The sequence below is a fragment of the Ruegeria sp. CDSB136 genome (assembly GCF_059610965.1).
Map to the genome: position 1 here is coordinate 112,742 of NZ_JBXWOP010000014.1, position 44,368 is coordinate 157,109.

Genomic DNA, 44,368 nt, shown 5'->3' on the forward strand with positions numbered 1-44,368 from the left:
AGCGGTTCAGCCTTTCTGGCGGCCCGGGCGTTGGGCAACAGCCCGTGGATGGCATTCTGGCGCGTGTCCCTGCCGATGGCGCGCCCGGCGATTGCGGGCGGTGTTCTGCTGGCAGTGATGGAGACCATCGCCGATTTTGGAACAGTCGCCTATTTCGGCGTTCAGACTTTTGCCACCGGGATCTATACAAGCTGGTTTTCCATAGGCGACCGCGCCGCTGCCGCTCAGCTGGCCCTGTGCCTGCTTGGGTTCGCGCTGCTGATGGCCGTGGCCGAACGGACCCAGCGCGGCAAAGCCAAATACTATCAGGCCGGTAAAAGCCACGCCGCGCTGCCAACAGCACATTTGAAAGGCTGGCAGTCGGTCGGGGCATTTGTCCTGTGCATCATACCGGTTGTCCTGGGTTTCCTTCTGCCGGTGATCATATTGGTGCAGATGGGGATGACCTCCGAACAGAACCTTCTGTCGCGGCGCTATATCGGGTTCATCCAGAACTCGCTGACTTTGGCCGGTGTTGCCGCAGTGGTGACCGTGTTCGCCGCCATTTGCGTGGGCTTTTATCAGCGCCTGAGACCGGGGCGCGTCTCGTCAGCGGCGGCTTATCTGGCGCGGCTGGGATACGCGGTTCCGGGCGGTGTCATTGCGGTCGGTCTGATCGTGCCTTTTGCCGGGTTCGACAACGCGCTGGACGCGTGGATGCGCAAGACCTTCGATATTTCGACCGGGTTGCTGATCACCGGTTCGATATGGTTGCTGGTCGCGGCGTATATGGTGCGGTTTCTGGCCGCCGCGCTCAGCGCCTATGAAGGCGGACAAAGCACGGTTCACGCAAATATGGATGCCGCGTCGCGGTCTTTGGGCCAGACGCCGCTGGCGACGCTGCGGCGGGTGCACCTGCCGATTCTGACGCCATCGCTGCTGACCGCGCTGCTGATCGTGTTTGTCGATGTCATGAAGGAACTGCCCGCGACGCTGATCATGCGGCCCTTCAACTTCGACACGCTGGCAGTGCAGGCTTACAGATTGGCGTCTGATGAGCGGCTGGAAGGGGCTGCCGTACCCTCGCTTGTGATACTGGCTGTTGGATTGTTGCCGGTAATCCTGATCTGCCGGCAGGTTGGCCGCAGGTAACAGGTTCAAGGCAAAATGAACCAGCGTGTCTGACTCGGGGTTGATTAAAATAGAATTTCCGGCAAGGCTGAGAGTATGAACATGCAGCCACCCAGCGGGTTTTCTGCCAGCCCGGCTCAGATGCCAGTCGCTTTTGACCGGCGCGAGATGACCCAGATCCTGTCTGTTTATGGCCGAATGGTCGCCTCCGGAGAATGGCGCGACTATGGCATTTCAAACCTACGGGATACGGCAGTTTTTTCGATCTTCCGACGCACGGCCGAGCATCCGATTTATCGGGTGGAAAAACACCCCCGCCTTCGGCAGCGGCAAGGAATGTACTCGGTCATTGGCATGGACGGTCGCATTCTGAAACGCGGGCATGACCTGCGCACCGTGTTGCGCGTGCTTGAGCGGAAGCTTATCCGGGCGGTTGACCCGGATTAGAGCCTTTTATGTGACGTAACCGGCCCGTCGCCCTGTTCCCGGATACGGGCAATGGCCCGATCCATCGGTTCATTTACGACCGCCATATCGTGGGCGTTGGCGTGCAGCAGCATGTTGTCGCCGCTGACCCAGGCCACATGTCCTTTCCAGAATATCAGATCGCCCCGTTTTGCGGGCGCATCCTGCGGCACCAGGTGTCCTAACGCCCTTTCCTGATCGCCACTGTCACCGGGGCAGGCAATGCCACAGGCCAGCAACCCGGCCTGAACAAGCCCCGAGCAATCCAGGCCAAACCGGCTGTTGCCACCCCAAAGATAGGGCGCGCCCAAAAACAGTTCGGCTACGGCAACCGGGTCGGTCAGTATTTCGGAAATCGTGGTGGCGTGGGTGGACGGAATGAACCCCAGCTCGGTTTCAAGAAACCCGTTTTGCTTGGCAAGAGCCTGAACCTTGCTGCCAAAACTCAGCGATGCCCGATCCGCGCTTTTGATGTCCGCCCACACATAGGTATGAGTCGACGGGGCCGTGATCCAGTGGGTCGGTGACGCCTCAGCCCCCAAACGGTCTGTCGCAACCCAGCCCTGATATCCGTCCTTGTCCGAGGAGACGCGGCTCCACCCTTTCCGGTTTTCAAGGATCTCTACCGTATCACCATACAGCAATTGACGGTCGCGCGGTCCGTTGGGTTGGCGCAGAAGGTCAACAACCGGTTCGATGATGCGAAGACGGCTCATAGGTCCAATAACTCCGGCAACGCGGCCAGCAAGGCCCGCGGTCCCTGCCCAAGGCCACCTTTGCTGCGTCCCGGCTCCTTGACGCGTTGCCAGGAATAGATGTCAAAATGCATGTAGCGACTTTGGCCTGCAAAGCGTCGCAGAAACAAGGCCGCAGTGATCGAACCTGCGAACCCGCCCGATGGGGCATTGTCCAGATCTGCTATGCCGGGTTCGATCAAGGCTTCATAAGGTTCGTGGAACGGCATCCTCCAGACGGGATCCGCCGCTAACCGCGCCGCGCCGGTCAGGATTTCCGCCGCGCCATCGTCATCGGTGTAGAATGGAGCCAGATCCGCTCCGACCGCAACGCGCGCCGCGCCGGTGAGCGTGGCCATCGAGATCAGCAGGTCCGGCTGCCCCTCATCCGCCAATGCCAGGGCATCGGCCAGAACCAGCCGCCCCTCTGCATCGGTGTTGTTGATCTCGACGGTCAACCCCTTGCGCGAGGTCAGGATGTCGCCGGGACGGAATGCACTACCCGAAACCGCGTTTTCCACGGCAGGGATCAAGACCCGAAGCTGTAGCGGAAGGTTCAGGGACATGATCATGCGGGCCAGACCCAGCACATTGGCCGCCCCGCCCATATCCTTTTTCATCAGTCCCATCGCCGCCGCCGGTTTCAGATCCAGCCCACCGGTATCGAAACAGACACCTTTGCCCACCAGCGTCAGTTTGGGGCCGCTGGTGCCCCAGTTCACTTCGATCAGCCGAGGTTCCTGCGCGGCGGCACGACCGACAGCGTGGATCATTGGAAAGTTGTTTTCCAGCAGAGCGTTGCCTGCGATCACGTTGCAAGAGGTCCCGAATTCCTGCGCGAGCGTTTCCGCGGCGGCCTGCAACTGATCCGGCCCCATGTCGGACGCGGGCGTATTGACAAGATCTCGGATCAGCGCCTCGGCGGCAGCGATCGCTTCGATCCGTGCGCTGTCCAACCCGTCGGGTGCAACCAACCTGGCACCAACAGGAGACTGGCTGGCGTAGCGATCAAAAGTGTATCCGGTCAAAAGCCAGCCAAGGCTTTCTGTGTCCAGCGCATCCTCGGGAACACCTGACGCAATGCGGTAGTTGCCTTGGGGCAACGCTTCGGCCGCGGCCGCCAGAGGAAAACGTTTGCGCGCCCGCGTGGCGCCCGTTCCGTATCCCGCAACTGCGCAGCCCGGCACACCATCAGTGTCCGGTATCAACAGGGCCTGTCCCAAAGCACCGGTGAAACCGTTGACGGCAATCCATGATTGCACTTTCGCGCTCTGGTTTTTAAGCCAGTCCTCCAGCCGGGATTGTTCGATCACATGAAGCGGCAAGGACGGTTCAGAGGCAGGTGCAAAGGACAGGGTCATAGGGTTCTCGGCTGGCTCGGTTCGCGCCCAGACTAGCCACCGGACGCGCGCCTGCAACCCCCGTCAAACGGAAAGATCCTGCTGATCCCAAATTGCCGTCAGCGATCGCTCGACCACACGGATCAGACGGCACAGCGTCGCCCCCGAGGCCACCGCGTCCCCGGCATCCACTGTCCGGGCCACATCGCTTGCCACATGGGCCAGCGCCGTCATTCCGATCTGATCGGCAATCGCCACCAGTGATCTGGCGCATTTGCGAAGATCGGCCCAGTTGCGTTGCCGCCAGAATCGTTCGCAGTTCGAAAGCCGCACGGCCAGTTCTTCAACGGTTCGGCACATGACATCCAGCGCGTTCTTGTCACCAAGTTGACGGCACAAGCCGCCAATGCGATCCGGATCCAGCCGCACGGATTCCGTGTGCTCCAGCGTTATTACATTATCCACCACGTTCACCCCTATGTTTATGCCCCCACGGCACGGGCAGAGAATGGGCCCCATAATCTTTGCAAATCCTTGCAATGGGTCGGGAAAGTTCTTCGAATTTATGTTGAATTCCGTTTGCGTGGCGCGGCAAAGTCAAGCTGGCGCGGCTCTGGCGCAATCTGGCGCCGCCGGTTTTTGAACATGAGATTATTCTGCTTGGAATCGGAGACAGCCATGCGATGGATAAAACGAATTCTTCTGATTTTTCTTGTATTGATACTGGTTCTGGTGGGCGCGTCCTATCTGCTGCCCGGTAAGGCCGAAGTTTCGCGAAGCGTCATCGTCAACGCACCGGCTGCTGCCATCTTTCCATTTGTGAACTCGATGCAGGCGACCGAGAAATGGTCGCCTTGGCTGTCGCGCGATCCGGAAACCAAACTGGCCTACAGCGGCCCAGAAGCCGGCGTCGGGAATACCCTGAGCTGGAGCTCTGAGCATCCTCAGGTCGGATCGGGATCACAAGAAATCATCGAAAGCGTTGAAAACCAGTTTGTCAGAACCGCGCTGGATTTCGGATCCATGGGGACGGCAAATGCGTCGTTTACTCTGCAGCCTGAAGGCGATCAGACCGAGATTACGTGGGGCTTTGAAAGTGATCTTGGTATGAACCCCATGTCGCGCTGGATGGGGCTCATGATGGATAAATGGGTCGGCGGGGATTACGAGCGCGGGTTTTCCAACATCAAAGTACTGGTCGAATCCGGCCAGTAAGGCACAAACAGGCTCTAAAAAGCTGAAAATATGAGTTCTCAGGGCAGGCTGATGCGGGCCCTGATTCCCATATGGTCGGATCCCATGAACGGGCGCAGTTCCGCCGTGCCCGTCGTGCCACTCGGCACCAAAAGATTGTCGATCGGCATCGGCATCATCCAGTTGCCAAGAATGTGCGTGTTCATAACTGCGCCAAACACGTGATTGCCGGCAGCCATACCGATACGGCGCACGCTGCTGCCCCAATGGGCCATGTTGAAGTCCCCGGCGATCAGAACAGGGCCGTCCAGTTGTTCGATTTGGCGGGCGATCTTTTTGCTCTGTTCGAACTGGCCATAAGGGTAGGGCCAGTTGAGGTGAACGGAGACAACCCAAACCGGCTGACCACCCGGACCGATGACCTGAAGACCCACCAGTCCAAGCCCCTGTAGGCAAAATTCTGAATCCTCAACAATGGCCAGTCTGGTCAGTATCGCAACGTTCTGCTCGGGCCTGAACTCACATATTGCCGATGTCGGGTAATTCCCGAACAGGTTTTCCATATATTGCCGGTTGTGGCTGGAAACTTCCTGAAGTGTCACGATGTCCGCGTCCGAAGAAAGGATGTCGTCGGCAAGGGAATACCGGGGCCATGCCACAGACATCAGGTTCTTTTGATACAAGGTCACACAAGGATCATCGCATTCGTCTGAAACAGGTACGAGCCCGGCCGCAACGGACCCCACCGCAATCACTGCGAAAGCAAGGGAGGCCAACGCGAAACCCCTGGCACGCACGGCCATGAGGATCGCGGCAAAGACGATCAGCAGCACGCCAATCTGGGGTCTCATCAGGGCGACCGAGTCACCGGGTGCAAAATACCGTCCGGTGAATCCAAAGATCACCAAACCCATGAGAAGCGTTGCACAACCCAGAATAGCGGATCGGGCAAACCTGTTGTTGTTCAGGAAACGCACGTTCTGCCTCAATCGAAATGCTCAGGGCAAACACTGTGCATTTTGTGGTGTATACGTCCAGTTGAAACTGGTGTGAGGGTCTCGAACGTCCGGCCGATCACCGGGCCGGGGCCGAGAAAAAAGGGCCACTTCATGTGAAGCGGCCCCTTCGTACATTCGGATGGGAAGAATTCAGCCCTTTTTCAGAACCTCACGGCCCAGCAGCTCGGCAATCTGAACGGCGTTCAGGGCCGCACCCTTGCGCAGGTTGTCCGACACACACCACAGGTTCAGGCCGTTTTCGACGGTCGAGTCCTGACGGATGCGGCTGATGAAAGTGGCGAAATCACCGACGCATTCAATGGGCGAGACGTAGCCACCCGCCTCACGCTTGTCGATCACCATGATGCCGGGTGCCTCGCGCAGGATGTCTCGGGCTTCGTCTTCGTCGAGAAATTCCTCGAATTCGATATTCACCGCCTCGGAATGGCCGACAAAGACCGGAACACGAACGCAAGTGGCCGTGACCTTGATCGACGGATCGACGATCTTCTTGGTTTCGACAACCATCTTCCACTCTTCCTTGGTCGAGCCGTCTTCCATGAAGACGTCGATCTGCGGAATGACGTTGAAAGCGATCTGCTTCTGGAACTTCTTCGGCTCAACCTCGTTGATCGGGTTGTACACGGCCTTGGTCTGATCCCACAGCTCGTCCATACCTTCCTTGCCTGCGCCCGAAACCGACTGATAGGTCGACACGACAACGCGCTTGATCTTGGCGCGGTCATGCAGCGGTTTCAGCGCGACAACCATCTGCGCGGTCGAGCAGTTGGGGTTGGCTATGATGTTCTTGTTCTTGTAGTCGTGGATCGCCTGCGGGTTACATTCCGGCACGATCAGCGGAATGTCCGGGTCATAGCGATACAGCGACGAGTTATCGATCACCACGCAGCCGGCAGCCGCGGCTTTGGGCGCATAGTCCTTGGTCGCCGCCGAACCCACGGCAAACAGCGCGATGTCCCAACCGCTGAAATCGAATGTATCCAGATCCTTGGTCGTCAATGTCTTGTCGCCAAAGCTGACCTCGGTGCCCAGCGAACGGCGGCTTGCCAGCGCGGCAAGTTCGTCCACGGGGAACTGGCGTTCAGCCAGGATGTTCAGCATTTCGCGGCCCACATTGCCAGTGGCGCCAACGACGACGACGCGATAGCCCATATCATGTCTCCTGAAGTCTAAGGACGCGCGTTCATAGCCGCGTTGCGGCGAAGAAAAAAGACTAATCGAAGCGAATTTCGGCGCGGAACACCAAATTGACACCGTTGCGGCGGGTCAATGCGCCTCCAACAAGGATCGATAGACCCGAACGATGGCTTCCGCCTCGCCCTCGATTCGAAAATTCTGCTCGACATGGGCCCGCGCAGCCTGCCCGGCCTGCGCCAGTTTTTCGCGGTCTTCCAACATGTCCTGCAACGCGCCCGCGAGCGCCTTTGCATTGTCTTTCTCGACCAGACGGCCGGTCACACCATCTTTGATCTGCGCGCTGAATGCGCCAACACCGTGACAGGCGATGGCAGGCACACCTGACGCCATCGCCTCGAGCGGGGTCAGGCCGAAGCCTTCGTGCCGTGCAGGGGCCACGAACAGGTCCAGCGCGCGATAGGTTTCCACGATCTCTTCCCACGGACGCTCGCCCAGAAAATGCACCCGGTCCGCCAACCCGGCGGCCTTGAGCTTTTGTTCCTGTTCCTGCTGAAAGCCTTCGAACTCTTTGGTGGCCCGGCCGGTGAAGATAATCTGCGCATCAGGGTGGGACGGCAGAACCTCGATTGCGGCGTCCACCAGAAGGTCCACGCCCTTTTGCGGGCGGATACGGCCAAAACAGCCGATCAGAACGCCATCGGGCAGACCGAGCTTCTGGCGCAGGGCTTGCTTGGATTGTGCGGGATGAAACAGGTCCGTGTTCACTCCGTGCATGATGACAGTTGCCGGGTGTTTCAGAAACGAAGCCGCCTGCGGCGTGGTCGCGATCAGCGCATCCATCTTCGAGATCAGCCACTTGGTAAACCCCGAATGATCGCGCTGCGCGGCCGAAGTGAAGAGCAGGCGGAAATTGCGCCGGAACAGATGTTTCAGCACCAGTCCTGCCAGCATCTCGGTGTTGCGTCGGGCATGCCAGACCCGTTGTACCCGGTTCGACAGAAACGGGACCTTCCAAAGCCGGATGTGCGGCAGATCGTCGGGCAGTCCGGGTCCCGTCGCGCGAATTTCGATCATGTCGCGTTGGATCGGTAAAAGCCGAATGATCGTTGTGGTCACGCCTGACAGGCTGTGTTTCAGGTTGGGCGCGATGACCTCGATTTCCCGCACTGTTATCTCCTGTTCAGGGTTGATTGGCATCAGTCTATGCTGTCGCGGCTGAATAGGTAAATCAGGCAGCCAATCGCAACTGTTATGGCAAAGAACCCGAAAATGGCGGTATAGGGCGCAGCGGGCCCCGCGCCTTCTGTAGCGGCATGAAGCCGCCCGGTGGCAAACTGCGCCACGCCAACGCCGCCAATTCCAAACAGGTTCAGCAGGGTGACGCCCCGGCCGACCAGATGCGGGGGGATGAAGGCACGGCCATGCGCCATAATCACGGGAAATGTGGCGCCGGTAAATCCGATCAGGGCCAGCAGGATGACGGACACCCAGACCGCGTCGGCGACCCAGATACACAACAGGATCAGGGACACAGCGCTGAGCGCGTTGCCGCCAAAGATCACCCATTTGCGTGTGCCAAGAATGCGGTCAAGCGGGCCATAGACAAAGGTTCCCGCAATCATCGCTGCACCCATTACCAGGGTTGCCTGCCCGATTTGCGCGGTGCCCAGGCCAAAGACGTCCTGCAGGTACGGCCCGGCCCACAATCCTCGCAGCGCCCCGGAAGGCGCATAGGCCACCAGCATCAACGGAAGTATCGTCCAGAGCGCTGGTTCCCTGAGCAGATCCAGCAACGATCCTTTCTGTTCTGTTTCGATCTTATGCGGATCGTGGACCGTCAGCCAGATTCCAATCGCCACAAAGCCCGAGATCGCCGCCAGTCCGGCCAGCGTTGCGCGCCAGCCCATCAGTTCGACCGCCAGTGCCGTCGGGTACGAGGCCACCAGATTACCGACGGAACCGACACCCAGCATGACGGCGGCCAGTGTGGCAAAACGGGCGGGAGGGAACTCGCGCGCGAAGATATAGTACGAGGCCATCAGCACGGGAGAACACCCGATCCCGATCAGGGCCATCGCGATACTGATATGCAACGGCGCAGTTGCCATCGCAAAAACAGCGGCCCCTCCTGCACCGCCGATCAGCAGCAACAAGGAAGCGGTCAGGCGGGGTCCGATCCGGTCAAGCGCCCAGCCGACCGGAATCTGCATCAGGGCAAATATGAAGAACCACAGGCCCGAGGCAAAGGCCAGGTCCTCGGGCGTGGCCCCCAGGTCGCGGCCCAGATCCACGCTGAGCACAGCCAGAAAAGCGCGAAAAAACTGGCTGAGCACATAGGCCAGACACAAAACCACCAATCCTGCCTGCATGATCTGCCCTCAACCTGAATACGGGCCATGCTTGGCATGTCGTGCCATCATGCACAAGCGCGTGTGCTATGCTGAATTTGGCGGACAGACATCACAATCGGGCTATTGTTCAAATCAGGAACCGACACAAGGCACCAACGCTGAGGGGACAATGAAAGACGTTCATTCCGATTTCTATGAATCCCTGCCGCTGTTGTGGGACTTTACCGAACTTGCAAAGCCTGCACGATTTACACCGGTACCGGATGACTGGGTCGTCGGGGTTGCGGATATCGTCGATTCGACCGGTGAAATCGCGCGGGGCCGGTACAAGACCGTGAACATGGTCGGTGCGGCGGTGATTTCGGGTATGATCAACGCATTAGGCGGCAAGCTGTTTCCCTATATCTTTGGCGGCGATGGCGCGGGTTTCGCTGTCCCGGCCAGCGCAGCGGATACAGCCCGCGCCACCCTGTCCGCTTTGCAGCGCTGGGCGCATGAAGAGTTTTCGATTTCCCTGCGCGGCGCCGTGGTGCCGGTTGCGGATATCCGGAATGCGGGGCGGGATGTGCGCGTTGCCCGCTTTGCGCCATCGTCGGGCGTGGACTACGCGATGTTCTCGGGCGGTGGGCTGGCCTGGGCCGAGATGCAGATGAAGTCGGGGCAATACACCGTGCCGGATGCGGCACCCGGCGCGCACCCGAATCTGACGGGCTTGTCCTGCCGGTGGTCCAACAGCCCGGCGAAACATGGCCAGATCGTATCGCTGGTTGTGCAACCGACCGCGACCGCGACAGAAATCGATTTTGCGGATCTGGCGCAGTCGGTGCTGTCCGTGTCCGAGGCGCTGGATCGCGCGGGTCACCCGGTGCCGGTCAACGGGCCGCCAATCTCGTGGCCGCCGCCGGGTATTGCGATCAATGCGCGTGTCATGCGCGCCGGCGGCAACATTCTTTGGCACACCGTGAAGATGTTGGGTGAAAACCTGTTCATCTTTCTGCTTTTTCTGTCCGGCAGGCGACTGGGCAGTTTCGAGCCCGAGCATTACAAGGAAATGGTCAGCAAAAACGCGGATTTCCGCAAATTCGACGACGGCCTCAAGATGACGCTGGATTGCGATCAGGCCACGCTGGCACGCATCCGGCAGATGCTGGAACAGGCGCGCCAGCAGGGCAAGATCCGCTATGGCATCCATGCTCAGGACGAGGCGATGATGACCTGTTTTGTGCCCTCTGCCGTTCGCGATGATCACGTGCATTTTGTTGACGGTGCATCCGGCGGTTACGCCCAGGCCGCCGCCGGGATGAGGGCTTAGTCTCTAAGGAGTCAGGCCACGGGCAATGTCCGTTATGACGTCATAGGCCATCATCACGTCCTGTTCCGTGGTTTCGAATTGTCCGGCCTGGAACCGGATGACCAGATCGCCATCCACACGTGTTTGTGTCAGATAAATCCGTCCGTCATCATTGATGGCGTTGACCAGCCGCAAATTCAGATCATCCGGGTCGGCGCAGCCTTCGGGCATGTACCGAAATGACCAGAGTGACCACATGGGCGCCGTCGTGATCTGAAAATCCGGTTCCGACGCAAGTTTGTCATGCAGCGCTTTGGACCAGTTGACGTGATTTCGCATCCGCTGGCGCAGGCCTTCCAGCCCGTAGGTGCGTATCACGAACCACAGTTTCAGCGCGCGGAAGCGACGCCCCAATGGAACGGACCATTCCGAGTAATTGACGATCCCGTCTTTACCATGTGTTTTCAGGTATTCCGGACTGATAGCCAGCGTCTGGACCAGATCTTCGGGGTTCTTCAGGAAATGCGCGCAGCAGTCGAACTGTACCCCCAGCCATTTGTGGGGGTTGAAGACGATGCTGTCAGCCTGTTCGATCCCGGGCCAGTAGTGCCGGTACTCGGGGCAGATCATGGCCGACCCGGCCCAGGCTGCATCGACATGGGAATAGAGGTCGTATTCGGCGGCGATTTCTAAGCAACGATCCACAGGATCGGTTGCCCCGACGCCGGTTCCGCCGACGCACAAAATGACGCCCGCAGGCTGTAAACCAGAGTCTAAATCTGCCTGAATGGCCGCTTCCAGCGCGTCGGGGTCCATTCCGCGCCAGTCGCCCTTGATGGGAACACGCACAAGGTTGTCTTCGCCAATTCCGGCAACCCAGATGGCCCTGTCGATTGAGGTGTGAACCTCGGATGAACAATAGATGCGCAGGGGTTTCTGCGCGAACAGCCCCTGTTTGTTGCCCTGCCAGGCCAGTGCCTTTTCCCGCATCGTCAAAACGGCGGCCAGCGTCGCCGACGAGGCCGAGTCCTGAATCACTCCGGCGAAACCGTCCGGCAGATCCAAAGCCTGCCGCAACCAATCCATCATCTGGGTTTCCATCTCGGTTGCAGCGGGCGAGGTTTGCCACAACATGCATTGTGGCGCGATGGCGCTAGCCAGAAACTCACCCAGAACCGACGGGGCCGAGGCGTTCGAGTTGAAATAGGCAAAGAACCGGGGGTGCTGCCAATGGGTGATGCCGGGCATTACGATCTGCTCAAAATCCCGGAAGATGTCTTCCATGGGCTGGGCGGTTTCGGGCGGTTCAGACGGTAACGCATTCAAGACCTCACCCGGTTCGCACCGTGCCCGGACGGGCCTGTCGCCAACGGTTTCGTGGTAGTTCTGCGTCCAGTCAGCGACTTTTCGGCCCCATTCCGCGAATTCGTTCCACTGCATGCTGTTCCCCGTGTTTCCGTCTGATCCGGGATGTCCCGGGTGGTTGAATATCCGGGGCAGTGAGAGTTATCCGGAGCGAAAGGTCAATGCGTCTAAGAAACCCGAAGTCTTGAATGTCAGGTCAAAACGTTGCGCATCCCGGTCGCCAACGTCTTGCCAGTGATTGGAAGACACCTAAGATGCCCGGCGATGTTTCAAACTGGGGGCTGTCATGCAGGACAAGCTGTTTTCTCTTCCCGACCCTGTTGCGATACCGGTTGTCGGCGAGCAGGCCGAATATCCGGTGGGCCGGATTTTTTGCGTCGGGCGGAACTATGCGGCCCATGCGGCTGAAATGGGAAATACAGTGGACCGCGAGGCGCCGTTCTATTTCACCAAGTCCGCACCAAACGCCATCCTGACCGGAGCGACCGTGCCATATCCGCCGGGTACCGAAAACTATCATCACGAAATGGAGCTGGCGATTGCAATCGGTAAGCCGGTGTTCCGCGTCAGTCGCGAGCAGGCTTTGGGCGCGGTGTTTGCCTATGGCTGCGCGCTGGACATGACCCGCCGCGATCTGCAAATCCGTGAACGGAACAAACAGCGCCCGTGGGATCTGGGCAAGGATCTGGAAAACGGTGCCGTTTTTGCGCCGCTGACCCGGTCGGAGAGCTGGTCGCCGGACAAAGACAAGCGCATTCATCTGAGCGTCAACGGTGAAGTCCGGCAGGATGCGACCCTGGATGAGCTGATCTGGAAAATAGATGAGATCGTCAGCCATCTTTCAAATTACTATCACCTTCGTCCGGGCGATCTGATCATGACAGGCACCCCGGCCGGTGTTGGTGCGGTCCAGGCCGGTGATGTGATTGATGGCGGAATTGACGGTCTTGAACCGATCCACCTGACCCTTTCAAAGGCTGAATAGAGCCTATTTAGGGTCTTTCAGCCAGCCGTCGGCAAGCTCAACACGATCAAGGCCGGCAAACCTGCGCACCCGGTCCAGCTCGGCCTCCAGACGCCGGGTGCGCGCCTCTGACCAGCGCAACTTTCGCTCGGGCCAGACGGATTGTGCCCGCAATTCGCCGCTATCCCTGTGGGCCTTCATGTCGATCCGGCCGATCAGCCGATCACCTTCGAGCAGGGGGAAGACATAATAGCCGTAGGTTCTTTTGGGCGCGGGCACAAACACTTCGATCCTGTAGTGAAACCCGAACAGGCGTTCGGCGCGGTTTCGATCCCGCAGCATCGGGTCAAACGGGCTGAGCACGCGAATCCTGCCCGGTGGCGCGGGCAGTTCACGGGCCTCTTCAACCAAGCCCGGGCGGGAAAGCACTTTCCTTGTACGCCCATCCGCGCAGCTGATTTCGATTTCTTCAATCTCGCCGCTTTTTTGGGCTGCGGCGCACCAGTCTTTCGCCTCGGCCGCGCTGACCGTATCCCAAAACGCAGCCAGTTCGCCCGATGTTGCAAACCCCAACCTGTCGAGGGCGGCGTTGCACAGCCAGTCCACCGTTTTTTCGGCGTCGCATGGTGCATGACCGGGGCACAGATGAGTTTCGATCACCCGTTCGGTCAGGTCGTAGCGTTTCTGAAAGCCGTCCCGGCCAATGACGGTCAGCGCGCCCGAGCGCCACAAGAACTCCAGCGCGGTTTTGGACGGGTGCCAGTCCCACCAGCCGCCCGATCCTTTCTTTTCGTCCTTTCCCACATCGGACGAGGATACCGGACCGTGATCGCGGATGTGCAGCAGAACCGAGGCGAACTGTTGTTCAAATCCATCCCGCCGCCAATTCTTCCAGCGGGCTTTCAACAAATCGGCGTCGCGCTGAAAGCGCAGGTGCCAATGCCGGTAGAACTCCATCGGAATAACGGCGGCGTCATGTGTCCAATGCTCGAACAGCGCCCTGTCCCGTTCATACAGGCGCTTCAGATGTGTGCTGCGATAGGTGGACCTGCGCGAAAACAGGATCATGTCATGGGCGCGGGCCACGGTGTTGATACTGTCCAACTGAACAAAACCAAGCCGTCGGATCAGGTCCAGAAGATCCGCGCCCTTTGCGCTGCCCGACGGGGTTTCGGACAGCAAGTGACGATCCATGAACACCGCACGGGCTGTCCGGTTGTCCAGTTTCGGCAGTGCCAAGACTCTAACGCCGCTTCAGTGTGTCGCCGTAGCTGATTTTTGGCGTCAGGGTTACGCGGGTTTCAATCTCGGCTTCCGGGTCGGCTAGCTGTGCGGCGATGATCCCTGCGGCCTGACGGCCAATTTCCAGCCGGCAGGCATCCATGGTTGCCAGTTTGCGGGGCAGACCTTGCAGCAGTTCGACATTGTTGAACCCCGCCAGCCCGATTTGACCAGGGATGTCTATCCCCTGATCCAGCAGGTACAACAGTCCGCCAGCGCCGATCATATCATTGGAATAATACAGAAAATCCAGTTCCGGCGACCGTTCCAGCATCGCCTGCGTCATCTCGCGCCCCTTGGCCAGTGCTGAGCCGCCGGAATAGAACTCGCGATCCTCGATCTCGATCCCGTGTTTGCCCAGAACTTCGGTAAAGCCTTCGAAACGTTTGCGCGCGCGGTGGTCCAAAGGCATCTTGGTCCCCATGAAGCCGATATGCTGGTATCCGGCCTTCAGAATGGCCTGCGCCATTTCGCGGCCGGCACGGCGGTGCGAAATGCCGACCATCGCATCCACGGGTTTGCCGTCGGTATCCATGATTTCGACCACCGGAATGCCCGCGGAATCCAGCATCGCCCGGGCCGCTTCCGTGTGCTCCAGACCCGCGATGATCACGCCCGAAGGCCGCCACGAGAGCATCTCGTAAAGGACTTTTTCCTCTTTTTCCGGCAAATAATCGGTCACGCCGACCACTGGCTGCAATTCGGTGTCTTCCAGCACCTGATTGATGCCGGTCAGGACCTCGGGGAAGACCATGTTGGACAGTGACGGGATGATGACAGCGACCAGATTGACCCGGCTGGATGCCAGCGCACCCGCAATTTTGTTGGGCACGTAACCCAGCTCTTTTGCGGCGGCCAGAACCCGTGTTCGGGTCGCATCCGATACATCACCCCGATTGCGCAGGACCCTGCTGACCGTCATTTCGGATACCCCCGACGCTTCCGAGACATCGCGAAGGGTAAGCGGGCGTTTTGTTTCTGTGGTCACGAGGCACCTGCACTGTTGTTTTGCCCGATGGTAGCGTGAACACGGCGACAAATACAACAACTCTGCTTCTGCGTCGGACGCTGGACGGGTCGGACCTTTTGTGCATCGGAGCGACCCTACATATTTGCGGCGAGTTCAATTTTACACGCGAGTCAACGCCCGCAGTTTCAGGCCCAAAATCTCAAGTCCGCGAACTGAACCGACGACTATTGACCGCGGAAAGATATCTAGGAAAATACACACACTCGCGGTGGCGCATACCAAACCGCGTAGCAAGCGCGAACATGCAATTTCTGATTTCGCAAATGGCCCATGCAACGCCGCAATCAATTGTTGACCGTGTCTTACATATTCTGGCATGAACGCGCCATGTTCGGTTCCGGGGACATCCTCGGAAGCAATAGGGAATGCAGTGCGGCACATTTCGCCAACTCTGCAACTGCCCCCGCAACTGTAGGCGGCGAGCGCGGCTGATAATGCCACTGGGGTATCCCGGGAAGGTTAGTTTAGCGCTTTGACCCGCAAGTCAGGAGACCTGCCGAACATGCGCCCTTGGAAGGGGCGTTCATCATCGGCGACGGGGTGTGCGCCGGATCTGTTTGCCCGACAAGGCAGATGGCTTCGCGTTCCCCATCGTCAAAGCAGAATTGTGCCGGGGAAGGCGCGACGTGAGAAGGACTCGATTTGTGAAAAAACTGCTGGTGGCTGCAACGGCTGCTTTGGCGATGCCTGCATTGGCGCAGGCCCATTTCCTGCTGGAATATACCGACGACACGATGATCGAACGCCCCGGTGACGTTCCGGTCAAACTGGTTTTCTGGCACCCGTTTGAAGCTGGTCACGTGATGACCCTGGAAAGACCGGAAGAATTCTTTGTAATCCACAACGGTGAAAAAACCGATCTGATGGATACGCTGGAAGAAACCACTTTTGAAGGACCGGACAACATTGCCAAAGCGTTCCTGGGCTCGGTTCCGGTTAAACGCTCGGGTGACTATGTGGTGGTTACAGTTCCTGCGCCTTACTACGAAGAATCCGAGGATATCTATATCCAGCAGATCACCAAGGCTTACCTCAACCGAAACGAACTGCCGACCGACTGGGATCAGCCGCAGGGGCTGGCCACCGAGATTCTGCCGCTGAACAAGCCTTACAACATCATCGCCGGGTCAACCTTTACCGGTCGCGTGTTGAGCGAGGGACAGCCCGTCGCCGGCGCAGAAATCGAAATCGAGTACATCGCCGCAGCACCGGACATGACCGGCACCGGCGCGAAGGACGCCACCGTGTCCCCATTGCCGGGCGGCGCGTTGGTCGCGATTTCGGATGACAACGGATATTTCACTTTTGGTGTGCCAAAAGCCGGGTACTGGGGCTTCGCCGCTTTGGGCGTGGGTCCGGAAACCGAGCATGAAGGCAAAGAGCTGAGCCAGGATGCGGTCATCTGGATCCGCGCCTGGGATCTGGAGTAAGCCTGAATGCACATCGTCGACGGAGCCCTTTCAAACCCTGTCGTGATCGGCGGTGCGGTCGCCGCGGCTGGCGGGATCGCATTGGGCCTGAAATCGCTGGATCTGGATCGCATTCCCACGGCGGGCGTGTTGTCGGCCAGCTTTTTTGTCGCCTCGCTGATCCATGTGCCGATTGGCCCGTCGTCTGTGCATTTGATTCTGAACGGTCTGGCCGGGCTTCTGCTCGGCTGGGCCGCCTTTCCGGCCCTTTTTGTCGGCTTGCTGCTGCAAGCCGTGTTCTTCGGTTTTGGCGGATTGACCGTGCTGGGGATCAACACGGTGAATATCGCCCTTCCGGCGGTGTTGACTTGGATGATCTTTGGTCGCCTGATCGCACGTGGCTCACCTGTTCATGGGGCGATCTGGGGCGGCATCGGCGGCGCGTTTTCGATCGCCGCCACGACGGCTTTTGTCGCGGTCTCGCTGGCGCTGTCCGGCGATGAGTTCCTGCCCGCTGCCAAGCTTGTCTTTTTCGCCCACATTCCCGTCATGGCTATCGAGGCCGTGCTGACAGGTTTTGCCGTTCTTCTGGCCCGCAAGGTCAAACCGGAACTTTTTGTAAAGGTTGCGTCCACATGAAACAGTTGATCCTTGTTTGTACGCTTGCTCTCGCCCCGCTCCCGGCTCTTGCGCACAAGGTTATAGCGGGCGTTTTTCCGGCAGGCGACGCAATCGAAGGCGAGCTGGGGTTTTCCAATGGCGATATGGCCGCAGACCAGGAAGTCATCGTCTATGGCCCCGACGGCTCTGAACTGGGACGCACAGTAACCGATACGGACGGTTTCTTTCTCTACAGCCCGACCAGAGCTGTGACTCATACATTCAGGGCAGATCTGGGTGCAGGGCACGTCGCCGAAGTTGCCATGCCGGCCGACGAAGTGGCCGAAATCATGGGGGTCGAAGCCGAGCTTTCTGAAACAGCCACGCCGGTTGCATCTGCGGATGGCGCGGCAGCGGTGACTGTGGCCTCGCTCTCGGATGAGGAACGCGCCGCCATCGCCAAAGCGGTGCGCGACGAAACCCGCCCACTGCGGCGCGAGATCGCTGCCTACCGCGAGCACAATGATCTGCAGAACATCTTGGGTGGTATTGGTTATATCATTGGTCTGTTCGGCATCGGCTTTTATCTGGCCGCGCGCAAAAAGATGGCCACCTGATGGCACATGCGCTGGAACCACAGGCCAAAACACTGGCCGAGGCAGGCAGAGCCGCCCATTTCGGGATGATCGGAGACTACGATCCCCGTATGCGCATCGTTTTGGCCTGCATCTTTGCCATCGTCACGGTTGCCCTCAATAGTGTTCCGGCGCTGATCGGCGCTTTGTCCGTCTCGCTTGGGTTACTGGTGATGTCACGCTTGCCAGTCGGCCGGACCCTCAAGCGTATGGCCATGATGGACAGTTTCATCATCTTCATGCTGGTGTTGCTGCCATTCTCAATGCCCGGTGACGCGATGTTCACGGTTTTTGGCTTTCCGGCCAGTTGGCAGGGCCTTTGGAAAGCTGTCGAGATTGCACTGACGGCCAACGCGGTCATCCTTGCGCTGATGGTTCTGGTCGGAACGATGGAACCTGTGACCCTGGGACACGCTTTGCACAAGCTGCGCTGCCCCGAGGTGCTTGTGCATCTTTTGATGTTCACCATCCGCTACATCGAGGTGTTGCGGGAAGAATACCTGCGCCTGCGCGGCGCGATGAAGATCCGCGGATTTCGCCCCGGCACAAACTGGCACACCTACCGAAGCTTCGGGTATCTGGTCGGCATGATGCTGGTGCGCGCGATTGAACGGTCAGAGCGGATTCTGGCGGCGATGAAATGCCGGGGGTTTTCCGGGCGTCTTTTGTTGCTGCAGGACTTTAACATGACCCGACGCGATCACATGTTCGCCGCGATGCTGTGCACCGTTTGCCTTGGCCTGCTGTTCCTGGATTATCTATGACGATCCTCAAGCTTGAAGACATTTGTTTTGCATATCTCGGCCAGCCACCAGTGCTGGACGGCGCTTCACTTCAACTTGAACCGGGGCAGCGCCTGTCGATTGCGGGGCCGAATGGCGCGGGAAAATCCACCCTGTTTCGTATTGCCCTTGGCCTGCAAACGCCAAGCGCCGGGCGCGTGACCGTCCTGGGAAAGGAAAGGCGCGTCGAGGCGGATTTTCACGAAGTCCGCCGTCAGGTCGGGCTGGTTTTTCAGGATCCTGATGATCAGCTGTTTTGTCCGACAGTGGCGGAAGACATCGCATTTGGTCCTCTCAACCTCGGGCGCAGCAAGTCCGAGGCGCTGGCCATAGTCGACAGAGTGCTTTCCGATCTGGATCTGTTAAACCTGCGTGATCGCATTACGCACAAGCTCTCTGGTGGAGAGAAGCGGCTTGTGACCCTTGCAACCGTTTTGGCGATGGAGCCCGAGGCGCTGCTTTTGGATGAGCCCACCAATGCGCTTGACGCCAAAAATGAAGCGCGACTTCTAGAGATTCTATGTGGCCTGCCGCAGGCAATTCTGCTGGTCAGCCACGCACCATCGTTTCGGGAAGCACTGGCACCAGACACGCTGGAACTGCGAAACGGGCGGATTATCAGCCCAAGTGAATGATCTGTTCGCACGAGGTATGCGAATGTCCGCGACGAAGTGCCGTCGTCAGGGAGCCTGCGCGTGCACGCGGTATGACCCGGGGGTCCGGCTGGTCCACTTTCGAAAGGCGCGGTGAAAATTCGCCGGAGCCGAAAACCCGGTGTCAAAGGCGATCTGTTCAATACTGAGCGTACTTTGCTGAAGCGCGCGGATGGCAATGTCGCGGCGCAGTGCATCCTTGATGTCCTGAAAAGAAGTTCCTTCTTCTTTCAAACGCCTGTTCAAGGTCCGCGGCGTCATCTTCAGGGCACGCGCTGCATCGGGAAGCTGGCAGGTTTGCCATGTTGCGCCGTAGAGAAACGCGCGGACGCGAAGGCTGTTTGTATGTGCGCGCGAACCGGTAAAGATCCAGTCCAGCGGCGCGCGTTCAAGGAACACGGACGCCTCAGCCGAACTGCGGGTTACCGGGCGGGTGAACAGACGCGGGTCGAAAAGGATACTGGTCTGCCGAGCGTCAAACTCGACCGCGCATGGGAAGACGACGGCGTAGTCGGCGGCAAATTCCGGGCGGCCAAAGGCAAAGCGAACGGCTTTTACCGGTGTTTCCGTCCCGCCAAGCCAGGACAAAAGCCCATGCGCCAGTTTCAGGATCAGCATGTGGCCGAAACGCTGCGGGCGGGTGTCGTCCGAATATGGGACCAACGCCAGTTCCACCGCGTCGGATTTGCTGTGCAAGTCCAGGTGGAAGTCATCCAGAAGCAGGTTCCAAAATGTCGAGAAACGATAAAGTGCCGAGGCCAGGCTGCTCGCTTCGCGCTGTACAGTCACCAGATGCTGCAGGGCGCGGGGCCGGATCGGACGGCTCCAGAGGCCCATCATTTCGTCCCCGGTTTCGGGCGCGGCAAGCTGATAAAGCCGGGCGATTTCATTCAGTGTGACGCGTTGAGAAGGTGCCATCTGGTTGGCCTGCAGGCCCGAACGCTCTAACAGCGATGTCATCTCAGCCGGGGTGCAACGGGACTTCAGCGCATCCAGCCAATCCTGGATAAATCCCGCCGATACAGTCGTCAGAGATATGGGGTCATGGCTGGTCATCTGAACCTCAGGTTGGCGTAATCGGATACCATTTTGTCAAGAAATGAGCTTATCGGCAAACCATTGGGCGGGTAGATGACGCGAAACCATAGTCGCCGCAGGGGAGCCTGGCATGTCCTATCAGCCGCCCGTACAGGATTTGATGTTTTGCATCGAACACTTGTCCCACTGGGAAAAGGTGTCCCGGGTGGAAGTGTATTCGGAATACGACCTGACGGATATTGGTGCCGCTCTCGAGGGATATGCCCGGTTCTGCAGCGAACAGATCGCGCCATTGTCACATATCGGGGACACGCTGGGCGCGCAGTTCGACAGTGGCCGCGTGACGATGCCCGAAGGTGATGCGCAAGCTTACGCGCAGTTCGTCGAAATGGGGTGGCAGGCGCTGACCCATCCGGTGGAATATGGCGGGATGGGATTGCCGCGTGCCGTCGGCGCGGCTGCCGTTGAAATGCTGAATGCCGCTGATATGAGCTTTGGTCTTTGCCCGCTGCTGACCGACGGTGCGATTGAGGCGTTGCTGCTGACCGGTTCGGACGAACAGAAAGCCACGTATCTGGAGCCGCTGATCGCAGGGCGCTGGTCCGGCACGATGAACCTGACCGAACCGCAGGCAGGCAGTGATCTGGGCCGCGTGGCGACCAGGGCGGCGCAGCGTGGGGATGGCAGCTACGGCGTCTCTGGCACCAAGATCTTCATCACATATGGCGCGCACGATCTGACTGAGAACATCATTCATCTGGTGCTGGCCCGCACACCTGACGCGCCTGCCGGGCCGAAGGGGCTGAGCCTGTTCATCGTTCCGCAAAAACTGGTGGGGCCGGATGGCACGCCAGGCGTCGAGAACACGGTCAATTGCGTAAGCATCGAACACAAACTGGGCGTTCGGGCCAGCCCGACGGCGGTTCTGGAATACAAAGACGCCACCGGTTTCCTGATCGGCGAGGAAAACCGCGGACTGGAATATATGTTCATCATGATGAACGCCGCTCGGTTTTCTGTTGGGGTTCAGGGCATCGCGACCTCTGAACGGGCTTACCAACGCGCTCTGGCTTATGCGCGCGACCGGGTGCAGAGCCGTCCCGTGAATGGTCAGGCCAAAGACGCGGTCGCCATCATCGAACACCCGGACGTACGCCGTATGCTCATGCGGATGCGCGGCCTGACCGAAGGTGGCCGGGCTATGGCGGCCGCAACGGCAGGCCTGCTGGACATCGCGCATCTTCAGGACGATCCGGCAATCGCTGCGCTGGCCGAATTCATGGTCCCGCTGGTCAAAGGCTTCTGCTCGGAACGCGCGGTCGAGGTCGCCTCGCTTGGCGTGCAAATCCACGGCGGCATGGGCTTTATCGAAGAAACAGGAGCCGCGCAGCACTACCGCGACGCCCGCATTCTGCCGATTTACGAAGGCACCACAGCCATTCAGGCCAACGATCTTCTGGGCCGCAAGGTGATGCGCGACGGAGGAGAAACCGCCCGCCGGTTCGCCGCCCGAATAGCCGAGACTGAAGCGCAACTGGCAAAAGGAGATGCCAGCGCGCAGGCAATTGGCGCAAGTCTTGCTCAGGCGCGCGGCGCTTTTGAGGCCGCGCTGGATTGGTTGCTGGAAAACAGCCGAAAGGACATCGACGCGGCCTTTGCAGGCTCTGTCCCGTTCCTTATGCTGGCCGGGACACTGGCGGCGGGGTGGAAACTGGCAAAAGGTGCCGTGGCTGCGCAAAGCGCGCTGGACGCCGGGCAGGATACACAATTCATGACCCAGAAAATCGCCACAGCCCTGTTCTTTGCTCAGCACATTCTGCCTGAATGTGCCACCGAACACGCCCGCATCCTGCATGGCTCGCGCAGTCTGCTTGACGCGGTTTTCCCCGAATAACGCTTGGATAGGATCTGACCCATGAATGACGTCGTGAACCCCGACACATATGAGAACCTTGCGATTTCCGAGCGTGAGAACGGTCTGTACGTCGTGACCCTGAACCGTCCCTCTAAGCGCAACGCACTGGATGTGGCCACGATCGAGGAACTGATCCGCTTTTTCAGCGGCGCGCGTATGGCCGGTGTCAGAGCTGTGGTTCTGGCCGGCGAAGGAAACCACTTCTGCGCGGGCCTTGATCTGGTCGAGCATTGGAAGGCCGACCGCAGCCCGGATGACTTCATGCATGTCTGTCTGCGCTGGCATGAAGCGTTCAACAAGATGGAATATGGTGGTGTGCCGATCATCGCCGCGCTGAAGGGCGCGGTAGTGGGCGGAGGACTGGAACTGGCCAGCGCGGCGCATATCCGTGTGATCGACCCCGGCACCTATTTTGCCTTGCCTGAAGGCCAGCGTGGGATTTTTACTGGGGGCGGGGCAACCATCAGGGTTTCGGATATGATCGGCAAATACCGCATGATCGACATGATCCTGACCGGCCGTGTCTATCAGGGGCAAGAGGCCGTCGATCTGGGGTTGGCGCAATACATAACCGAAGAAGGCGGCAGCATGGCCAAGGCGATGGAGCTGGCGGGACAAATTGCGCAGAACCTGCCTTTGACCAATTTTGCAATCTGCTCGGCAATCAGCCACCTGAACAACATGTCCGGCATGGACGCGGCGTATGCAGAAGCTGTGGTGGGCGGAGTGGTCAATACCCAGCCCGCCGCCCGCGAACGGCTGGAAGCCTTCGCCAACAAGACCGCCGCTCGCGTGCGGCCTAACAGCTGATAAAGGCGGTACCGGGATGCGTCACCATTTCGAAGCTCTTCAGAAGACACGGGCCAACCATGTGCCTCTGTCGCCGTTGTCTTTTCTGCACCGCGCCGAAAACCTGCATGGAGCCCGCACGGCGGTAATCTATGGCGACATCCGGCGAAGTTGGGCTGAGACCACCACCCGCGTTCGCGCGGTGGCCGGTGGGTTGGCGGCACTTGGTGTGCAGAAAGGTGATACGGTTTCGGTGCTCAGCCCGAACATCCCAGAGCTGTTCGAGTTGCACTTTGCCGTACCGCTGACAGGCGGAGTGCTCAACACTCTGAATACACGCTTGGAACCGGAAACCATCGCCTACATCCTGGATCACGCGGACACGAAACTGGTGATCGTGGACCGGGAGCTTGTGCCGCTTCTGTCCAAAGCGTTTGATCTGCTCGGTCGGACCTTGCCAGTGGTCGAGATCGTCGATCCCGCTGCAACAGGCCAAAGCCTTGGTGGCCAGACCTATGAGGCGCTGACCAAATCCGCCCCTGTGCCGATGGACCTGCCCGAAGATGAGTGGGATGCGATTGCGCTGAACTACACCTCTGGCACGTCCGGGCGCCCCAAGGGCGTCGTCTATCACCACCGCGGAGCTTATCTGATGGCACTCGGCACCGGGACAGCGTGGCAGATGCCGCCCTATCCGGTCTATCTGTCGGTGGTGCCGATGTTCCACTGCAACGGTTGGGGGCACCCCTGGTTGATGGCCATGCTTGGGGCGACGGTTGTATTCACACGCGTTCCGGCAGCAGACCGTATTCTGGATGCGATCCGCACCCATGGTGTGACCCATTTTGGTGCGGCGCCCATTGTGTTGCAGATGCTGGCCGAAGCCGAAAGCGGTGCGGCCCCCTTTGATCCCGCGATCCGCGTATTGACGGCCGGAGCGCCGCCGCCACCGTCGGTGCTGGAAAAGACGCGATCCATGGGATTTGACGTCATGCAGGTCTATGGCCTGACCGAAACCTACGGACATATTTCACAGTGTCTCTGGCAGGATGAGTGGGACGATCTTAGCCCCGCAGAACAGGCCGAGTTACAGGCGCAGCAGGGCATTGCCTTTCCTATGGTCGAAGACGTCTCGGTTATCGACCGCACCAGCGGCACGCCGGTCACGCGCGATGGGTCCACGCAGGGCGAGATTGCTATCCGGGGCAACACGGTCATGGCGGGGTATTACAAGGATGCCGAGGCCACCGCCAAAGCCTTCGAAGACGGATGGTTCTGGTCTGGTGATGGTGCGGTCGTACACGAAAACGGCTATATACAGATCCGCGACCGCCTGAAGGACGTGATCATCTCGGGCGGAGAAAACATCTCATCCGTCGAGGTCGAAGCGGTGCTTTATCGTCATGACGCCGTGCAGGCTGCGGCCGTGGTAGCAATGCCGCACGAGAAATGGGGCGAAGTCCCCTGCGCGTTTGTCGAACTGCGTGAAGGCGCCAGGGCAACATCTGACGAGATCATTGCGTTCTGCCGAGACCACCTTGCCGGGTTCAAGGCCCCCAAGGCTGTTGTGTTCGAAACCCTTCCCAAAACCTCCACCGGAAAGATCCAGAAGTTCCAGCTTCGGGATCGTATCAAATCAATGGACCTTTGATATGCGTCTGCTGTCCCAATCCCGCCGCCTGCGCCAGACGCCCTTTTCCGAAGGGGTCGAAGACAAGGGCGTCACCGCCTACACCGTCTATAACCGGATGCTGTTGCCCACGGTGTTTGAGAGCGTCGAGGCCGACTACCGACACCTGAAATCTCATGTTCAGGTCTGGGATGTGTCCTGTGAACGGCAGATCGAGCTGAACGGTCCGGATGCTGGCCGGCTGATGCGTCGGCTAACCCCCCGCAACCTGGAGAAAATGCAGGAAGACCAGTGCTACTACGTGCCGATCGTTGATGAGAACGGCGGCATGTTGAACGACCCGGTGGCGATCAAGCACAGCGAGGATCGCTGGTGGATTTCCATTGCGGACAGCGACCTGCTTTTGTGGGTCAAGGGGCTGGCTGTCGGTGCGGGCATGGATGTGCAGGTGTTCGAGCCCGACGTTTCACCCCTGGCCGTTCAGGGGCCAAAGTCGGATGACCTGATGGCGCGGGTCTTTGGAGGCGAGGTGCGTGACATCCGCTTTTTCCGCTACAAGCGGCTGGCTTTTCAGGACACGTCCTTTGTGGTGGCGCGGTCCGGGTATTCCAAACAAGGCGGCTACGAGATCTATGTTGAAAATGGTGCCTATGGGATGCCACTGTGGAACGCCTTGTTCGAGGCGGGCGAAGATCTGAATGTGCGCCCCGGCTGTCCGAACCTGATCGAACGGATCGAAGGTGGCCTGTTGAGCTATGGCAACGACATGACAATGGAGAACTCGCCATTGGAATGCGGATTGGGCAAATTCTGCAATCCGTCAGAGGGTAGCGACCATATCGGCAGGGACGCGCTATCGCGCGAGGCCGCCGCAGGTCCGGCACGGCAAATTCGCGCGATTTCTATCCCCGGTGATCCGGTGCCGCCGGCCCGGTCGGCCTGGCCGCTGTACAAAGACGGAAAGCGGGTTGGGCAGGTCACGTCCGCCGCCTGGTCGCCTGATTTCGAAACAAATGTCGCAATTGGCATGGTCGATGCCAGCCACTGGGACGCCGGGACGGTGCTTGAGGTTCAAACTCCAACCGGGGATCGGCGGGCCGAGGTGCAGAAGGCGTTCTGGGGATAGCCACATCTCGTCCCGACGCAGGCGAGAACAGGCGGATTCAACATTGTGCTTGGGGGGAGCGGCCCTTTGATAGTATGTCAAATTGCCCAAGTCGTTCCGGCGTCAGTTGATGCCGATCCCGATGTCAAAGGCAATCGGTTGTGCGCCCGCGTTCACAACTTCAATGATAAGTTCGCCCGACTGCCATAGCTGACCCTGATACGGCTTCTCCGAAGAAATCAAATCCAGCAGCAAAGTGCCGTCGGGATTGAAGATCCTGTAGTCCAGAGCGCCACCATGTGATCCGACGTCCACGTTCAGAAACTGACCGTCGTTTGCCCCGAGAACGTAACGCACCGACGTGCCGGCCTGAAGTGTGGCGCTTAGGGTCGTGCCACTTGTGCCGGCATCAAACTTGACGATCTGATCCCCTGAAACTGTCGGCGCAGTGTCAGAGGCACCATCAAATGCGCCGCCTCCATCATTGGCAGTTTCAGTGCCTTCACCCACGCGTCGTAAATCGGCGACTTCGGGTCCGGACCAAACGATGCACTCATACTCGACACCGGTGCCATCGCGAAGCCGGATCATGATGGCGGCTTGGCTGAATTCCTGGCCAAGGACCTCACCGCCAACATTGCCAAAGCGGGATATCAACTCATCGATGCAAGCGTTCGCCTCATCAGAGATGTCGGAAAACGCGGGCATTGGGAAAAATGCAAGCGCCCAAAAGAACTTCTTAAACATCACAATTCCCTTCTGTTTGGCAGAATGTTTGTCCTGGCGCGTTCAAGCGGCGAAGCGTGTCGCACCTGCGAGGCCGCAAAAAGCGCTCGCTTCGTCTTTCCGGGGCTGGAAAGCCAAGAGCACGGTCTCAAGCGGCTAGACCGAGCCTCGAAGTTGCGACAATCACGCAAAAGATCAAAGCGCGCCTTCGTCGCTGAGCGATTCAATACCCGCCGTTGCACCATCAGTGTAAGCGATACAATTCCATGGTGCCTGATCCGGACCGACCCCAACTTTTACCAGAGTTCCGGCCTCGCTGAACTCGGACGAAAGCACAACAACTTGCGTGTTGTTGGTTGCGGCGGCCACGTCGCGCAAACAGGCTTGTTGTGCGGGAGTGACTTCGGTGGACCCGCTTGTGCCACTGGTCTCGTCACACGCAGAAAGCGCCAAAGTCGTTGCGCCCAGCAAAGTAAATACACTGAATCTTGTCATTGAAAATTTCCTTCCGTAGCTCTGCAAAAAGCCCAGGATGCGGGCTCAACAAGTGAAAAAAACTTATTCAAAACTGTCAATGCGTTGATCTTGGCTGAGCAAGGCGCGTGCGCAAAATTTGCAGCTGCGCCCGCATAACAGACGGTCCGCGTACCAAAATCGTGATCAGAATAAGCTCAAAGCAGACCCTGATTTCGTAACGCGAACCAGGTTTCAGTTTCGCCTGAACTGATCAGGTTTGCGCGTGAACCGACAGTGACGCGCCCCCGAAATCCAGTATTTCTGCCATCGCTGTTATCGCGTTTGTATCGCTCTGCCGAGGAAACCTGATCAGTCTGACCCGGAATCGAGAGCTTTCGAGAAATCCAGCTCGTAGTCCGAAAACGGCGCCAGTCTTCGAACTCGAAGCAAGCTTAGATCGCCAGATACTCTTCACGAAGATTAGTGTCTTCAAGCACCTCTTTCGCGGTGCCGTCGAAAACAATAGTCCCCGTATCCAGGATAATAGCACGGTCCGCCAATTCCAAAGCGCGAACTGCGTTTTGCTCGACTATGATCGTTGTCATACCCTGCTGTTTGACGTGGATCAGTGTTTTTTCGATTTCGTCGACGATGACAGGGGCCAAGCCTTCATAAGGTTCGTCCAGAAGCAGGACCTTGATATCTCTGGCCAAGGCTCTGGCGATTGACAACATTTGCTGTTCACCGCCCGACAAGGTTATTCCCTCTTGTTTCCGGCGCTCGCCCAGTCGTGGGAACAACTCGTAAAGCCGGTCCAGTGACCAGCCGATTGGCGGCGCAATCTGCGCAAGCTGCAGGTTTTCCTCGACAGTCAGGCCTGGGATGATTCTTCTGTCTTCCGGCACCAGACCAAGGCCAGCCGCCGCCGCTTGGTAACTTGTCATTTTGTGGAGCGGTTGATGGTCAAGCCAGATTTCGCCATGCCGCACTTCCGGCTCGCCCACTCTGGCAATGGAACGGAGTGTCGAAGTCTTTCCTGCACCGTTGCGCCCGAGCAGGGCAAGAATCTCGCCTTCGTGCACGTTGAAGCTGACGCCCTGCACGATATAGCTTTCTCCGTAGTAGGAGTGCATGTCCCACACCGAGAGAAATGCAGGCGCAGTGCTGGCCAAATTGGCGTTTTTTGAAAAGTCAGGTTTCTCGTTCATAGCTTTTCCTTACGCAGCTTCGCCGAGATAGGCTTCGCGGACCTTGGGGTTTCCGCGGATATTTTCCGGAGTGTCTTCAACAAGGGGCGTGCCCTGCGCCAGCACTGTGATGCGCTCGGCCAGGCTGAAAACCACGTGCATGTCGTGTTCGATGATGGCGATGGTGATGTCGCGCTCGTCCTTGATTTGCTTCAGCAGATCAATCGTGTTGTTGGTATCGGCCCGCGCCATGCCCGCCGTCGGTTCGTCCAAGAGCAACAGTCGGGGATTCTGGCTGAGGCACATGCCGATCTCCAACCGCCGTTTGTCGCCACGCGACAGTGCGGCAGCATGCATCTCGCGCTTGTCGGCCATGTTCATCTCTTCCAGCATCGCCTCGGCCTGTTCGACTATGGCCTTTTCGTTGGCAATGGTCTCATAGGCGTGCATCCGGAACGCGCCGTCCCGCATTGCAAAGATCGGGATCAGCATGTTTTCCATCACCGTCAGTTCGCCAAAAATCTCCGGCGTCTGAAACACGCGGCTGATGCCCATCTGGTTGATCTGGAAGGGTTCAAGCCCCAGAACCGAGTTGTTGTCGAACAGCACCGAACCAGTGTCCGGCATCAGTTTGCCCACAAGACAGTTCAGCAGGGTCGACTTGCCCGCCCCGTTTGGTCCGATGATCGCGTGAACCGAGTTCTCCTCGACATTGAGGTTCACATCCGTCAGCGCCTTGAGGCCACCGAAGCGTTTGCTGACATCTTTGACTCTTAGTATTGCCATGGTCCGCCCCTTACTCCGCCGGTTCCGTTTTGCCCGACGGCGCATCGTCGGTACCCGATTTCTTGCGCTTCAAGCGGTTCAGCAATCGTTGACCACCTTCAACAAGGCCACCCGGCAGGTAGATCACCACCAGCATGAACAGGATGCCCAACGTAAGGTGCCAGCCTTTGCCGATGAACGGATGGATCAGGAACACCACCGCGTCCTCCAGCCCGTCGGGAAGGAAGGCGAACCAGCTGTGCAGGACGTTGTCGTTGATCTTCGAGAAGATGTTCTCGAAATACTTGATGAATCCAGCGCCCAGAACCGGACCGATCAAGGTGCCGGTGCCGCCAAGAATGGTCATCAGAACAACCTCGCCCGAGGCGGTCCACTGCATCCGCTCGGCCCCTGCCAGCGGATCCATTGCCGCCATCAGACCACCGGCCAGGCCAGCGTACATGCCCGAGATGACAAAGGCCGCCAGGGTGTAAGGTTTGGAGTTCAGGCCGGTATAGTTCATCCGTTGCTGGTTCGATTTCACCGCGCGCAGCATCATTCCGAAAGGCGAGCGGAAAATACGGATCGAAAGATAAAACACAACCATCATGATTACTGCACACAGGTAATAGCCCGCGTTGAAGTCAAAGCTCCACGCGCCGACATCCATCGTGTAGGTCGCGCGCATCGGCAGGCCGAACAAGTGTGGCAGATCCGGCGCGTTGGCCCCCTGCAGAATTTGGGGATCGTCGGCATAGACCTGCAGACCGGTTTCCCCGTTTGTCAGGTTGAACTTGGGGTTCGACAGCACCGAATAGGCCAGCGCAAAACTCATCTGTGCAAAGGCCAGCGTCAGGATCGAGAAATAGATGCCGGACCGGCGCAAGCTGACAAAGCCGATCAGCAGCGAGAATAGCCCTGCCACCACTACGCTGAGCGCTATGGCCGGGATGATGTTGTAACTCAGCAGCTTGAACATCCACACGGCCGAATACGACCCCACGCCCAAAAAGGCCGCGTGACCGAAGGACAGGTATCCGGTCAGACCGAACAGGATGTTGAACCCGATGGCAAAGATGCCAAAGATAACAAAGCGCTGCATCAGGTCCGGATAGCCCGCGTTGAACTGCGCCATGGCGCTGCCTTCCGGGAACGGGTTCAGGATGAAGGGGGCCAGCAGGGTAAGAAGGCCGACGATGATCAGAAGGCTGGTGTCTTTCTTGTTCAGTCCCAACATCGATTATTCCTCCATCACGCCTTTGCGTCCCATCAACCCGCGCGGGCGTGTCAGCAGCACGATAATGGCAACAAGGTAGATGATGATTTGGTTGATTCCGGGGATTGTTGTGGTGGCCCAGGTCGTTGAGGCAAAGCTTTCAAGAACGCCCAGCAGGAAGCCAGCCAGCACCGCTCCGGGCAGCGAACCCATGCCGCCGACAACAACCACAACAAAGCTGAGGACCAGAAAGTCCATCCCCATGTGATAATTTGGCGGGTTGAGCGGCCCGTACATTACACCGGCCAAGCCAGCCACAGCGGCCGCGATGCCGAACATGATGGTAAAGCGGCGGTCGATATTGATACCCAGCAAGCCCACCGTCTCGCGGTCGGCCATTCCGGCGCGGACAACCATGCCAAAGGTCGTGAACTGCAGGAATGAGAAGACGGCACCGATGATGGCGACGGCAAATCCGAAGTAAACCAGGCGCCAGATCGGATAGATGATCGCGTTGGGATCGAAGCCGATCATTGTGCCAAGGTCGACAGAGCCGCTGAGTGCGTCGGGCGGCGGCGTCTGGATCGGGTTGGCGCCGAAGAAATACTTCACGATTTCCTGCAACACGATCGCCAAACCAAAGGTGACAAGGATCTGGTCCGCGTGGGGGCGCTTGTAGAAATGCTTGATCAGCCCGCGCTCCATCACATAGCCGACGAACAGCATGATCGGGATCGCGAACAGGATGGCCAGCGGAACAGACCAGTCGATGATCGTCGCGCCGAACTCGGGACCGAACCAGGCCTCGACATAGGGTGTTTCGACCTTCAGCGGGTTGCCCAGAAAGTCGGTTTGGGTTTCGTCGATGGTCACGAAGCTCAGGTTCATGAGCTTTTGCAAGGTTACGGCACAGAACGCCCCGATCATGAACAATGCCCCGTGGGCAAAGTTCACAACGCCCAGCGTTCCGAAAATAAGGGTCAGTCCCAAGGCAATCAGTGCATAGGCCGAGCCTTTGTCCAGACCGTTCAGGATTTGCAGTAGGATGGCGTCCATTGGCCCACCTCAGGCTTGGTCAGTGTGGAGTGTGGTGCGACAGGATCAGCCCTGCCGCGAATGTCTGGCCGCCGATGGGGCGGCCAGACTCAAACACAGGGGCTTACGCGCCCGGGTTGCATTCTCCGAGTGCGCCACCGGCGAACATCGGATGCTCCGGATCGTACTCGACCTGCGCACGTGGCGTGATCTCGACGATTTCCAGCGTGTCGTAAGCGTTGGTCGGGTTCTCGTTGCCGCGAACGACCAGCACGTCCTTGAAGCACTGGTGGTCTGCACCGCGATACCAGGTTGGGCCGTTGCCCAGACCGTCGAACTCGAAGTCTTCCAGAGCTTCAACAACACCGCACGGATTGAAGGTACCCGCACGCTCGCAGGCATCCGCATAGAGCAGAACCTGCGCATAGCAGGTCTGTGCCGAGTTGGACGGCGGTTTGCCGTACTTTTCGCCAAAGGACTTCACGAAGGCCTTGGTGCCCTCATCCTGCAGCTGCCAGTTCCAGTTCATCGAACCCAGCACGCCTTTGATGTTCTCGCCCGCACCGGCGGCCATCAGTTCCGAGTACAGCGGCACGACGATCTTGAAGTCCTTGCCGTTGGCCACCTTGTCCAGCAAGCCGAACTGGATCGCATTGGTGAGCGAGTTCACCATGTTGCCGCCGTAGTGGTTCAGGACCAGAACGTCTGCGCCCGAGTTCAGAACCGGCGTGATGTAGGACGAGAAGTCCGTTGACGCGAGTGGTGTCTTGACCGTGTTGACCGTTTCCCATCCCAAGGCTTCGGTCGATGCGACGATCGACTCTTCCTGGGTCCAGCCCCAGTTGTAGTCGGCCGTCAGGTGGTAGGCGCGGCGTTCCTTGCCCATTTCCGCTGCCAGCACGGGTGCAAGTGCTGCGCCCGACATGTATGCGTTGAAGAAATGGCGGAAACCGTTGGCTTTCTTGTCCTTGCCTGTCGTGTCGTTGGCGTGGGTCAGACCCGCCATGAAAATCACGCCTGCCTCCTGGCACAGACCCTGAACGGCAACGGCCACGCCCGAGGACGAACCACCGTTAATCATGATCGCGCCGTCTTTTTCGATCATCGACTTTGCCGATGCGCGTGCGGCGTCTGACTTGGTCTGCGTGTCGCCGGTGACGAACTCGACCTTCTTGCCCAGGATGCCGTTCCCTTTCAGTGCCTTGGACGTAAAGGTGTTCAGGCAGCCGCCATCACCCTCACCGTTCAGATGCTCGATCGCCAGCTGTTGCGCCAGCAGTTCGTCATTGCCTTCCTCGGCATAAGGCCCGGTTTGTGGGACATTGAAGCCCAAAGTGACGGATGACCCCGTCGGTTCGTTGGTAAAAGCAGCAGCCGACGAAGCCGTGAAGATCGTAGGCAGGGCCAGACCGGTACCTGCAACGGCACCAGACTTCAGCACGCCGCGGCGTGTGACAGATTTGTTGGTCATTAATTCCTCCCATTTCCCTTTCTTTCGCCGTCTGGCTCCTCTTCCAGCAGACGAAAGCGCACTTATGTGCATTTCAATAATGGAAAGCGGGTGGAAAATTTCACAATAAATAACTGGATTTGAAACAAAATTTTGTAAACAAATTTACGACTAATTGGCGATCTTGAAAAATTTCAGAAGCGCACTGTCACAGTAACTATGAACTTCAGATGTTTAGATGTGAATTCCTGCAGTGACAGCCGTCTGACGCGCTCTCTTACAAATTCAGTGCGCCATTACTGAGGGAAAATACCAATTGAACTGATGTCATCATGGCTGAATTCTGAGAGAGGTGCTGGCACACCCCCGCCGGATGATGACAAAAACTTAGGGTCAATCGAAGAAGATCGGTATCACACAGCATTCAAATTCGAGGCGGACTATCTGGTTCGGATGCCGTTCAAATCGAAAGGAAAGCTGGGCACTACGAATTCGGTGTTTGGGAAACAGCGGCTAATCAAGACCAAAAGCGTGAACTTTCGGAAGCTGGCTTTCACGACACGGAGCGACCGGGTTTCAACATCACCTCAGCCATCTGCGTGCAGGCCTGATTTTGAAAAAGTGGTGAGCCGTGCAGGATTCGAACCTGCGACCCACTGATTAAAAGTCAGAAGTACACGGTTCTCGAATCGAAATCGCTCGTAATCTCACCTTGTCGCAAATTATCTCAGAACACATTAAAAATATGATATTTTATCCATATTGTCGATTGTCCCCTGAGTAAAGCGCATCTAATCTAGTCTCAATATGTATCACTCAATCTTGGTGATTTTGTCCCCCATGAGTCCCCCAGAGGTGCAATCTTGAAGAAAGAGCTTACCAACGCCTTCCTTATGAAGCTCAAGCCACCGGCTGATGGGCGAGTTGAGATATCGGACACTAAGCGCGCTGGATTGCGGTTGAGGGTGTATCCTGCCCGCGCGGTCTGGATGTATGAAAAGCGGGTGAAGGGAGGGGCGAAGCGCAAGCATACGTTCGGCACCTATTGCGGTTGGTCTAATACAGGAAAGCGAGAGGACGGTGCGCTGGGGTTGGCTGAGGCGCGCGCGCTGGCCCTTGAGATAGAAGCTGAGGCCGCGCGTGGCTTCGACCGTGTCTTAGAGGCACAGCAGACGCGCAGAGAGCAGGAAAGAGCCGCCGCCACTGCGCAAACGCTGCAGGACGTGTTGGACGTGTACGACGAACTGCACCTTTCCAGGCTGAAAAGGCAGGGTGAGCGAAAGCGCCAGCTTGAAGACGCATTGTGCAGGCACCTTGCTCAACCCATTGGTGACCTGACGCGCGCCAGCCTGCAAAAGCCGATAGATGACAAGGCCAAGGAAGGTAAGCTGTTCATGGCTAATCGCATCCGGGCCGCTCTCAAGCACTTCACGCGCTGGGCGTGGCGTCGGGAGTATCTGGAACAAGATATCGGGGATCGACTAGAACGAGCGACCAAAGAGCAAATCCGGGACCGTGTTCTCAGCCTAGACGAGATCCGGATCATATGGAGTAAAACACACGAGCTCGGGGATTTATGGGGTCCGCCCGTTCGGCTCTTGATGTTGACGGTTCAGCGGCGCACTTCGATAAACAACCTCCGCAAAAGCGAATTGGAACTTTCCAAGACCCGATTCAAAAAGGCGGTTACTCAGGAAAAGAGCGACCGGGGGCACATCACGCACCTTTCGACCCCCGCGCTGACAGAGATTAAGGCCGTTCTAGCCCGTCACGACAAAGCAAATGCCACAACTCTGAACAACAAGAAATCTGGCGCTGCCCAAGCAAATTCCGCTAAATTAGTTAGTTTGGATTTTCTTTTCACGACCACGGGGCGAACACCAATATCCGGTTGGAGCAAGATGAAGGCCCGACTTGATAAGCTTCTAGGTGATGAATTCGAACCTTGGCGATTGCACGATTTCAGAACCGCCTTTGCAACTCATATGGCTGAGCGAGGAATTTCTGAGTCGGTGGTGGATCGCGTACTTAACCACGCAGCAACTGGGTCAAAGCCAAGCGCTGTCGCCCGTGTCTACAATCAAGCCGAATTACTGGCTGAGCGCGCCGTTGCGCTGGATAAGTGGGCGGAATTGGTGACGCAGGAAAGTGCGGACGTGATCACAATAGAGAGGAAGGGCAATGAGTAATGAACTGATGCCGCCAAAAGGCATGTTGGAGACCCTTTTGCCACCCGAGCGCTCAGCGAAATACTACGGTTGGGTGTATCCACCGACGCCGAGAATTCAGGAAGTCGTTGGCGAGTTTAACGAGCGCGGAATTGAGACTAAAATAACAGAAACTGAGCAGTTCAAAGCCGTTGCTTGGCTGCAAGGCCTAAGCCCCGACGATATGGTTCTACTAAACACCGCAAGGTCGGAAGAATTGTTTTGTCGGATCGCCACAATTCAAATTCTCTTTGTTTCTGATGGCGTACCCAGCGTCGGAGAATTGAGAAAAGCGCGGGAGGCATTGCTCGATGCGTTACAATTCCAGAAGCAAGTTGCAGGGAAGATAGATGCAGTCCCTCTGAGTGTCCGTAGGTTTGGGTACAAGATTCAGTTTGAAGACGCCATTGAATCGGCAGGATCGGCGATTGCTGCTCGGCTGCGGATGGTCGAAGGTGAGTTAAGTGCGGTAGAGGCTTTCATTAAGGCATTTTCTGGGAAATTAAACTCCCGAGGCGCGCCGCCAAATTGGGTTCACCACTACCTTGTTCGCGATGCCGCTGATATTTTCCTGAGTGCTACCGGTTATAGGCCTGCGCGACACCTCCCCGTTCGGAGCTTTGAGGGGTTTTTGACACGCTTTTGTAATGGAATTCCCGGCATGGATGGAGAGAATTTTGCGCGAATGGCCGATATTGCCATTAAATCAAACGGCTACAAGGGTACGTTTTTTCCCTTCGGAAGTGAGGCCGAAAAGAACTTGTGGCTTTCTACAGGAAACAGGGGCACAGAATATCAAAATTCTGGGTAATTCTGTAGGGACAGAACGCCCGCACTTTTCTGAATTGTGTCATAGTTTTATTTATTTATCAATGCTTTAGCTTGTCGTAGCTTGTCCTTGCAACCAGTCGCAAGGAGGCCAGAATGAACGCAGTTACAGGAGACCGCCTACTTTCGGTGAGGGATACCGCAGCGATTCTTGGCTGCAGTGTCGCCACTGTTTGGCGTCGGGCCGCTGCCGGAAAAATCCCAGGGCCGGTGAAATTGGATGGCATGACTCGCTGGTCGGAAGCCGAAATCCAAGAGCTGATCCAACAAGCCAAGTCGCAGCGTGCTGCAGCCTAAAAGAAACCCCCACCCGAGGCACGGGCGGAGGCAAATTCTTTTAGGTGGTACTGAGAGAATAGCCGAAAGCCCGATGTCTTTCAACAAAAGAAGGACAATAGATGGTTACTTTTGAGCAAAGCCAAACAATCAAAACCGAACTCCCACCGTCAAACGCATTGCGCGTATATCGCTGGGCAGACCTTCCTAACTTGACGGCCCCAGCGCTGTACCGGGTGACAGATCCTGGTCAGGAACCGCGTGAAATCTACGCGTCCAAGCACAAGCGCCAAGTCCTTGAGGGCTTAATGCGCTCGCCATTGTACGCAGCGAGCTATTGCCGCCTGTCAGACAAAGTGCTGCCCCTCCTGCGTCTATGCCTGGAGCGAATAGCACCCACCAGAAAAGACGCGCCGGTCAACTTTGACCTTCCGCCCATCAAGACGGCTAAAGACGCCTCAGAGGCAGCTCAGGCGGTTCTACAGGCCGTTTCTCAGGGTGAAGTGACACCATTGGAAGGCGCAACGGTCATGGGGTTGGTTGAGCAGTTCCGGCGCGTTCTGGAAACGACCGAACTGGAACGCCGGTTAGCGGCATTGGAGGCAGCAAAATGAGTATCCGGAATAGACTGGCGACATTGGAAAGCAGGGAAGCTGAAAGCGCCGTATCGAAGTCAGGCGCATCGGACCAGTTGATCAAGCAACTGCAAAATACCGCAGAACGGATGCGAGACATTCCATTGGAACAATTGAGCGCTAAGGCATCCCCCGTCGAGGTTGCAGCCCTCATTCTGGATGGCCGGGTGGACGACGAAGTAGCACGCCAATGCGTCCAGCTTTCTAAGCAATCAGACTCCAGTGCCATTCTTTTCAAAGTAATTCTGGAGGCAGCCGGTTGTTCCGGCACAACGCCACTTGAGGAGGTGTAATATGAGTATCAGGCGTCGATTGAACAAGCTGGAAGCGAAATCGCCCAGCATTCCGGATCACCCCATAGTTTTCTATGAGATTTCCGGCATCAAGAAAGGCACCGAGGAAAGCTCTCGAGTGGTCGAACGAGCACCCGGACCTGCAAGGGTCTGCGGACTTGGCCTTGGTCATATCTATCCCAAAGACGGCGAAACCCGAACGGAGTTCAGACGGCGTGTCTATGCAGTTAAAGCAGGTGGCAAACTTATTGACGACATGACCGATGTGGAGCGACTAAAGGCATTCGCTGCTGCAGACCTCGAATTAGATGGTGGCAGTCGTGAACATTAGTAGGCGTATTAGCAAACTTGAGCAGTCCTTGGCTTCCGGATCGATCATCTAAATCACTGATCCGTTCGCGGGTGGTGGCGTCAAACCCATCATTCGTCGCGCTTGCGTCAACGGCGAAGAATATAAACGCAAGCCGGGTGAAGAACACGACATGCCAACCCTAAAACTGTAAATGCCGGTTCGCCTCTACATTCAGCCGGTGTTTCCTAGTATCTTGTTGGCTACATTAGAAGTCCGAGAAGTGATACACTCATAGGAAGCTCTTTAACTTTATTTTTGGGAGCAACCAGATTTTTATGCATAAGAAGACACAATCAAAAGACGACAGTTGGTTTTGGAAAAATGCTCAAAAAGCCGGTGAATGGTGGGTAAAATTCATCAGAAGGCCTTGGCCTATTAGGGCATCCTTCTTACTAACCACGACTGGTATCACCCTAATGTCGGTCGATTGGTGGTTGCCCTTGGTTGAGCGGTTTTTGGACTATTCCTTCCAACGACCGCCCTCAGGTATTGACGCTTTTATTCAGGGCATCATCCTGATTGTTGTCGGGTTAGGGTTTTACCTGATTGCGGATCTGCTGGATCACTTTAGGTCCGCTTCAAAGCGCATAGATAGACTTGAGGATCTTGAGGTTTTGGATTGGATATTTTCTCAAGGTGTATTACCCATTGCAGAATCTTTAGCCCCATTTGACGAAATAATGAGCATAGTAGTTGCTCTAGAGCGTACTAGGTTTGCTTCAACCACCCTGTCGTCTTCAGAGGCACTGAGAGGCACAAGTAAACTTCAAGAAAACCTGCAAAATCTTGCTGCACGGACAAGATTGCTCGAGAGTTCTCTGAGTGCTTTTCAAAGCCCAAACTCCGACTACCAACGCGTTTCCATTCAGAAACTGGTGAAAGAGGCGAAAGCTATTGATGAAATGTTTGCTAACTTAAGGAAGCTATCATGAAACAAAAAGATTCATCAGTTGACCCTGCAGTATCTCCAGAGCCCTCGCAAGCATTAAGAGTTATCCAAGCTTTAGCGTCGCATTATGCCGATTCAATGGAAAGTTCCCAGAGGCAGACAAGCATTACGTTTGGCGTAGGATTGCTATTGCTTTGCTTTACGATATTGGTTCGTGTTGATTTTTTTGTGGGTTCAGCGATTTGGTCTCTGACCAGAGAAGTGGAAGTATTGCAGTTTGAACTTGAACACCTAAAGCCGGGTGATTTTGCGCCTGATCCGGCGCTTGGCACGAGTGCGGAGGATAATCGCGATTCAGCTCGAGTAGACGCATTGATCCTAGCGATTTCCAAGCTTTCAACACGGGTCGAAAGTCTACAGCAGAAACGTCTAGATAAGGACAATCATCTTTTTTACTTTATGGCTATCATGTCTGGAACCCTAATGCTCGGATCGGTATTGCCGAGTTTCTATTTTCGGGCTCGTTTTGGCAGAGAGCTGTTACAAAGACTTGATGCGGCAGATAGGAGGCGTTTTGCTGCTCCCGGAAAGGATGGCGAGAGCTAGCCTCTGGGTTGCGGCTCAATCGACGATACTTAGTCCATTTACAGGACCATGGCGGTGCAAAGCGAAGTGCCGGGAACAAAACTTCCTAATATACTCTAGGGTTAGCTCTGAAAATTTCATACGAAGAAGACATATTACGCAAAATTGGAGAGCTAGATGCTATCGGAAAGTGTCGAAAGGCTAGTTAATGTGATTGAGAAGGCGTCCACGCCATCAGTTACGGATCAAATAGCCACCTGGGCTAGTGTGGTGGGAGTTCTCTTCGCAGCGGGTGGTTTGTTTTACGCGGCGAGACAGCTTCGTAATGCCACTGCAGAAAACAAGATGATTGCCAAGCGCCATGACGAAGCCATGACTGCGTTGCGCGAACAAATTCGAGTAAATCAAGAAGCGCTCAGAGCAGACGTGAAATCCAACGATGCCCACTTATTGCTTACCAGCTACAAAGAATATGACGAAATTTTTGAGCATCTGACTCAGGCCGGGGATCTTGCCACGAACAAATACGCGGAAACCCTAGAGGGAATAGTCACCTCGCATGTCTCGCTCGACATGTTCGACTACGTAAAGAAAAATGAGGTTCCCAACGAAGATTGGATACATTTTCGCAGGGTAAAGTCCTTCTATAAAACCAGATATTCTCTGATTGGCGGCGACTACTTCTCTAAGGATGCGTTGGTTAGGTCGATGGATCGATTTGGCTCTGACTTGTTGGGTACAGTGCAAAAGCTGGATGTTCATCGGTTCTATGCGGTCCGAAACGGTATTTGGCTTGATGAAAATCTCTCGAAAGACCAGAAGCTTGAAGTGCTGGCGGAGCAGTTCAAGGACTTTGATTGGTACGCCAAGTTATCTGAGGTTTTTGAGCCTGAAAGGACCGTTTTTGGCAGAGAAACAGAGGCTATAGAAAAAGCAAAAGCAACCGACGTCAAATAGCGTACAGTATAACAGCAGAAGCAGAATGCTTAGCCGAGGTTCAGAAACGGCGGTGGGCGACGTATCGCAGCGAGACACCCTTAAGATTAAACTAAGGTTTAGACGTCCGTGATGTCTACCAGTTAAACGGGAGCATCGCGAACCACGTTCATTTCACTCAAGCCTGGCTTTGAACCAGTGCGCAGTCATGAAGGCATGAAATCGCTGTTCCTGCGCTGGCGATAGTCCCTACGTCATCCCGCATCGGGTGCACCTACGGCACGTCGCAATGCCCCACTCGTTTCACCCGTACCATCGGGAATTCTCTGAAGTCGCGCAGTCACACAGGTGGCATCTACTGTAAGTAGTCATAGTGGTCTCCTTGATAATGCAAGGACCACGGTTCCAGAATCGGATTGAACGCTAAATGCACGGTTGGGGCGTGATGCGACGCGCCGAACTCGTACCCCCTCTTTGAAATCGTAATTCCCCATCAAGGCGCGCCGCATCCCACTTCTACTTGTTCGGCTTGTTCAAATTGGGTCGGTGGAATGAAAATTGCGCTTGCGTTATGACATTCAAAAAACGCAATTCAGTTTTCCAGCGGATCTTTGAAGGGCTCGTGGGGCAGCACGCCGAACTCAACAACCCCCTCATATCCGGCCAGAGAAACCGGAACGCGCTAAAATCAACACGTGCCGCCCACGGTGAGAGGATTGCATTGTGGCGAAATTGTGTCCACCGCTCGTTGCGAAACTTACTGTTTACTCTTTGGAAACAAACTATTTCTTCGAAGCTTTCCAGTCTACGGGAATTCCCCAATTTCGAAGATTGGATGCCCAAGGTAATTTGCTTTCAACGGATCAATACTACCACTCCGGAAATTCCCCTTGTGAGAGAGGGGCTGGCTCTTACCCCCTCGTCCAGCCCCTCGCTCCACCCACAACATCCAGACCGAACAGGACGGGCAGATTCCAGTTGTCCGGGGCCTAGCTCATTCCGATTTAGACGCCGTGTCTAATCGCTAATTATGGGAAAGTGTCGCAGTCAGTGATTGGGGAGAACTTGTCCTATCCAATTGTTGCACGTAGCCTTTCATCCCATGTGCAACTTGTACTCCAACACCATTCCAGTAGAGGCAATGCGCCAACTGTTCGACGTGGCCGTTGAGCGGGACAAGTTGGGGAACGCAGAGCCTCTGCCTGCCATTTTCCCAAAACACATGGCTCCGGTTGTTAGGAGCGCTGAGGATCGCGGGCGAGAACTGGTTCTTCTGAGTTGGGGCTTTCGCACCACCAAGAAGTCAAAGAAGACTGGGGCCGTTATCCAGCCCAATGCCTGGAACAATGCTCGAGACGACAAGGTGCGTTCAAGCGGGCTTTGGCGTGGCAGTTTCGAGGAAAGGCGCTGTTTGGTTCCTGCCAGTTCGTTCTGTGAAGCCAAGGGACGTAGCCCTGCAACTTATTACTGGTTTGCCCTCAAGAGTGAAGAAGACCGCCCGCCTTTTGCGTTTGCCGGAATGTGGCAGACGTCGCGCTATCAGGGCAAGGACGGGCCGGAAGAAGCAGCGACTTACACCGTTATCACCACGACAGCGAATGAAATTGTAAAACCAATACACCCGCAAAGAATGCCGGTGATCCTGAAGCCGGACGACTATGAGCAATGGATGTCGGGAAACCCTGAAGAGGCCTTAGACCTACTTCAACCCTACAATGCGGACGATATGCAAATCGTTCGCTGCGGCGAGAGTGAGAAGTCAGATCCGTTGGCCTAAATGCTCCACCCTTTGAGCTTTTCATTCGACCGCTTTAGCCCGGAGCAGACGTTCGGCCCAGGATCGGCAAGCCCGCAAATCATAGCTTAATTGAAGATCACGCAGTATCGTCAGTCGGTGGCCTCTTCCGGTGGCACCGGGTAGCCAGCGAGGGTCAGGCCTTCCATTATCCTGTCAATCAGCTCTTTGGGCAGGCCCAGCTTATCGGGCGTGCGGTTGCCGGTGCTGGCGCTATTGGTCTGTATCAGAGCGCCAAGCAGCCCCTAGCACGCACACCGTTCCGCTGAGACATGCGACAACAAAGGGGACCATGCCGAACTGATGATAAATCTGCATGTATCCCCAGCCAATGGCGAGGACAGTAATTGGGCAACAAAGCAGAATGAGGATGACGGCAAAATTCACAAACAATCTGCGCATAGAAACAAGATAGGGGCAGCCAGTTTCCCAGTCCAGACAGGAGCAACAACATGACCAGCCAAACCAAGATTTGCGGAGCCAAGACCAAGGGCGGCGTATGTATGGAAACGCCTGTCTCGGGAAAGACGCGCTGCCGCTTGCACGGAGGGCTATCAACCGGAGCGAAAACGGCAGAGGGTCGCAGACGCATCTCTGAGGCCAATGTAGCCGCTTGGGCAGAGCGAAACCGATTGATTAAACTGGCGCGGTCTCTTGAACAAACAGCAAGTTAAATCGGTTTTCCCAACAAAATCAAAGGCTGTTCCCGGATAAGGTACAGAGATGACTGACCATGATAATGCGACAATTTGGATTGAAGAACTGAACCCACCACAAGTGCGGTTCAGCTTCACCCACTTCCCTTGGCAGAACGCGCACCGCATTGCAGAGCGAGCCACAAAGCTGGCCCAGAACTATTCCAAGGGCTGGCGCTGCGCCTACTGCGGCAATCTATTGCCGGTGTAGAGGCGGATCGATGCTAAGTATTGCAAAGAAGGCTGTTGCAAGACTGCGGCACGGAGGCGACGTACCGGACCAAGGCTTACAACTCTATACAGTCTGCCTAGCCATAGCGGAATGCAGGTCAATCCGAGTTGTTAGGCCTCATTGTAGCGAAGCCGAGAACTTAACCTGCTAGCTGTGCATTCGAGCTAGCTCGCTAGAAAGCATAGGAAAATCTTCTTCAAGGGCATTGATCAACCTTTCCTGTTCTTCCTTGAGCTCTTTAAATCCGTCTTGATTTTCAGAAAAATTAGGCTTCTTTCGTTCGCGCCTAATTCTTTGAATTTCCAGCAGTTTTTCCCTTAGTTCGTCAATATGTGCCGACCGCTTTCTTGCTGCGCCGATTCCGACGCGTTGTAAAATCCTACTTTGCATCACTTGCTCCATTTCGTTTTACGCCTTCAGCATACCCTCTTTCCCAAGACTCGCAAAGTTTTATTAGCTCTTCCCTAACAACGTCAAACTGGTCTCCAAGCTCGACGTCACAATCAAATGTAATGGCCTTTGATATCCTGACAAGTTTCATACCTTTAAGTGGGAGGGCCAGAGCCCACTTCCGGCAGCCAGGCGTAACAATCTTGAGTATCCCACTAGTATCTGGGTGATAGAAACGGTGCCGGCCATGCGGGGTCGTCAAATCTGCAAAAGCGCCTGCGGTTTCACCGTTCAAGCATGCATCAATCAAAGTACCGGATTTGGAAAGCTTCAAGTTCCGGTCAGGGTGTTTCTTAAATCCTTCGCAACACCATAGATGGTAGCCCGCTATTTCGTCGCCCGATAAGTTTATTGGTCTCACCAATGCTGAGCGAAGGGCTACATCCTTGTTCCCAGTGTGGTCTTTAATCAACAACTTTGCGCGCTTATGCAGGGCTTTGAGAAATGCGATTTCCTGAAATCTGGCTTCAAGAATGTCATCTGCATATAGATTGGCTGCAAGAACTGTCGTATATGCCGTGGGTGCCGTCATATCGAAGTCCAATAGACCTATTCCGAGAGGAACTGGAATTCGTACATGATGCGAGATGCCACGAGTGTTGAGATCCGAAGCGCCAAACAGCGCTGTCTTAGCAACGGCAGAAAAAACCCTTTTTCCTTTGATTTGTCGAAAAGAATTCTCTGGTTCAACTCGTATTGAACCCGGGGCTCGAGATGCAGGAATGGACTCGCTGGAAACGATCCAACCCTCCTCATCGAGAATAAGGTGCTGATCCAACGACCACGCAGGGAGATTAGACACCATACCACCGTCGCTGTATTCTCGCCCTTCAATAGGCACTGGTCGAAATACAAAGGGAATGGAGCAAGAAGCTGCGACGGCTTTAGAAACTGATATATGTGCACAAGTATCACTTTCGCTTGAAAACAGCTTCATTTTCCCCGACGAGATTTCGGATGCTACAACTTTGAGGATGAGGCCATGGTGCTTGATGTCGCCGAACGTAACCACACCTGTCGCTGGCTTTATCTTAGTTTGAAGAAGTTCTTCCAATGCGGCTTCGAATCTGTTCAGCGAAGCCAATCCGTGAAATTGATAAACACCCCATATCAAAAGCCCCAATAAGACTACGTGAAAGACGATTGAAGTAAGCCACATCAAACTTGAGAATACTTGATAATACGAACCAAGGTTTTCGACTAGAAAATTGCTCACGTTTAGCAAACTGAAAACTGGCCAGAACACTGAAATTGCAACGAAGAATATTAATATCCGCACAATCCAGAGCCTGACCCGGCTTTCACCCATTTTCAGCAACCATCTCAATAGCTTTAGCTGAAGCCAATGATGGCACTTCCACAAGTCAGTCGGCCTATTCCGACATTCCCCAAGTGGCCTGGGTTCTGACGTTAAGGTCGCCTGACTGCGCCACCTGATCAAGCGTTTTTCCGCCCCGAACAGCGTCTGTCGTCGCGCAAACGCCCGAAGTTGGGTGAATGGGCCCAAAAAACAGCGCATCCCG

The 44,368-nt window shown here is 56.6% G+C and carries 46 protein-coding genes, 1 tRNA gene and 1 riboswitch (1 of these 48 only partly in view); of the genes, 26 read left to right on the forward strand and 21 right to left on the reverse strand.

The window, feature by feature from the left end; all coding sequences use genetic code 11:
- On the forward strand, nucleotides 1-1,131 hold the 3' portion of the coding sequence (locus AC2FIR_RS15710) for an ABC transporter permease (RefSeq protein WP_480912320.1). 534 nt of this gene lie to the left of the window's left edge; the window shows 1,131 of its 1,665 coding nt (coding positions 535-1,665); its start codon lies beyond the left edge, outside the window; the stop codon is at nucleotides 1,129-1,131.
- Between the two features lie 75 nt (nucleotides 1,132-1,206).
- Nucleotides 1,207-1,557, forward strand: coding sequence for a DUF2794 domain-containing protein (locus tag AC2FIR_RS15715; RefSeq protein WP_496747028.1), 351 nt, complete (start codon nucleotides 1,207-1,209; stop codon nucleotides 1,555-1,557).
- Here AC2FIR_RS15715 and AC2FIR_RS15720 read toward each other — a convergent pair.
- The 3 genes from AC2FIR_RS15720 to AC2FIR_RS15730 form a co-directional block, all read right to left on the reverse strand.
- Nucleotides 1,554-2,291, reverse strand: a complete 738-nt coding sequence (locus AC2FIR_RS15720) for a C40 family peptidase (protein WP_480912323.1) — start codon at nucleotides 2,289-2,291, stop codon at nucleotides 1,554-1,556. The genes AC2FIR_RS15715 and AC2FIR_RS15720 overlap by 4 nt on opposite strands.
- On the reverse strand, nucleotides 2,288-3,670 hold the full coding sequence (locus AC2FIR_RS15725; protein ID WP_496747030.1) for a leucyl aminopeptidase family protein: 1,383 nt from the start codon (nucleotides 3,668-3,670) through the stop codon (nucleotides 2,288-2,290). Before AC2FIR_RS15725 ends, AC2FIR_RS15720 begins: the two co-directional genes overlap by 4 nt.
- A 63-nt stretch (nucleotides 3,671-3,733) precedes the next feature.
- The gene (locus AC2FIR_RS15730) at nucleotides 3,734-4,123 is read right to left on the reverse strand and encodes a hypothetical protein (RefSeq protein WP_496747052.1); all 390 of its coding nucleotides are present in this window, start codon (nucleotides 4,121-4,123) and stop codon (nucleotides 3,734-3,736) included.
- 204 nt (nucleotides 4,124-4,327) lie between these two features.
- On the opposite strand from AC2FIR_RS15730, the gene AC2FIR_RS15735 reads away from it, so the two are divergent.
- The gene (locus AC2FIR_RS15735; protein WP_496762661.1) at nucleotides 4,328-4,864 is read left to right on the forward strand and encodes an SRPBCC family protein; all 537 of its coding nucleotides are present in this window, start codon (nucleotides 4,328-4,330) and stop codon (nucleotides 4,862-4,864) included.
- Nucleotides 4,865-4,902: 38 nt separating this feature from the next.
- Here AC2FIR_RS15735 and AC2FIR_RS15740 read toward each other — a convergent pair whose 3' ends face one another.
- The 4 genes from AC2FIR_RS15740 to AC2FIR_RS15755 all read right to left on the reverse strand — a co-directional run bounded on the left by AC2FIR_RS15740 (nucleotide 4,903) and on the right by AC2FIR_RS15755 (nucleotide 9,368).
- On the reverse strand, nucleotides 4,903-5,820 hold the full coding sequence (locus AC2FIR_RS15740; RefSeq protein ID WP_496747032.1) for an endonuclease/exonuclease/phosphatase family protein: 918 nt from the start codon (nucleotides 5,818-5,820) through the stop codon (nucleotides 4,903-4,905).
- Between the two features lie 171 nt (nucleotides 5,821-5,991).
- Nucleotides 5,992-7,014 (reverse strand): aspartate-semialdehyde dehydrogenase, encoded by a 1,023-nt coding sequence (locus tag AC2FIR_RS15745; RefSeq protein ID WP_170612623.1) that lies wholly within the window; start codon nucleotides 7,012-7,014, stop codon nucleotides 5,992-5,994.
- Nucleotides 7,015-7,128: 114 nt separating this feature from the next.
- Nucleotides 7,129-8,196, reverse strand: coding sequence for a glycosyltransferase family 4 protein (locus AC2FIR_RS15750; protein ID WP_496747033.1), 1,068 nt, complete (start codon nucleotides 8,194-8,196; stop codon nucleotides 7,129-7,131).
- On the reverse strand, nucleotides 8,196-9,368 hold the full coding sequence (locus tag AC2FIR_RS15755; RefSeq protein WP_170612619.1) for an MFS transporter: 1,173 nt from the start codon (nucleotides 9,366-9,368) through the stop codon (nucleotides 8,196-8,198). Before AC2FIR_RS15755 ends, AC2FIR_RS15750 begins: the two co-directional genes overlap by 1 nt.
- 151 nt (nucleotides 9,369-9,519) lie before the next feature.
- Here AC2FIR_RS15755 and AC2FIR_RS15760 point away from each other — a divergent pair, with 151 nt between their 5' ends.
- A complete protein-coding gene (locus AC2FIR_RS15760) occupies nucleotides 9,520-10,662 on the forward strand; it encodes a DUF3095 domain-containing protein (protein WP_496762664.1) in 1,143 nt (380 codons plus the stop codon).
- 3 nt (nucleotides 10,663-10,665) lie between these two features.
- Here AC2FIR_RS15760 and AC2FIR_RS15765 read toward each other — a convergent pair whose 3' ends face one another.
- Complete coding sequence (locus AC2FIR_RS15765) at nucleotides 10,666-12,081, reverse strand: pyridoxal phosphate-dependent decarboxylase family protein (protein WP_496762668.1); 1,416 nt, start codon at nucleotides 12,079-12,081, stop codon at nucleotides 10,666-10,668.
- Nucleotides 12,082-12,292: 211 nt separating this feature from the next.
- On the opposite strand from AC2FIR_RS15765, the gene AC2FIR_RS15770 reads away from it, so the two are divergent.
- Nucleotides 12,293-12,991, forward strand: a complete 699-nt coding sequence (locus AC2FIR_RS15770) for a fumarylacetoacetate hydrolase family protein (RefSeq protein WP_170612613.1) — start codon at nucleotides 12,293-12,295, stop codon at nucleotides 12,989-12,991.
- 3 nt (nucleotides 12,992-12,994) lie between these two features.
- On the opposite strand, the gene AC2FIR_RS15775 is transcribed toward AC2FIR_RS15770, so the two are convergent.
- Both AC2FIR_RS15775 and AC2FIR_RS15780 read right to left on the reverse strand, forming a co-directional pair.
- Nucleotides 12,995-14,209, reverse strand: a complete 1,215-nt coding sequence (locus AC2FIR_RS15775) for a winged helix-turn-helix domain-containing protein (RefSeq protein WP_496747035.1) — start codon at nucleotides 14,207-14,209, stop codon at nucleotides 12,995-12,997.
- Between the two features lie 4 nt (nucleotides 14,210-14,213).
- Nucleotides 14,214-15,239, reverse strand: coding sequence for a LacI family DNA-binding transcriptional regulator (locus AC2FIR_RS15780; RefSeq protein WP_170612609.1), 1,026 nt, complete (start codon nucleotides 15,237-15,239; stop codon nucleotides 14,214-14,216).
- Nucleotides 15,240-15,596: 357 nt separating this feature from the next.
- Nucleotides 15,597-15,796, forward strand: a riboswitch (cobalamin riboswitch).
- 129 nt (nucleotides 15,797-15,925) lie between these two features.
- On the opposite strand from AC2FIR_RS15780, the gene AC2FIR_RS15785 reads away from it, so the two are divergent.
- The 5 genes from AC2FIR_RS15785 to AC2FIR_RS15805 are packed head-to-tail and all read left to right on the forward strand — an operon-like array spanning nucleotide 15,926 to nucleotide 19,342.
- Nucleotides 15,926-16,711: a DUF4198 domain-containing protein gene (locus AC2FIR_RS15785; protein WP_496747037.1), complete on the forward strand. Its 786-nt coding sequence runs from the start codon at nucleotides 15,926-15,928 to the stop codon at nucleotides 16,709-16,711.
- A 6-nt stretch (nucleotides 16,712-16,717) separates the two neighbouring features.
- Nucleotides 16,718-17,329: a cobalt transporter CbiM gene (cbiM, locus tag AC2FIR_RS15790; protein ID WP_170612605.1), complete on the forward strand. Its 612-nt coding sequence runs from the start codon at nucleotides 16,718-16,720 to the stop codon at nucleotides 17,327-17,329.
- A complete protein-coding gene (locus AC2FIR_RS15795; RefSeq protein WP_170680263.1) occupies nucleotides 17,326-17,907 on the forward strand; it encodes a NikL family nickel/cobalt ECF transporter subunit in 582 nt (193 codons plus the stop codon). Before cbiM ends, AC2FIR_RS15795 begins: the two co-directional genes overlap by 4 nt.
- Complete coding sequence (gene cbiQ, locus AC2FIR_RS15800; protein ID WP_496747038.1) at nucleotides 17,907-18,689, forward strand: cobalt ECF transporter T component CbiQ; 783 nt, start codon at nucleotides 17,907-17,909, stop codon at nucleotides 18,687-18,689. Before AC2FIR_RS15795 ends, cbiQ begins: the two co-directional genes overlap by 1 nt.
- Nucleotides 18,686-19,342 (forward strand): energy-coupling factor ABC transporter ATP-binding protein, encoded by a 657-nt coding sequence (locus tag AC2FIR_RS15805; RefSeq protein WP_496747039.1) that lies wholly within the window; start codon nucleotides 18,686-18,688, stop codon nucleotides 19,340-19,342. The genes cbiQ and AC2FIR_RS15805 overlap by 4 nt, the downstream gene beginning before the upstream one ends.
- Before the next feature lie 45 nt (nucleotides 19,343-19,387).
- Here AC2FIR_RS15805 and AC2FIR_RS15810 read toward each other — a convergent pair whose 3' ends face one another.
- Nucleotides 19,388-20,416 carry an AraC family transcriptional regulator gene (locus AC2FIR_RS15810; RefSeq protein ID WP_496747041.1) on the reverse strand — a complete coding sequence of 343 codons (1,029 nt, stop codon included), beginning with the start codon at nucleotides 20,414-20,416 and terminating at the stop codon, nucleotides 19,388-19,390.
- 112 nt (nucleotides 20,417-20,528) lie between these two features.
- Between AC2FIR_RS15810 and AC2FIR_RS15815 the strand changes: the two genes are divergently transcribed.
- The 4 genes from AC2FIR_RS15815 to AC2FIR_RS15830 are packed head-to-tail and all read left to right on the forward strand — an operon-like array spanning nucleotide 20,529 to nucleotide 25,858.
- Nucleotides 20,529-22,292, forward strand: a complete 1,764-nt coding sequence (locus AC2FIR_RS15815; RefSeq protein WP_170612594.1) for an acyl-CoA dehydrogenase family protein — start codon at nucleotides 20,529-20,531, stop codon at nucleotides 22,290-22,292.
- 21 nt (nucleotides 22,293-22,313) lie between these two features.
- On the forward strand, nucleotides 22,314-23,123 hold the full coding sequence (gene dmdD / locus AC2FIR_RS15820; RefSeq protein ID WP_170612592.1) for a methylthioacryloyl-CoA hydratase: 810 nt from the start codon (nucleotides 22,314-22,316) through the stop codon (nucleotides 23,121-23,123).
- Nucleotides 23,124-23,139: 16 nt separating this feature from the next.
- Nucleotides 23,140-24,753, forward strand: coding sequence for an AMP-binding protein (locus AC2FIR_RS15825; RefSeq protein WP_496747042.1), 1,614 nt, complete (start codon nucleotides 23,140-23,142; stop codon nucleotides 24,751-24,753).
- Nucleotide 24,754: 1 nt separating this feature from the next.
- The gene (locus tag AC2FIR_RS15830) at nucleotides 24,755-25,858 is read left to right on the forward strand and encodes a dimethylsulfoniopropionate demethylase (protein WP_480912352.1); all 1,104 of its coding nucleotides are present in this window, start codon (nucleotides 24,755-24,757) and stop codon (nucleotides 25,856-25,858) included.
- Between the two features lie 102 nt (nucleotides 25,859-25,960).
- Here AC2FIR_RS15830 and AC2FIR_RS15835 read toward each other — a convergent pair whose 3' ends face one another.
- The 8 genes from AC2FIR_RS15835 to AC2FIR_RS15870 form a co-directional block, all read right to left on the reverse strand.
- Nucleotides 25,961-26,584, reverse strand: coding sequence for a hypothetical protein (locus tag AC2FIR_RS15835; protein ID WP_496747043.1), 624 nt, complete (start codon nucleotides 26,582-26,584; stop codon nucleotides 25,961-25,963).
- Between the two features lie 174 nt (nucleotides 26,585-26,758).
- Nucleotides 26,759-27,058: a hypothetical protein gene (locus AC2FIR_RS15840; protein WP_480523161.1), complete on the reverse strand. Its 300-nt coding sequence runs from the start codon at nucleotides 27,056-27,058 to the stop codon at nucleotides 26,759-26,761.
- Between the two features lie 413 nt (nucleotides 27,059-27,471).
- Nucleotides 27,472-28,227, reverse strand: a complete 756-nt coding sequence (locus tag AC2FIR_RS15845; protein ID WP_170612582.1) for an ABC transporter ATP-binding protein — start codon at nucleotides 28,225-28,227, stop codon at nucleotides 27,472-27,474.
- A 9-nt stretch (nucleotides 28,228-28,236) separates the two neighbouring features.
- Nucleotides 28,237-28,992 (reverse strand): ABC transporter ATP-binding protein, encoded by a 756-nt coding sequence (locus tag AC2FIR_RS15850; RefSeq protein ID WP_321250001.1) that lies wholly within the window; start codon nucleotides 28,990-28,992, stop codon nucleotides 28,237-28,239.
- A 10-nt stretch (nucleotides 28,993-29,002) separates the two neighbouring features.
- Nucleotides 29,003-30,208 carry a branched-chain amino acid ABC transporter permease gene (locus AC2FIR_RS15855; RefSeq protein ID WP_170612578.1) on the reverse strand — a complete coding sequence of 402 codons (1,206 nt, stop codon included), beginning with the start codon at nucleotides 30,206-30,208 and terminating at the stop codon, nucleotides 29,003-29,005.
- Nucleotides 30,209-30,211: 3 nt separating this feature from the next.
- Nucleotides 30,212-31,243: a branched-chain amino acid ABC transporter permease gene (locus tag AC2FIR_RS15860; protein ID WP_496747045.1), complete on the reverse strand. Its 1,032-nt coding sequence runs from the start codon at nucleotides 31,241-31,243 to the stop codon at nucleotides 30,212-30,214.
- A gap of 103 nt (nucleotides 31,244-31,346) precedes the next feature.
- The gene (locus AC2FIR_RS15865) at nucleotides 31,347-32,693 is read right to left on the reverse strand and encodes a substrate-binding protein (protein WP_496747046.1); all 1,347 of its coding nucleotides are present in this window, start codon (nucleotides 32,691-32,693) and stop codon (nucleotides 31,347-31,349) included.
- A gap of 601 nt (nucleotides 32,694-33,294) precedes the next feature.
- Nucleotides 33,295-33,381 (reverse strand) — tRNA-Ser (locus AC2FIR_RS15870).
- 154 nt (nucleotides 33,382-33,535) lie between these two features.
- On the opposite strand from AC2FIR_RS15870, the gene AC2FIR_RS15875 reads away from it, so the two are divergent.
- The 12 genes from AC2FIR_RS15875 (at nucleotide 33,536) to AC2FIR_RS15930 (ending at nucleotide 42,374) form a co-directional block, all read left to right on the forward strand.
- The gene (locus AC2FIR_RS15875; protein ID WP_496762672.1) at nucleotides 33,536-34,861 is read left to right on the forward strand and encodes a tyrosine-type recombinase/integrase; all 1,326 of its coding nucleotides are present in this window, start codon (nucleotides 33,536-33,538) and stop codon (nucleotides 34,859-34,861) included.
- A complete protein-coding gene (locus AC2FIR_RS15880) occupies nucleotides 34,854-35,690 on the forward strand; it encodes a hypothetical protein (protein ID WP_496762674.1) in 837 nt (278 codons plus the stop codon). Before AC2FIR_RS15875 ends, AC2FIR_RS15880 begins: the two co-directional genes overlap by 8 nt.
- 113 nt (nucleotides 35,691-35,803) lie before the next feature.
- Nucleotides 35,804-36,004 carry a helix-turn-helix transcriptional regulator gene (locus tag AC2FIR_RS15885; RefSeq protein ID WP_496762680.1) on the forward strand — a complete coding sequence of 67 codons (201 nt, stop codon included), beginning with the start codon at nucleotides 35,804-35,806 and terminating at the stop codon, nucleotides 36,002-36,004.
- 287 nt (nucleotides 36,005-36,291) lie between these two features.
- Nucleotides 36,292-36,597, forward strand: a complete 306-nt coding sequence (locus AC2FIR_RS15890) for a hypothetical protein (RefSeq protein ID WP_496762683.1) — start codon at nucleotides 36,292-36,294, stop codon at nucleotides 36,595-36,597.
- The gene (locus tag AC2FIR_RS15895; protein WP_496762686.1) at nucleotides 36,594-36,911 is read left to right on the forward strand and encodes a hypothetical protein; all 318 of its coding nucleotides are present in this window, start codon (nucleotides 36,594-36,596) and stop codon (nucleotides 36,909-36,911) included. Before AC2FIR_RS15890 ends, AC2FIR_RS15895 begins: the two co-directional genes overlap by 4 nt.
- Nucleotide 36,912: 1 nt before the next feature.
- Nucleotides 36,913-37,242 carry a hypothetical protein gene (locus AC2FIR_RS15900; protein ID WP_496762688.1) on the forward strand — a complete coding sequence of 110 codons (330 nt, stop codon included), beginning with the start codon at nucleotides 36,913-36,915 and terminating at the stop codon, nucleotides 37,240-37,242.
- A gap of 296 nt (nucleotides 37,243-37,538) precedes the next feature.
- Nucleotides 37,539-38,195, forward strand: a complete 657-nt coding sequence (locus tag AC2FIR_RS15905) for a hypothetical protein (protein ID WP_496762693.1) — start codon at nucleotides 37,539-37,541, stop codon at nucleotides 38,193-38,195.
- Nucleotides 38,192-38,758, forward strand: a complete 567-nt coding sequence (locus tag AC2FIR_RS15910) for a hypothetical protein (protein WP_496762695.1) — start codon at nucleotides 38,192-38,194, stop codon at nucleotides 38,756-38,758. The genes AC2FIR_RS15905 and AC2FIR_RS15910 overlap by 4 nt, the downstream gene beginning before the upstream one ends.
- Nucleotides 38,759-38,914: 156 nt before the next feature.
- Nucleotides 38,915-39,694, forward strand: coding sequence for a hypothetical protein (locus AC2FIR_RS15915; protein ID WP_496762697.1), 780 nt, complete (start codon nucleotides 38,915-38,917; stop codon nucleotides 39,692-39,694).
- A 1,081-nt stretch (nucleotides 39,695-40,775) separates the two neighbouring features.
- Nucleotides 40,776-41,450 carry an SOS response-associated peptidase gene (locus AC2FIR_RS15920; RefSeq protein ID WP_496762699.1) on the forward strand — a complete coding sequence of 225 codons (675 nt, stop codon included), beginning with the start codon at nucleotides 40,776-40,778 and terminating at the stop codon, nucleotides 41,448-41,450.
- 470 nt (nucleotides 41,451-41,920) lie between these two features.
- The gene (locus AC2FIR_RS15925) at nucleotides 41,921-42,142 is read left to right on the forward strand and encodes an HGGxSTG domain-containing protein (protein WP_496762702.1); all 222 of its coding nucleotides are present in this window, start codon (nucleotides 41,921-41,923) and stop codon (nucleotides 42,140-42,142) included.
- A gap of 49 nt (nucleotides 42,143-42,191) precedes the next feature.
- A complete protein-coding gene (locus AC2FIR_RS15930) occupies nucleotides 42,192-42,374 on the forward strand; it encodes a hypothetical protein (RefSeq protein WP_496762705.1) in 183 nt (60 codons plus the stop codon).
- A 168-nt stretch (nucleotides 42,375-42,542) separates the two neighbouring features.
- Here the strand turns inward: AC2FIR_RS15930 and AC2FIR_RS15935 are convergent, their stop codons facing one another.
- Entirely contained in the window at nucleotides 42,543-42,797 is a 255-nt protein-coding gene (locus tag AC2FIR_RS15935) for a hypothetical protein (protein ID WP_496762707.1), read from the reverse strand.
- A complete protein-coding gene (locus AC2FIR_RS15940; RefSeq protein ID WP_496762709.1) occupies nucleotides 42,775-44,154 on the reverse strand; it encodes a patatin-like phospholipase family protein in 1,380 nt (459 codons plus the stop codon). Before AC2FIR_RS15940 ends, AC2FIR_RS15935 begins: the two co-directional genes overlap by 23 nt.
- Nucleotides 44,155-44,368 lie beyond the last annotated feature (214 nt).

Coding starts and splice junctions, on each gene's coding strand:
- AC2FIR_RS15715 (WP_496747028.1), top strand. CDS start 1,207: ATGAACATGCAGCCACCCAGCGGGTTTTCTGCCAGCCCGGCTCAGATG.
- AC2FIR_RS15720 (WP_480912323.1), bottom strand. CDS start 2,291: ATGAGCCGTCTTCGCATCATCGAACCGGTTGTTGACCTTCTGCGCCAA.
- AC2FIR_RS15725 (WP_496747030.1), bottom strand. CDS start 3,670: ATGACCCTGTCCTTTGCACCTGCCTCTGAACCGTCCTTGCCGCTTCAT.
- AC2FIR_RS15735 (WP_496762661.1), top strand. CDS start 4,328: ATGCGATGGATAAAACGAATTCTTCTGATTTTTCTTGTATTGATACTG.
- AC2FIR_RS15745 (WP_170612623.1), bottom strand. CDS start 7,014: ATGGGCTATCGCGTCGTCGTCGTTGGCGCCACTGGCAATGTGGGCCGC.
- AC2FIR_RS15750 (WP_496747033.1), bottom strand. CDS start 8,196: ATGCCAATCAACCCTGAACAGGAGATAACAGTGCGGGAAATCGAGGTC.
- AC2FIR_RS15755 (WP_170612619.1), bottom strand. CDS start 9,368: ATGCAGGCAGGATTGGTGGTTTTGTGTCTGGCCTATGTGCTCAGCCAG.
- AC2FIR_RS15760 (WP_496762664.1), top strand. CDS start 9,520: ATGAAAGACGTTCATTCCGATTTCTATGAATCCCTGCCGCTGTTGTGG.
- AC2FIR_RS15765 (WP_496762668.1), bottom strand. CDS start 12,081: ATGCAGTGGAACGAATTCGCGGAATGGGGCCGAAAAGTCGCTGACTGG.
- AC2FIR_RS15770 (WP_170612613.1), top strand. CDS start 12,293: ATGCAGGACAAGCTGTTTTCTCTTCCCGACCCTGTTGCGATACCGGTT.
- cbiM (WP_170612605.1), top strand. CDS start 16,718: ATGCACATCGTCGACGGAGCCCTTTCAAACCCTGTCGTGATCGGCGGT.
- AC2FIR_RS15795 (WP_170680263.1), top strand. CDS start 17,326: ATGAAACAGTTGATCCTTGTTTGTACGCTTGCTCTCGCCCCGCTCCCG.
- cbiQ (WP_496747038.1), top strand. CDS start 17,907: ATGGCACATGCGCTGGAACCACAGGCCAAAACACTGGCCGAGGCAGGC.
- AC2FIR_RS15805 (WP_496747039.1), top strand. CDS start 18,686: ATGACGATCCTCAAGCTTGAAGACATTTGTTTTGCATATCTCGGCCAG.
- AC2FIR_RS15810 (WP_496747041.1), bottom strand. CDS start 20,416: ATGACCAGCCATGACCCCATATCTCTGACGACTGTATCGGCGGGATTT.
- AC2FIR_RS15815 (WP_170612594.1), top strand. CDS start 20,529: ATGTCCTATCAGCCGCCCGTACAGGATTTGATGTTTTGCATCGAACAC.
- dmdD (WP_170612592.1), top strand. CDS start 22,314: ATGAATGACGTCGTGAACCCCGACACATATGAGAACCTTGCGATTTCC.
- AC2FIR_RS15825 (WP_496747042.1), top strand. CDS start 23,140: ATGCGTCACCATTTCGAAGCTCTTCAGAAGACACGGGCCAACCATGTG.
- AC2FIR_RS15830 (WP_480912352.1), top strand. CDS start 24,755: ATGCGTCTGCTGTCCCAATCCCGCCGCCTGCGCCAGACGCCCTTTTCC.
- AC2FIR_RS15835 (WP_496747043.1), bottom strand. CDS start 26,584: ATGTTTAAGAAGTTCTTTTGGGCGCTTGCATTTTTCCCAATGCCCGCG.
- AC2FIR_RS15840 (WP_480523161.1), bottom strand. CDS start 27,058: ATGACAAGATTCAGTGTATTTACTTTGCTGGGCGCAACGACTTTGGCG.
- AC2FIR_RS15845 (WP_170612582.1), bottom strand. CDS start 28,227: ATGAACGAGAAACCTGACTTTTCAAAAAACGCCAATTTGGCCAGCACT.
- AC2FIR_RS15850 (WP_321250001.1), bottom strand. CDS start 28,992: ATGGCAATACTAAGAGTCAAAGATGTCAGCAAACGCTTCGGTGGCCTC.
- AC2FIR_RS15855 (WP_170612578.1), bottom strand. CDS start 30,208: ATGTTGGGACTGAACAAGAAAGACACCAGCCTTCTGATCATCGTCGGC.
- AC2FIR_RS15860 (WP_496747045.1), bottom strand. CDS start 31,243: ATGGACGCCATCCTACTGCAAATCCTGAACGGTCTGGACAAAGGCTCG.
- AC2FIR_RS15865 (WP_496747046.1), bottom strand. CDS start 32,693: ATGACCAACAAATCTGTCACACGCCGCGGCGTGCTGAAGTCTGGTGCC.
- AC2FIR_RS15880 (WP_496762674.1), top strand. CDS start 34,854: ATGAGTAATGAACTGATGCCGCCAAAAGGCATGTTGGAGACCCTTTTG.
- AC2FIR_RS15885 (WP_496762680.1), top strand. CDS start 35,804: ATGAACGCAGTTACAGGAGACCGCCTACTTTCGGTGAGGGATACCGCA.
- AC2FIR_RS15890 (WP_496762683.1), top strand. CDS start 36,292: ATGCGCTCGCCATTGTACGCAGCGAGCTATTGCCGCCTGTCAGACAAA.
- AC2FIR_RS15895 (WP_496762686.1), top strand. CDS start 36,594: ATGAGTATCCGGAATAGACTGGCGACATTGGAAAGCAGGGAAGCTGAA.
- AC2FIR_RS15900 (WP_496762688.1), top strand. CDS start 36,913: ATGAGTATCAGGCGTCGATTGAACAAGCTGGAAGCGAAATCGCCCAGC.
- AC2FIR_RS15905 (WP_496762693.1), top strand. CDS start 37,539: ATGCATAAGAAGACACAATCAAAAGACGACAGTTGGTTTTGGAAAAAT.
- AC2FIR_RS15910 (WP_496762695.1), top strand. CDS start 38,192: ATGAAACAAAAAGATTCATCAGTTGACCCTGCAGTATCTCCAGAGCCC.
- AC2FIR_RS15915 (WP_496762697.1), top strand. CDS start 38,915: ATGCTATCGGAAAGTGTCGAAAGGCTAGTTAATGTGATTGAGAAGGCG.
- AC2FIR_RS15920 (WP_496762699.1), top strand. CDS start 40,776: ATGTGCAACTTGTACTCCAACACCATTCCAGTAGAGGCAATGCGCCAA.
- AC2FIR_RS15925 (WP_496762702.1), top strand. CDS start 41,921: ATGACCAGCCAAACCAAGATTTGCGGAGCCAAGACCAAGGGCGGCGTA.
- AC2FIR_RS15930 (WP_496762705.1), top strand. CDS start 42,192: ATGACTGACCATGATAATGCGACAATTTGGATTGAAGAACTGAACCCA.
- AC2FIR_RS15935 (WP_496762707.1), bottom strand. CDS start 42,797: ATGGAGCAAGTGATGCAAAGTAGGATTTTACAACGCGTCGGAATCGGC.
- AC2FIR_RS15940 (WP_496762709.1), bottom strand. CDS start 44,154: ATGGGTGAAAGCCGGGTCAGGCTCTGGATTGTGCGGATATTAATATTC.